We start from the raw sequence: 56,242 nt of genomic DNA on the forward strand, positions 1-56,242 counted from the left end.
CACCCCAACCCCTCCCCTGAAGGGGAGGGGCTTGAGTCTGGATCCAGCGTTTCGGATGAAGGGGAGGGGCTTCAGGACGGTTCCGGCGTTGATCCCATCCTCGCGGCGCTCCTTCCGCTCTGGGACTGCTGGCGCGCGCTCAACACGGCGCGCGAGGCCCGCGCCCCGCTCGATCTCGATCTCCCCGAACGCCGCGTGGTGCTCGACGAAATGGGCCGGATCCTGTCGGTCGCGCCGCGTGAGCGGCTCGACGCGCACAAGTTGATCGAGGATTACATGATCGCCGCGAACGTCGCCGCCGCCAAGGCGCTCGAGGCGAAGAAGGCGCCGGTGATGTACCGCGTCCACGAACAGCCGAGCCGCGAGAAGATCGTCGCGCTGAAGGAGTATCTCAAGACCTTCGGGATCGAATTCGCGCTCGGCCAGGTGATCCAGCCGCGCACCTTCAACCACATCCTCGCCAAGGTCGCGGAGGACGACATGCGCCCGCAGATCATGGAGCAGGTGTTGCGGACCCAGACGCAGGCCTATTACGCGCCGGTCAATCTCGGGCATTTCGGCTTGGCGCTCGGGAGCTACGGGCACTTCACCTCGCCGATCCGGCGATATGCCGATCTGCTCGTCCACCGCTCGCTGGTCGCCGCGTACAAGCTCGGTGACGGCGGGCTGACCGAGGGCGAGACCGCTGGGATGGAGCGGATCGGCCAGTCGATCTCGCAGTTCGAGCGCCGCGCGATGGAGGCCGAGCGCGACACGATCGACCGCTATGTCGCGGCGTTCCTGTCGGAGCGTGTCGGCGAAGTGCTCGAGACGCGGATCACCGGGGTCACCAACTTCGGCTTCTTCGCGACGGTCGAGGGCATCGGCGGCGACGGGCTGATGCCGGTGCGCGACATTGGCGGCGAATATTTCCGCTTCGACGAGGCTTCTCGCACGCTGACGGGCGAGCAGAGCGGGACGGTCTACGCCAGCGGGCAGAAGCTGCCGTTGCGGCTCGCCGAGGCGAACCCGGTGTCGGGCGCGTTGCGGTTCGAAATGGTCGAGGGGCGCGGCGCCGCGCCAGGCCGCGACACGCGCGACCGCACGCCGGGCAAGCCCGCAGGGCGGGTCCTCAAGCGGCGCGGGCGGCCCGCCAACATCAAACATCAGGGGAAGAAACGGTAGGATCGCCGGTTTCCCGGCGCGGTCTCTATAATGCGCGGGTGGAGCAGAAATGGCGACCCTGAGCTTCGAGATCGAGACATATTCCCCCGTCTGCACCGAATATGCCGGTCAGGCGTCCGACAAGCGTCTTCCACGTCCGACCGATGGCGCGGCGGTGGAAGGCGACCTGCGCTGGCTCGACCATTTCGAGCGGGCAGAACGTCTTTCCGAAATCGGCTCGTGGCGGCTCGACCTGGCGTCGACGGCCATGGCATGGACCCGGCAGGCACGGTGCCTGTTCGACCTGGGTCCGGAGGACCCGAACCCGACGTGGGACCGGTTTCTGGAGTTTTACCCGAACGGCGACCGCATGGTTCTGATGCAGGCGATCGACCGCGCGATCGATACCGGCCAGAGTTTCGAGGTGGAGACCGAAATCGTCACCCGAACCGGACGCCGTCGACGGCTGCGCAACGTCGGCGAGATCGAGCGCGGGGGCGGTAGGGGGGACTGTTCGATCCTCATCGGAATTTGCCAGGACATCACGGTCCAGCATGAGTTCGAACGCGCGCTCGAACGCAGTGCGCTGGTCGACGAGCTGACCGGGATCGCCAATCGCGCAGCGCTGAACCAGTTCCTGACCGAACGGGTCGACCGGCGGACCAATCAGGGCGTCCTGGCGGTCGTCCTGATCGACCTCGATAACTTCAAGTCCGTCAACGATACGTATGGCCATCAATCGGGTGACCATGTGTTGCAGCGCGCAGCCCGGACGCTCGCGCGGCATGCCGATGGGCGGGGGCTGGCGGCGCGGCTCGGTGGCGATGAGTTCGTGCTGGCGATCACGGCTTCGGACACGATCACAAGCCTGCGGACGGCGCTGGCGGACCTGCTGGCCGACCTGACGATCGCGGTGGAAGGCGCGGACGGAACGATTGCCGTCCGCGCGACCATGGGCGCGTGTCTGCTCGATCAGGGGATCACGACTCGCGATGAAATCCTGCGGCGCGCGGACCTATCGCTCTACAACGCCAAGGCGCTGGGGAAGGGCCGGGCGATGGTCGCGGGGGATTTGCGCCCGATCCTTCCCGCGGCGGACGGGCGGGGCTCCTAGGAATCTCGCGGCGGGCGTGGGTGCGCGAGACACCCCCGCCCCGATCGTCATCCAGCGCGGAACGTCAGCCCCGCTCTGGCCTGCAACCGGTCCGTCAGCACGCGCCCCATCAGCGCACCCGGGGTCCAGATTCCGCCGGCGCCGGTCACGTCTTCGACCAGGCAACGTGCGGTTTCGGCGATCATCTTGCTGGTCGAGCCATAGCCCGGGTCCTTGTCGCCAGTGACGACGCAATCCAACCGCTCGCCGCCCGGCCCTTCGCCGATGAACAGCAGGTCGTAGAAGCCCGCGTCGCGTTCCTCCCGCGACGGGCCTTCGCCGGGCTTCGGCCCCTTGTCGCTGGAGAGCGGATTGATCTTGGCGATCGCTTCCGCGGCGGCCTTGCCCATTTCACCGAGTCCGGGCGCGACCATCATCTCGTCATAGACGAACCCCGGACCGTACGCATCGCCGAGCAGGAAATTGGTGCGATGGACGTTCTTGGTGTTGATTGGCGCCATGATGAAGGGGGCGACCCACGCCTCGATCGTCTTGTCATATTCCGGCAGCAGCCCACGCGGTTGCGACGGTCCTTCGAACCCGGGGGTCAGCGCGAACGGATTGACGAGCAGCCCGACCACCGACGGATCCTTTGCCGCCGCCGCCAGCGTCGCCTTCAGGCTGGCGGCGGTGCCACCCGAAAAGCCACCCTGCATCTTGCGCACGCGACCTTTCACGCGGGACAGGGGGTGGCCGAATTTCGCTTTCGCCGCGTCCTGGAGGCTCAGCACGCCGAGATCGAACGGGATCGAGTCGAACCCGCAACTGAACACGATTCGCGCGCCGGTGCGCCTGGCGGTTTCGTGATGTGCGTCGATCATGTGGCGCATCCAGGCGGGTTCGCCGCACAGATCGACATAGGCGGTGCCTGTCTCGGCGCAGGCCGCGACGAGGTCACTGCCGTACGACTGATACGGTCCGACGGTCGTGAGCACGACGTTGGTGCGGTTGCAGAGCGCGCGGAGCGCGGCGGGGTCGTCGGCGTTGGCGGTGATCAGCGGAATGTCGCCGGGCGCGCCGATCGCGTCGCGGACCTGCTCGAGCTTGGTCAGCGAGCGACCCGCCATCGCCCAGCGTGGCGCCCCGGTGGCGAGGAGATATTCGGCGACGAGGCGTCCGGTGAAGCCGGTTGCTCCGAAGACGATGATGTCGAAGTCGCGCGCCATGTGACCCTCCGTTGTGCGGTCCGGATGCTGTTGCCCGGTTGCGCGGAGTGTGCGGCATGGTTGCGGCGGCGACAAGCCTGTGAAGCTGGTGATCGGGTAGCACCATGGTGGCTGCCCGCCGAGGGGACATCCGCCTAGTCTTAACACTCCCGTCACCCTGAACTCGTTTCAGGGTCCACCGCGCCACGATGACGGACCGGGCCCGTTGCACAGTGGATGCTGAAACACCTTCAGCATGACGGCTGGGGGGGCTACTGCGGGGTGACGAGCCGCATCACCCCGGCGAAGGCCGGGCCGTACCGTTTATATCACGCCGCCTCGTTGAACTGCAAACTCGCCAGCCGGGCGTACAGGCCGTTCTCCGCGATCAGCGACCCGTGCGACCCTTGTTCGACGATCTGCCCGTCGCGCATCACGATGATCCGCTTCGCCGCACGCACCGTCGCGAGGCGGTGCGCGATGACGAGCGTCGTGCGGTCGGTCATCAGCCGCTCGAGCGCTTCCTGCACCAGCCGTTCGCTCTCGGCGTCGAGCGCGCTGGTCGCTTCGTCGAGCAGCAGGATCGGCGCGTTGCGGAGCAGCGCACGTGCGATCGCGACTCGCTGGCGCTGCCCGCCCGAAAGCCGCGCACCGCTTTCGCCGAGGAAGGTGTCGAGTCCGTCGGGCAATTTGCGCAGGAATTCGGCGGCGTTGGCGGCCTCGGCGGCGGCCCACAGCTCGTCGTCGCGCGCATCCCACCGGCCATAGCGGAGGTTGTCGCGCGCGGTCGCACCGAAGATGACGGTTTCCTGCGGCACCATCGCGATCCGCGCGCGGATCTCGGCGGGGTCGGCGTTGCGCAGATCGACCCCATCGATCCGGACCGAGCCGGCGTCGGGATCGTAGAAACGCTGGATCAACTGGAACAAGGTCGTCTTGCCAGCGCCCGACGGACCGACGATCGCGACCGTCTCGCCACTCGCGATGTCGAGCGAGAAATCGTTGAGCGCGGCGACGTCCTGCCGGGTCGGGTAGCGGAATTCGACGTGATCGAAGGTCAGCGTGCCGCGCGCCGGGACGGGGAGTGTCGCCGGTGCGGCGGGCGCGCGGATCTCGGGTTCCTCGTTGAGCAGCTCGGCCAGCCGCTCGGCCGCGCCCGAGGCGCGGAGCAGATCGCCATACACTTCGGTCAGCGCCCCGAACGCGCCCGTCACCAGCCCGGCGGTGAAGATAAACGCGGTCAGCGCGCCGCCCGTCAGCCGCCCGGCGGACACGTCCGACAGGGTCGACCACATCAGCAGCGTGACCGCACCGAACAATAGCCCGATCACCAGCGCGGTCATGATCGCGCGGATCCGGATGCGGCGCTTGGCGGCGGTGAAGCTGCGCTCGACCGCGCCCGCGAACCGCTCGGACTCGCGCCGTTCCTGGCCGAAGGCCTGGACGATCTTCATCGCGCCGAACGTCTCGACCGCCATCGCGCCGATATCGGCGATGCGATCCTGGCTCGAACGCGAGTAGCTCTGGACCCGCCGCCCGAGCAGCATGATCGGCAGCACGACGATCGGGATGCCGATGATCAGCATCCCCGCGAGCTTGGGCGCGAGCGCGAACAGCGAGATGATCCCGCCGGTCCCGGTCAGCACGTTGCGCAGCGCGACCGAGACGGTGGTGCCGACCGCGCTCTCGATCTGCGCGGTGTCCGACGTGAGGCGCGAGGCGACTTCCGAGGGGCGGTTTTCCTCGAACCAGCGCGGCGCGAGCCGCAACAGGTTCGCCTGCACCGCCGTGCGGATATCGGCGACGGTCCGTTCGCCCAGCCACGAGACGAAATAGAAGCGCACCGCCGTCGCGACCGCGAGCACCGCGACCAGCGCGAACAGGCCGTAGAAGACCTGGTTGATATGATCGGGGTTGCCGCCGTGGCTGAACCCCTGGTCGATCACCGACTTGAACGTCCACGGAATGTACAGCGTCGTTGCTGAGGTCGTCAGCAGGGCAAGCAGCGCGATCGCGATCTGCGCGGTATAGCGCGACCCGAAATGCCAGATCATCAGGAGATTGCTGAGCTTGCGACGCCCCTCCCGCGGCATGTCCTTGGACGGTGTGTCTGACGTCGGAGCGGCTTGCACGGGATCTGCCATGCGCTTCGCCTAGCAGGGACCGTGGGCCGCCTCAATCGGCGTGCATCATAATCCTCGGCCATGCGTATTGATATGATGCAGAGGCGCCGCCCGTTCGTCGCATCGCCGTATTAAGATGGATAGAACCGTAGATACGGTATGCTAGAAGGCCGGCCATGCTCTATAACGCTTATGAAATTCAGAAATCCATGCTCGCCGGAGCGAGCGCCATGGCCGACTTCAGCGCAGGCTGGTTGAGCAACCCGGCCAATCCGTTCGCCTATTTCGGCGGCGGGGCGGTGATGGGTTCGGCGCTCGAAGTGTTCGCGCATGCCGCCGCCCCGCGCGGCAAGCCGACGTTCGGTCTGGCCTCGACCGAGGTGGACGGCAAGACGGTCGCGGTTACGGAAGAGATCGTCGTGCGCAAGCCGTTCGGCCAGCTCAAGCGGTTCGTTCGCGAAGGCGTGGAGACCGGGCCCAAGCTGTTGATCGTCGCGCCGATGTCGGGGCATTACGCCACGCTGTTGCGCGGCACGGTCGAGCGGATGTTGCCGGTCGCGGACGTCTACATCACCGACTGGCGCGATGCGAAGCAGGTGCCGCTGTCGGACGGCAAGTTCGATCTCGATGATTACATCGATTATCTGATCGCATTCCTCGAGGCGATCGGGCCGGGGGCGCATATGCTCGCGGTCTGCCAGCCGTCGGTGCCGTGCTACGCCGCCGCCTGTGTGATGAGCGCGGACCAGCATCCGTGCCGTCCCAAGACGCTGACGATGATGGGTGGCCCGGTCGACACGCGCGAGGCACCGACCTCGGTCAACACGCTCGCAACCGAGCGGCCGCACAGCTGGTTCAGCCAGAACGTCATCGCGACGATCCCCGCGTCGCATCCGGGTGCCGGCCGCAAGGTCTATCCGGGGTTTCTGCAATTGGCCGGTTTCATGTCGATGAACCTCGGCAGCCACATGATGTCGCATTACGAGATGTTCAAACATCTGGTCGACGGCGAGGATCTGGAAGCGGATGCGACCAAGCGCTTCTACGAGGAATATCGCTCGGTCTGCGACATGACCGCGGAGTTCTATCTCCAGACGATCGACGTGGTCTTCCAGGACCATTCGCTCCCCAAGGGCACGATGACGCACCGCGGGCGCGTGGTCGATCCGGGTGCGATCACCGACATCGCGATCCTCGCGATCGAGGGCGAGAAGGACGATATCTCGGGTCTCGGACAGACCCGCGCGGCTTTGACGATCGCGACGAATTTGCCGGACGAAAAGAAGCGCTATTATATGGCCGAGGGCGCTGGCCATTATGGCATTTTCAACGGCTCGAAGTGGCGCACCAAGGTCGCGCCGGTCGTTGAGGAATGGATGAAGGCGCACGGCTGAGGCCGGGGTACCGCGTTTTGTCAAAACCGGCGTCACCCTGAACTTGTTTCAGGGTCCACTGTTCAGCAAGTCCAGACCGTGCTTGTTGGGCGGTGGATGCTGAAACAAGTTCAGCATGACGGCGGATGGAAGCACGGGCGGCGCTTCCGCCCCTAGCTTGTGCGGGATCCCGGCACGTGGCCAGGATCCCGCAACAACATCTTATGCCGCTGTCGTGCTGACCTTGGCGTGGCTGCTGCTTTCTTCCGCGGTAATCGTGCCGCCGAACAACATCTTCACGCGACCCGTCAGCGAAATGTCGGTCTCCCACAATTCTGCGCTGTCGATGTCCATCCGTAGCAGCGCGAGATTGGGGTCTTCCTTGCCTTGCGGGAACCAGGCCTCGACCTGTTTGCTCCACAGCTTGTCGATCATGCCCTTGTCATTGTCCTGACGGATCGTGCCGGCCATGCAGGCGAAATAATCATGCCCCTTGGACACGAACTGCGCCATCACCTTGCCGCCGTCGGCCAGGCGGTTGTCCTTGCCGGTGAAGAAGAACAGCGTGTCGACCAGATCCTTGTCGAGCTGCGCCATTAGCGGCTCGCTGTGCGACGATCCGTCGGCCTTGCCCACCATGAGGTAGGGGCTGTCCGCCATCTTCTTCCACAGCGTTTCTTTGATTTCCTGGGTGTCGGCCATTGCGGTTCTCTCCTTGAGGATGGTTTGGAGAGAAAACGACGGGACGCTAGGTTGGTTGCCTCGGATTTTTTGCAGGCTAATCAGCAAGACCTCGTCGCCTTTCGGGAAGGCGATAGATCACCGTCATGGGATGACGGACAGACGATGTCCTGCCAAATTTGCGGATATCCGAAGTCTCTATTAGTCACTTCATCGGCGGCAATCCGGCCGCTAAGATGAGAGGTGGACCTATGACGGTCGCCGATCTGTGCCTGCTTCTGGGCGTGCTCTTCGCCTTCACGACCTTGGTCCTGAAGATCATCGCGATGGCACGCAAAGACTAGGGTGCACGGGCGGGGCTCGGTCTGACAGCCGAGCCCCAAACGTATTGAGCCCCGGCCGCTGACACGACCGGGACTCGTTATGAGAGGCGCCTATGACTTCGCCATCCCCTACATAGACGAAATTCGCCTCGGGTTCAATTACAGGACTTCGAACAGACCGGCGGCACCCTGACCGCCACCAATGCACATCGTCACGACGACGTACTTCGCGCCGCGCCGCTTGCCCTCGATCAGCGCGTGGCCGGTCGAGCGCGCGCCGGTCATGCCATAGGGGTGGCCGATCGAGATCGCGCCGCCCGAGACGTTCAGCAGCTCATCCGGAATGCCGAGCTTGTCGCGGCAATACAGCACCTGCACTGCGAACGCTTCGTTGAGCTCCCACAGGCCGATGTCGTCCATCTTGAGGTTGAAGCGCTCGAGCAGCTTGGGGATCGCGAAGACCGGGCCGATCCCCATCTCGTCGGGTTCGGTGCCCGCGACCGCCATGCCGACATAGCGGCCAAGCGGGGTGAGGCCGCGCTTCGAGGCGAGCGACTCCTCCATCAGCACCGAGGCGGACGAGCCGTCCGACAGCTGGCTGGCGTTGCCCGCGGTCACGTTCATCCCCGGGCCCATCACGGGCTGGAGCGACTGGAGACCTTCGAGCGTCGTCTCGGGGCGGTTGCCTTCGTCCTTGGAGAGCGTGATCTCCTTGTGCGTGACTTCCTTAGTTTCCTTGTTGGTCACTGCCATCGTCGCGGTGACGGGGACGATCTCCGCATCATAATAACCCGCGGCCTGCGCGGCGGCGGTGCGCTGTTGCGAGCGGAGGGCATATTCGTCGCACGCTTCGCGGCTGATGTTATAGCGCTTGGCGACGACTTCCGCCGTGCCGAGCATCGCCATATACACGTCCTTGTGCATCGCTATCAGCTCGGGGTCGGCGGCGAAGCGCATCTGCGGCGTCTGGACGAGGCTGATGCTCTCGACGCCGCCGCCGATGGTGACGTCCATATTGTCGGTGATGATCTGCTTGGCAGCGGTGGCGATCGCCATCAGGCCGCTGGCGCACTGACGGTCGACCGACATGCCCGGCACGGTGACGGGGAGCCCGGCGCGCAGCAGCGACGTCCGCGCGATGTTGCCGGCCTGATGGCCCTGCTGGAGCGCACAACCGAACACGACGTCATCGACCATGCCGCCTTCGATCCCGGCGCGCTCGACGGCGGCCTTGATCGCGTGGCTGGCGAGGGTTGGGGCGGGGGTGTTGTTGAACGCGCCGCGATACGCACGGCCGATCGGGGTGCGGGCGGTGGAAACGATGACGGCTGAACGCATCTGGCTTCTCCTTCTATAAGCCCCTCCCCTTCAGGGGAGGGGTTGGGGTGGGGACGTGGGATGGGGGCAACCGGTGTGTTCGCGGCACAGCCCCACTCCAACCCCTCCCCCAGAGGGGAGGGGCTTTGTAGGTTCAAACGAAGATCTGCGACATCCATTCGGCGATCATCGCGGGCTTTTCCTCGCCTTCGATCTCGACCGAAAATGCGTTGGTCTGCTGCCACTGGCCGGGGCGCTTCTCGATCAACTCCAACAGCTTGAACCGCCCGCGAACGCGCTTGCCCGAGCGGACCGGCTGGAGGAAGCGGACTTTGTTGCCGCCGTAGTTGATGCCCATCTTCACGCCCTCGATCTGGACCGCGTCGATGATCTTGGAGGACAGCAACGGCATCAACGACAGCGTCAGAAATCCGTGCGCGATCGTCCCGCCGAACGGGGTCATCGCGGCCATCTGGGGGTTGACGTGGATGAACTGGTGGTCCCCGGTCGCGTCCGCGAACTTGTCGATCATTTCCTGGCTGACTTCGACCCAGTCGGACACCTGTTCGCTGCCGATCCGGCCTGCCAGTTCCTGAATAGTGATCGTCGTGGTCACGGCATTCCCCTGCAAAGTGCGCGTATCGCGGGCTGTGCGGCGGAGATGGCACCAGCGCTTGCCGCGCGCAAGCCTGGCAAAACCCAAATCCGGAACGGACCGGCTGCCGTAGCGTTAACAGGCAGGATAGCAGGGGCGAATCACACTCTGCCGGCGAACCGATCTTTCGAATTGGAAAGCGATGTGATTCGAATACGGGGCCGAGACGGCGTTTCCGATGGAAAACTGACGCGGAACTTACGCCGGTTTGACACGGAACATAGTCAATAGGAATGAAACCCTTCTTAAGGCGGATGCACGACGTTCCAATATTCGGCAAAGCTCCTCCTACATTAAACCAACATCTCTTCGGTCTTGGGGGACTTCCGTGATGCGAGTAGCGATGAAACAGCGGCCAACCGATCGTAGTGAAATGTACGTCCTCAGCGACCCACGTCGAGCCGACCGGCCCGGCATGTCGGTCGCGCTCCTCGATGATATCGCGCATGTCGCGGTCCGGGCGCTCGGCGTAGACGTCGCGGTCATCGTGATGGATAGGAGCGTCGCAACGTGGAACACCGCCAGGGTCGGCATAGCCACCACGGCGGACGAAACCGCCACCATCCCGGCAGGGCGCTCCGCTCTTGCCGACCTCGTTCATCCGGTCGCCGCCGATGCTGCGGGGTTTGCCTTCTATGCCGCGACGCCGGTGCGCGATATCTCGGGCTTGCGGATCGGGACCCTGGCGATCCTGTCGCGACGGCCACGCGCGGTTTCTGAAGAAGACCTCGTAACCTTTCGCAAGATTGCAACGATCGTCGAACAGAGCCGATAAGGCGCCCGCGCCGGGCGGCTCATGCCTCCGCGATCGATGCGACTCCCTTGCGCGTCAGGATCGCGTCGCGCGCGGTGGGTTCGTCACCGGTGCCGATCAAGAAGAACTCGACCGAGAGCAAACCCTCGTCGATCAAACTCTGGATGATCCGAACGAACATCTTGCCCTCGGGCGTGAACTCATTGCCAAGCCTGGTGGGCGACAGATTGACGGGGTTGGGCCAGTTCTTCCGAAGATAGGCAAGGGTGGCGTGGTTGAGACGCACTTCCATACTGTCCTGATGGCCGTGCACCCACCGTACTGACACTGAATCCGCCCCCAAAAAGACCCGCGTCTTGTTCAAAATCCCTTCCGACAGGCGCCCCGGGATATATTATGCGCTTACAGTATACAGGGGAATTATAGGGCAAAAACGGTGATAACGCCAGCCGGGTTATGGCCATTTCGGTGCTTACGCCAAAAATGGCATGCGATATGGGGTAAATACAGTACCATTAATGCGACGGAAACCATAGTGTTCAGTGCTGTCCGCCATCTTCGTCAACCGCAGAATTGCTTGATATCGCACCAGTTCCGCGACGATCCTCTGTCTTTACAGCGCTTTTTGGGGCGTTTTGCTCGGGTTTGACGTTGAACGTCGTCTGCGTGGGATAAGCCAGTTCGATCCCGTCCTCGTTGAGCCGCCGAACGATTGCGAGCCCTACGGCGTGGCGTGCATCGTAAAACTCCTGGAAGGCCGCGCTGGGGGAATCGAACTCGACGTCGAAATCATAGCTGCTTGCGCCGAACGTGGTGAAGCCGGCGCGGACGAACTTCATGCCCTTCGCCTCGATCACGTCCTTCAGCACGGACGGCAGTGCCTCCATCGTCTCGACCGGGGTCGCCTGCACCAGCCCGATCGTGAAGACGACACGGCGATATTCGCGCGAGGTGTTGTTGATGATCTCCTTCTCGAGCAGTTGCTTGTTGGCGACGATCCGCTCCTCGCCGGTGACGCCGCGAATCCGCGTTGATTTCAGCCCGATCGCCTCGACCGTGCCCGAGGAGGAATCATAGCTGATCGCATCGCCGCGCCGGAATGGCCGGTCGAAGATGATCGCGAGTGCCGCGAACAGGTCGGCGAAGATGCCCTGCGCGGCGAGACCGATCGCGATGCCGCTGACGCCGAGCCCGGCGACGAGCCCGGTGACATTGACCCCGAGATTGTCGAGCACGACGATCAGCGCGATCGCGAACACCGCGAAGCTGACGAGCAGCCGGATGATCCCCATCGCGCTGCCGATCGCTTCGCCCGAATAATGTTCGCTGCGGGTGCGATGCTCGATCGCGCCGAGGATCAGTTCGCGCGCCCAGTTCGCCGCCTGGAACACCGCGGAGATCGTGAACAGGAAGTTGACCACCCGCGTGACTTCGGCGGGCGGGTTGGCAAAGCCGATCACGAGCTTTGCCGCCAGCAGGACGATGAACACGTTCCCGGTCCGCGCGATCGTCCGGCCGAACACGATTCCCCAGCCGTGCAACTGCCGGTCGCGTTCGCACAAGCCCCGCCCGATCCGCCGCGCGAAATGGAGCGCGATGACGATCGCCGCACCGGCGCCGAACGAGATCAGCAGTTGCAGCCAGTAATCGCCGATCCAGTCGAGTGTAGTCTTGGCGAGGCCGTGGACCTGGCTGTTCACGTCGCGGACGCGGATCGGCGGGAGGATCGCCGCGGTCTTGTTGCTCATGTCGGGACCTTTACGCGGCTCCGGCAAGGACCGGCGGGACGCCACGCTCGCTGCCGTGCTCGAGGAAGGCAATCAGCCCACGCTCGGTGCGGGTCAGATGCTGGGTGGAACGCGGGAGCTTCAGGCTCGCACGGAATGCGGTCTGCCCATCCTTCGCCAGTGCGAGAAGCGCGGGATGGACATAGGACTTGCGTGCGATCGCGGGGGTGTTTCCGAGCGCCTCTGTCACGGGCTCGAGCATCGTCTTGAGGCTGATGTCGTGCTTCGCCCGCGCCAGTGCCTCGAACGCGAGGACGCTCGCGCTCCAGGTGCGGAAATGCTTGGCGGTGAAGTCCCCGCCCATCGCTTCCCGGATATAGGCGTTGACGTCCGACGACGACACCGGATGGCACGTGCCTTCCGCATCGACCCAGCGGAACAGGTGCTGGCCCGGCAGGTCCTGACAGCGTTTGACGAACCGGCTGAGCGACCCGTCGGTGATCGTCAGCATCCGGAGCTTGCCCGACTTGGCCTTGAACTGAAGCTTGAGTGACTGCCCCTTCACCGCGGCATGGCGCTTGCGCAACGTGGTAGCCCCGAAGCTCTTGTTCGACTTCACATAGCCTTCGTTGCCGATGCGAACCTTGCCGAGATCAAGCAGCCGCACCACCGCGGCAACCGCAATGTCCTTGTCGAGCCCGCGTCGCGCGAGATCCTTCGCCACCCGCGCGCGGAGCTTGGGAAGCGCGTGGCCGAACGGGGCGCACAGTTCATATTTGGCTGCATCCTGCGTCTCGCGAAAGCCGAGGTGATAGCGATATTGCTTGCGCCCCTTTTCGTCCCAGCCGACCGCCTGGATATGCCCTACGGGGGAGGGGCAGAACCATGCGTCGCGATAGGCGGGGGGCAGGCCGATCGCATTCAGCCGGTCGATCTCCTCGCGCTCGGTGATCCGCGTACCGGCAGCATCATAATAGCCCCAGCCCGACCGCATCTTCTTGCGCGTGATGCCGGGCTCGCTGTCGTCGTGGTACGTGATCGGGTGGATCTGCTGCGCCATGGCCTTTGTGAATGCACGGATTGGCGCATCGTTCCGGAACAGGCGCTGGCCCTCGCGGGTTTACCGACCCGAGCCCAAGGTGGCTTCTATCCCAAAATGCCAAAACCGCACCGGAGACAAATCATGGCCGAGCTATCGCAGGCGCACGTTCTCATCATCGCGACCGACGGCTTCGAGCAGGCCGAACTGTTCGAGCCGCGCAAGGCGTTGCTCGACGCGGGCGTCAAGGTCACGCTCGCCTCGATCAAGACCGACCCGATCCAGGGCATGGTTGCCGACGAGAAGGGCGACACGATCACCCCCGACACGACGCTCGACGAGGTGGATACCGAGGACTTCAACGCGCTCTTGCTGCCGGGCGGCGTCGGCAATCCGGACAAGCTGCGGATGAACGATCGCGCGGTCGAGATCGTCGAGGAATTCGCCGACGACGGCAAGCTGATCGCCGCAATCTGCCACGCGCCTTGGTTGTTGATCGAGGCGGACGTGGTCGATGGCCGCCGCATGACGAGCTGGCCGTCGCTGCGCGTCGATCTCGCCAACGCGGGTGCCGAAGTCGTCGATGAGGAAGTCGTGCGCGACGGATCGTTCATCACCAGCCGCAAGCCCGAGGATATCCCCGCCTTCAACAAGGCGATCCTCGCGGCATTGCAGGAAGATGTCGACGATCAGGAGGCGGAAGCCGACGACACCGACGCCTGACGCCCGGAACCGGCTCGCCAGCGCGTGGCGAGCCGGTTCATCCAGGCCTGCGCGGGGCGTTCGACGAAGCGGTACAGCACCAGCGAACTGACCAGCACGAGCGCCAGATACAGAGCGATTAGCGCCGGAGAGATGCTCCGCGCATCACTGACCAGCGCCAGCTTGAACACTACGAACAACAGGAAGTGACCGAGATAGGTCGCGTAGCTGAGTTCGCCAAGCGCATGGAGCGGACGCCCTGATAGTGGATTGCCGCGCCAGTCCGAGGTCAGTGCAAGGCACAGCAGCGCGGCGGCCAGCGCGCCCGGCACGACGAGCGTTTCCGCGGCACCCGCAGCAAGCGCACCGACCACCGCGACCGCGAGACCCGCGCTAACCCGGATCGCACGCCCGGGCATGTCCCGAAAGCGCAGCCACAGCGCGCAGATCGCGGTGCCGACCGTGAACTCGAGCAGGCACCGCCGCAATCCGAATGTCCAGATGTCGGTCCCGAGCGTCGGTGCCCCCGCCATCGCGAGGTGCAGCAGCGCAAGCAGCGCAACGATCGCCGCGACCACGATCACGGTCGGCATCCGCCGCCAGTCGATCGCCAGCGCGAGCAACGGGAAGGCGAGATACGCCGCCCATTCGGTGCTGATCGACCAGCTCGGGTCATTCCACGCGAGGTGAGTGGTAAATCCCCAATTTTGAAGCAGCAGTAAATGGAGCGGCAGGTCGGCGAATGGATAGTCGGTCGCATCGTGCTTGCCGACCTTGGCGAGCACGACCGCGAGCGCGACCGCGCAGCCGAGCATGAACACATGCAGCGGCCAGATCCGCGCCAGCCGCCGCCACAGGAACCCCGGCACCGCCGCGAACCCGCCCGTGCGCAGGCGGTCGCTCCAGCTCAGCCAAAGTACGAAGCCCGACAGCAGGAAGAAGAAATCGACCGCCAAATAGCCCTTGGCCAGCACCGCGAGCCAGAAGGGCGGTACCCCCGCGATCGACAGTCGAATGTGATATAGCACGACGAACCACGCGGCGATGCCGCGCATCCCGGTCAACGCGCGCAGTTCGGAACGGCCCGTCACGCCGCCGCCGTCCGCGCGGGGCGGAGCTTGCGGAACGACCGGAAGGATTGCTCGGCGCGTTTGCGCGCAAGATACGTATCGAGCCCGATCTGTGCGCCGATCAGCATGTAGACGAACGGCTGGAAAGCGATCGCGATGAACGCCGCGCCCAGCAGATAGACGAGATGCGCCGATTGCAGCGCGCCGGCGAGTGGCGCGATCCAAGCCTGCTCCGGGTCGCCCCGGCGATAGCGCCGCCGCAGCACCTCCATCCGCACCAGCCCGATCAGGTTGATCGCCGCCCAGATCGCAAAACCCGGGAAGCCCTGTTCGCCGATCATCTCGAAATAGGCGCTGTGGAACGCGCGCGCCTTGTCGACGGTCAGCTTGCGGTCGACCGTCGCGTTGTTGCCGTCGCCCTCGACCTTTTCGGTGTCGTAGCGAATCTGGTTCTGGCGATACATCTCGAACCCGCCGCCGAGCGGGTGCTGCTTGGCATAGTCCCACGTCCACCCCCACACCGCGATCCGGGTCGAGGCGGATTCGTCGCCCTTGTAGGTCTTGATCGTCCCCATCCGCTCGGTGAACGCGCTCGGCAGGAACTGTACGGCGATGAGCCCCGCCGCCGCAATCAGCCCGAGGTAGAGGAGTTTCCGTTTCGCATCGCGCACCATCAGCAGCGCGACGAGACCGATGCACAGCAACCCGGTCCGCGTCGAGGTGCCGACCGGGATGAGGAGGCACGCGAACACCAGCGCGTAGCAGAAAGCGATGACCTTCCAGTTCGGCGGGAAGATCGTGCCATGCCGCGTGAACCACAGGATCAGCGGGATGATCGCCACCGCGACGGTCGAGATGGTCGAGCCTTCGTACAGCCCCGAATTGTTCGCGACCATCAGGTTGAGCGTACCATATCCGCCGCCGCCGCTCGCGATCGTCTTGAGGCCGCCGACGATGATGATCGACGCCGCCGACGCGATCATCACCAGCAGCAGCGATTCGAGCCGCAACCGCGTGCGCAGGGTGAGGGGCAGGAAGGCTGCAAACGCCAGCGTCTTCCACACCCACCCCCATTTATCGAGCGCCTCGACCGGAAAGTCGGCGGTGCGCGTGGTGATGCCGCAATAGAGCAGCAGCAGCACGATCAGGATCTGGCGCGGCGCGACACGAACGTCGCGCTTGTCGTCGGCGATCACGAACCCGCCGACCGCGAGCGCGACCGCGATCAGCGAGATCGGCACGGCATTGAGCAGCAGATACGTCAGCCGTTGCGGGGAAACGATGTCGATATAGACATAGGCCAGCACGAACAGGAACGGTCGCCGGAACCCGGCCGCGAAAAAGGCGGCGAGGAAGCCGACGAAAAACAGGTCACGCACGCGGGCGGGCCTTTGATCTGGGTTTTGCGCGATCCGCCGCAGGATCGGGCAGGGGCGTCTCCCGGTCGAGATCGGGCCGGCGCAGCAACAGCCACACCGTCAGCGCGATCAGGCCGTGGCTGATCGCCAGCGCGAAATTGTCGATCATTCTTGCCTGAGCCCTTGCGACACCCGTGCCGGCGAACCAGCCACGGCCTGTTTCGTAGCGCGCGCCGGTTGAGGCTCCGTTAAACACTGATGCGCTACCGGAAGCGCATGCGGATTCTCCACATTCTCGATCACGGTTTGCCGCTCCACAGCGGCTACACCTTTCGCACGCGCGCGATCCTCAAGAGCCAGATGCGGCGAGGATGGCAGGTCGCCGCGGTGACCGGGCCGCGACATGGCGCGGCGACGCTCGCCGAGGAAACGGTCGACGGGATCGACTTTCATCGCACGACCCCGGTCGCCGGGTCGGTCCCGGTGGTGCAGGAACTGCGCGAGATCCACGCCTTTGCGAAGCGAATCGATGCGGTGGTCGAACAGTTCCGGCCCGACGTGCTCCATGCGCATTCCCCCGTACTCGACGCGCTGGCGGCGCTTCGTGTCGCGCGGCGGCGGAAGCTGCCGTTGGTTTATGAAATTCGCGCGTTCTGGGAGGATGCGGCGGTCGGCAACGGGACCGGGCGCGAGGGATCGGCGGTCTATCGCGCGACTCGCGCGCTAGAGACCTATGCAGTGCGCCGCGCGGATGCGGTCGCGGTGATCTGCGATGGCCTGCGCCGCGATCTCGTCGCGCGCGGGCTCGAGGCGGACAAGATCTTCGTGTCGCCCAACGGAGTCGACCTGTCGATGTTCGGGGAACCGCCGCCCTATGATGCGGCGCTTGCGGCGCAAATCGGCGTCGAAGATGCGGAAGTGATCGGCTTCATCGGGAGTTTCTACGATTACGAGGGCCTCGACGATCTGCTTGCCGCGATGCCGCAACTCGTGGCGAAGCGGCCGAGGGCGCACCTCGTGCTCGTCGGCGGCGGCCCGGTCGAGGCGGCGTTGCGCGCGCAGGCGGCGGCATCGCCGGTCTCGGACCATATCCACTTCGTCGGACGCGTCCCGCACGATCAGGTCGAGCGGTATTACAGCGTGATCGACGTCCTCGCTTATCCGCGCAAGCACATGCGGCTGACCGATCTCGTCACGCCGCTCAAACCGCTCGAGGCGATGGCGCAGCGCCGGCTGGTCGCCGCGTCCGACGTCGGCGGGCATCGCGAGCTGATCGAGGATGGCGTCACCGGCACGCTGTTTCCGCCCGACGATCCGACCGGCATGGCGCACGCGCTCGCCGCGATGCTCGCGGACCGGGGGGCGTGGCCGATGATGCGCGAACGGGGACGTGCGTTCGTTGAAAAAGAGCGTAATTGGGCGGTCAACGTTGCCTGTTACGCGCCCGTTTACCAGAAACTTACCGATCCGCTGGCAAGGTCCTCCGCATGGCCGTCCTCTCCAATTCCCACCGTCTGATTTTCCCGGTAGCGCCGATCGTCGGGGCGGTCGTTGGTACCTGCGCCGCCGCCGTGTTCGCGCTGGTGCCGACCGTCGCGATTGAGAACGTCTCGCTCGACAGTGGGCTTGCCGCGATCGTCGCCGCCGCCGCGCCGCCGCTCGGTTTTACCGCGCGGTTACTGCTGGTGCTGCTCGGGGGCGGGGGGCTTGGCGTGATCAGCGGGTTCGCGACTTTCCTCACGCTGGGCCATCGCCGTGCCACGTTCGGCGGGGGACGCGTGATGATGGATGTCCCGACGGCGCCGAATGACCCGGCGCCAGTGTTGCGCCGCGCCGATGCGCACCCCGATGCGCCGTCGCGCCGGCCGCTGCGCGCGGATCGCGATCTCGGCACGCGGTTTCTCGAGGTTCCGGTGACCCCGGCACGGCATCTGGACGCGCAGGCGCTGGTTGCCGAACCGATCCTTCTGCCCGAACAGATCGCACCGGTCGCCGAGCGCGCATTGCCCGAGGATCTCGATCAGCCGCTCGCCGCATATGCGAGCGCTGCACTCGGCAACCAACGCCCGCAGACCTTCGCCGCAACCGAACGGTTCGAAACCTTCGCGCTGACGCCGACCCGTGCCGATCCGTCCGAAACGATCCATGCGCTGCTCGACCGGCTCGAACGCGTGGTGCAGCGCCCGGCGGTCGAACGGAACGCCGTTTCGCCGCAGGACCGGCTCGAGGATACGCTCGCCACGCTCCGCGCGATGGCGCAGCGCGCGCACTGACGCAAACCGACGTTCGGCGACCGGACGAATCGGATCGTGGCATAAATCCGGAAAATCGCGCCGGTCACGTCTCGACCGTCAGCACCTCCACCCCGAGTTCGGCCTGATCCTCGGCGCGCGAGATCATCGTCACGACGACGTCCGCAACGAGATGTCCGCGCAACTGCAGATCCACTTCGTCCAAGCCGTCGATCCAGGCGTCCAGCCCCGTTCCCGCGACGGTCACCGCGATCCGGTGTTGCGCACCGACGAAGGCGGCGCTTGCCCAGCGGCGAGAGAGGACACCGTGCCACGTCACCGTGATTCCACAACGATCGGCGTGTCGATCCAGCGCGCGGCGAAGCAACGTCGCGGCGTCGGGGCCGCGGCTCATCGGGGCGTCTCGCTATGGGCGGCGAGGAACGCCTCGATCCGTCGGACCATCTGAACGCCGGGCTCGCGACCCCGGCGCAGATCGTGCACCAGCCGGGGATCGCGGACCGCGAGCCGCCCGAATCGGGTCGGCGGCATCGCCGTCGCGCGCAGGTAGCGGTCGATTTTATGCAGTACCGACATGGTGGCCCTTTCCTTCGAGTCGATCTATGTTCCCGATGTGTTCTGCAATTTCCAACTTGTCTAGGATATTTCCTATGGTATCGTCATCGGCATGGAAGTGAGCGATCCCCGCGCGCGCCTGGCGACGCTGATCGACGCGCACGGCGTCGGTTACGCTGCGCTGTCGCGCATGCTCCGGCGGAACGACGCCTATTTGCAGCAATATGTCCGGCGTGGGACGCCGCGGGTGCTCGCGGAGCGCGACCGTGCGCTGCTCGCCGCCTATTTTCGGGTCGACCAGAGCGAACTTGGCGGTCCTTCAGCAGCGCCGATGGCGGCGATCCGCCGGCTCGCGGTCGAGGCGTCGGCCGGGCCGGGCGCGCTGACCGATACGGACGAGACTCGCGACGGCGCGCGCGCCATGCTGCTCGATCCCCGGTTGCTCGCCGACCTTCGGCTGAGTCCGGCGGATGCGAGCATGCTGACCGCGCGGGGCGATTCGATGCTGCCGACGATTTCGGATGGCGACACGCTGGTCGTCGACGAGCGCGACCGGCGCGTCACGGCGCGCGCGGGCATTTTCGTGCTGCGACATGAAGGGGTGCTGCTGGTGAAACGGCTGACGTCGCGCGAAGGCGGGGTCGTCATCACGAGCGACAATCCGGCCTATCCGGACATCACGGCGCCTGCAGTCGATGTCATCGGGCGGGTGGTGTGGCTATCGCGCGCGTTACGGTGAAAATTTGCGGCGCAGCTTGTCGAGCTTCGCCCTTTACAAGGCGGTGCCGCCGCTAGCGCCGTCGATCCAGCAACCAGATCGCCAGCGACATCGCGACCCCGGCCGACAGCCCGATCAGGAACCCCCGCGTCGGGCCCAGTGGCGTGAACAGGCCGATCGCCGCGCCGGCGATAGACCCGAGCGCGATCAACGATCCGCCGGCAAGCGGCGAGCGGGGCGGGGGGGAGACGGCCATGATCGCGCCCTGCCACGTCACACCGGCCAGCGCCAGTGTTCCGATCCGCCCCGGCTCCGCGGGCGCTGGCGTCCCGATCCGGGAGCGACGGGGCAGCCGAGACGGCGCACCGCCAAAATGAGCGAGACTGGCTCGTGACGCGATCGCAAGGACTTGCTAGTCGGCACTCCGATCGATCACCGTTGCCGCGCGTGGAGCCTGAATGCCTTATCTTCCCTATCTCGCCGACCGCGCGGAACTGACAGACGCGACCGACCTGATCACCATGTTCGGGAGCGAAGCGCGCACGGAAGCGGCGGCGCGCGCAGACCGCAGCCGTGATCTTGGCAATCACCTGCATTTCTGCCGCTGGCGCCAGATCGAGCGTCTGATCGCCTGGCTTTCGTTCGATCGTGCGATCGGCACGGTTCACTAAAGTCCTGCGCCAGCCCCCTGTCGCTTCGGCGAGAGCCGGGCTAGGACGGCGCCATGTCGTTGCCGGTCGGGCGGCGGGGCCACTTGTTTGCCGCCGTCGGGGTCTTTGTCATGGGGTGTCCGTATGCTGCGGCACAGGTGCGCCCAGCGTCCGAGCCCTCAGCCCCGGGGTCGATCCCCGAACCCCAGCTCGACCCGCAATCCCCGCTCGCGCCGCTTCCCGGGCTCGGTGTCGACTGGCCCGATCTCGCCACGGCACCGGTCGAGCCGGCCGCGGTTGCGGACCCCGCGACCATCGCGGGCGAAACGCGCTACACTTACCGCGTCGACGGCATCGATGACGTCGGCGGATCACTGCTCCGCGAGCGGTTCGACCAGCTTTCCACGCTCAACGCCAATCATGGCCAGCCCGCCAATGGTGCGCAACTCGACCGCCGCGCCCGCGAGGATGCGACGCTGCTGACGTCGCTGCTCAAGGCCGATGGCTATTATGACGCGCGCGTCGCGACGCGGGTCGAGCCCAATGGCACGCATCCGATCGTCATCCTCGATGCCGAGCCGGGGACGCTTTACCGGTTCAGCGGCGTGACGCTGGCGGGGGTCGATGCCGCGGGCGAAAAGCAGGCGTTGCTTCGCGACGCGTTCGCGGTGCGCAAGGGCGACCCGGTCAATTCCGATTCCATCGTCGCCGGGCAGACCGCCTTGACCACGACGATCACCGACAAGGGTTTCCCGTTCGCGGTGGTCGGCGATCCTGCAATCGTGGTCGATCGCGCGGCCAAGAGTGCGACGCTCGATCTCGCGGTCGTCCCTGGTGCGGAACGTCGTTTCGGGCATGTCGTGATGACTTCGGGCGAGAAGATCTTCGACGCGCGCCATGTCCAGGATATCGCGCGGTTCGTCCCCGGGCACCCGTATGACGCGTCCGCGCTGGTCGACCTGCGCCGCGCGCTGATCCAGACCGGACTGGTCTCGACCGTCCGGGTCGCACCGGTCGATGGCAAGGACCCCGGCACGGTCGACATCGCGGTCGGCATCGACCGCGCCCCGCCGCGCACGATCGCGGGCGAGATCGGCTATGGCGCCGGCGAAGGCGCGCGCGCCGAGGTAAGCTGGACGCATCGCAACCTGTTTCCGCCCGAGGGGGGGCTGACGCTGCGCGGGGTGCTCGGGACGCAGGAGCAGCTGGCGAGCGTGATTTTCCGACGCAACAATTTCAACGGGCGCGACCGGATCCTGACCGCGTCGCTCACGGCGTCCAACCTCACCCGCAACGCCTATCAGGCGCGCACCTTCGGACTGGCGGCGAGCCTGGAGCGGCAGACCAACATCTTCTTCCAGAAGAAATGGACCTGGTCGCTCGGCGGCGAATTGCTCGCGTCGGACGAGCGCGACGTGATCGTCACGACCGGCGCGCCGCGGCGACGCACCTATTTTATCGGCGCGCTGCCGACGACGCTCAGCTACGACGGGTCGGACGACCTGCTCAACCCGTCGCGCGGGTTCCGGCTGAGCGGGCGGTTCTCGCCCGAGCTGTCGCTCGAAGGCAACGTCTTCGGCTATTCGCGCGTCCAAATCGATGCGAGCACTTACCGGACGGTGACCAAGGGGACGGTGCTTGCCGGGCGAGTCCGGCTGGGGACGATCTTCGGCGCGCCGCGCGATGCGGTCGCGCCGTCGCGGCGGTTCTATGCAGGCGGCGGCGCCTCGGTGCGCGGCTATGGCTATCAGGACATCGGCCCGCGCGACCCCAATAATGATCCGATCGGCGGGCGGAGCTTGGCCGAATTCTCGCTCGAGGCGCGGGTCAAGACGTTCGGCAATTTCGGGGTCGTCCCGTTCTTCGATGGCGGCAACATCTATACCGGTGTGCTCCCCGACTTCAGCGGCATGCGCTACGGCGCGGGGATCGGGGTGCGCTATTACACCAATTTCGGCCCGATCCGGATCGACGTCGGGACGCCGGTCAACCCGGTAAAAGGCGATCCGCGCGTCGCAGTCTATGTCTCGCTGGGGCAGGCGTATTGAGCGACGACGGGCCTGTCGAAACGCCGGACGTGGTCGTCCCGCGGCGGCGCTGGGGGCGGATCGTGCTGGGCGCGATCGCTGCAATGCTGTTGCTCGCGGTGGCGCTAATCGGCCTGCTCGATACCGCGATCGGCCATCGGTTCCTGACCGACCGGATCGCCGCCCTGCGCCCGTCGAACGGGTTGCGCTACAGCATCGGGCGGATCGACGGGTCGATCTACGGGCAGGCGACGCTGATCGACGTGCGCGTGCGCGACCGGCGCGGGCTGGTGTTCGCGGCCCCGCGCGCCGAGCTTGACTGGTCGCCGTTGCGGTGGGTCCACAACAGGCTCGACATCACCCGGCTGCATGTCGCGCGGGCGCGGCTCGAGCGGTTGCCCGACCTTGTCCCGTCGACGCGCAAGCAGCCGATTTTGCCCGCGTTCGAAATCCGGATCGGGGCGCTCGCGATCGACCGACTGACGCTGGCGAAACCCGTCACCGGGGTCGAGCGGGTCGGAAGACTGGCGGGACGGGCGGATATCCGGGGCGGTCGCGCGCTGATCGATCTCGATGCCGTGGTGGCGGGGAGCGATACGCTGCGGCTCAAGCTCGACGCCGCGCCCGACCGCAATCGCTTCGACGTGGACGCACACGCGCGCGGCACCGCCGACGGGCTGCTGGCGAAGCTGGCGGGGTTCCGGCGGACGGTTGCGCTCGATGTCGCCGGGCGCGGAAGCTGGACGAAGTGGGACGGCAGCGCGGTCGCCGAGATCGGGACGGTGCGGCTGGCGGATCTCACCCTCGCCAACCGGGCGGGGGCCTATACGCTCGCGGGCGTGCTCGACCCCGCGCCGCTCGCGCATGGCAAGCTGCAGCGGCTGACGACCCCGCGTGTCCGCGTGCAGGGCGATGCCACGCTGGCCGACCGGCAGTTGAAGGGCACGCTGTCGCTGCGCTCCGGGTCGCTGAGCGTGGAGGGCGACGGCACGCTCGATCTCGCCGCCAACGCCTTCCGCGGCGTGCGGCTGCATGCGGTGCTGTTCAAGCCTTCCGCGCTGTTCCCCAACATGACCGGGCGTGCGATCGAACTGCGGATGCTGCTCGATGGCGCGTTCGCGACCGCGCGGTTCGATTACCGGCTCGCGGCGAAGCGGTTCGCGTTCGACGACACCGGGTTCGAGGACGCGTTCGCCGCGGGGAGCGGGCGGCTGTCGCGCGCGCCGGTGCTCGTCCCGATCCGCTTCGTCGCGGCGCGCGTGACCGGGGTCGGCGATGTCGCGGGCGGAATCCTGCGCAACCTGACGATGCAGGGCGTGCTCCGAGTGACCGCGACGATGGTGACCGGGGACGACCTGCGGCTGACCTCGGACAAGCTCAACGGGCGGTTCAACCTGCTGCTCGACCTGCGCGACGGGCGCTATGACATCGGGATCAACGGCGGGCTGTCGCGCTACCTCATACCCGGGCTCGGGCTCGTCGACGTTCAGACCGTGCTCAAGGTCGTGCCGGGCGCGGACGGGCACGGGACTCGCGTGATCGGGCAGGGGACCGCGCAGATGGTGCGGCTCGACAACGCCTTCTTCCGCTCGCTCGCGGGCGGGTTGCCGAGGATCGTTACCGGGCTCGAGCGGACCCCCGATGGCGTGCTTCACCTCAACAACCTCGTGCTGACCGGGCCGCAGATCCGGATCACCGGCAACGGCATCCGACGGCGCGACGGGACGTTCCACTTCGAGGGCACGGGGACGCAGCAGACCTATGGCCCGCTGACGCTCAAGCTCGACGGCAAGATCGACCGCCCGACGCTCGACCTGATCTTCAAACGCCCCAACGAAACGATGGGGCTGAGCGACGTGATCGCGCATCTCGACCCGACCGAGGCGGGCTTCGCCTTCACCGCGCGGGGCGGATCGCGACTCGGGCCGTTTACCGGCAATGGCGCGATCCTGCTGCCCAAGGGCGGCGGCGGGACGATCGCGATTGCGGATCTCGCGGTGAGCGGGACGCATGCGTCGGGGCCGCTCGCAATCGTCGATGGCGGGTTCGACGGGACGCTGGCGATCGCGGGGGGCGGGCTATCGGGCACGCTGCTGTTCGCGCCGGTCGGGGACAACCAGCGGATCGAGGCGCATCTCGACGCGCGCAGCGCCACGCTGTCGAACGGGATCAGCGTCAGGCGCGCGCACCTCGATGCGGTCACGCTGCTCGATCCGGCGGGGACGACGATCGAGGCAACGCTCAACGCCGGCGGGGTGCGGCGGGGCGCGCTGGTGATCGGGCGGTTCGGCGCGCGCGCGTCGCTGCGCGGGGGGACGGGGACGATCACCGCGTCGATCGCGGGGTCGCGCGGGCGCGCGTTCGATATCCAGTCGGTGACGCAGGTCTCGCCCGATCGCTACGTCGTTTCGCTCCAGGGGACGCTCGACCGGCGACCGCTCAAGCTGGTGACGCCCGCGGTGTTCACGCGCGACGGGACCGCCGAGCAGGGCGGCTGGCGGCTCGCGCCGACCGAGCTGAGCTTTGCCGGGGGCGATGCGCAACTGTCCGGGCGGTTCACGCCGGGCGGCAACGCGATCGATGCGAAGGTTGCACATATGCCGCTCGCGATCCTCGACATCGGCTACCCCGGGCTGGGGCTGGGCGGGAGTGCGTCGGGCAGCCTATCTTATTCACAAAGCAGGACAAATTCACCAATCGGGCGGATTGACATGACCGTGCGTGGGCTCACGCGCTCAGGGCTGGTGCTGACCTCGCGCCCGGTCGACGTCGGCATCGCCGGGATCCTTTCCGCCGACCGGATCGCCGCGCGCGCGGTCGCTGCGACCGCGGGCAAGACGGTCGGGCGCGCACAGATGCTGCTCACCTTGCCCGCCGGGCCGGATCTGGCGACCCGCGTGCAGGACGCGGGCGTGTTCGCGCAGCTGCGCTACAATGGCGCGGCGGACACGCTGTGGCGGCTGACCGGGATCGAGCTGTTCGACCTGACCGGCCCGGTCGCGATCGGCGCGGATGTCGGCGGGCGCGTCAGCAACCCGCAGATCAAGGGCATCGTCCAGGCGCGCGGCGCGCGGATCGAGAGCACCGCCACCGGGACCGTGCTGACCAACGTCGTCGCGAACGGCCAGTTCGGCGGATCGCGGCTGACGATCGACAGCTTTGCTGCGGACGCGGGCAAGGGCGGGCGCGTGACGGGGAAGGGCGCGTTCGCGTTCGGCGCGAACAGCGGGTTCGATCTCGCGGTGCAGGCGGACCATGCGGTGATGATCGCGCGCGACGACATCGGCGCGACCGTGACCGGACCCCTGCGGTTCCTGTCCGACAAGCAGGGCGGGACGATCTCGGGCGAGCTCCGGCTCGACAAGAGCCGTTACCGGCTCGGGCAGGCGACCGCGGCGAGCGCGGTGCCGCAACTCAACATCCGCGAGATCAACGTGCCCGGCGGCGGCACCGAGGACGACGACGCGCCGCGCACCCCGTGGCGGCTTGCGATCCATGCGCGCGCGCCCAACCAGGTGATCGTCTCTGGGCTAGGCCTGCGCAGCGAATGGTCGGCGGACCTCAAGATCGGCGGCGCGCCCGACAATCCGGCGATTGCGGGCCGCGCGGACCTGGTGCGCGGCAATTACGATTTCGCGGGGCGCACCTTCGCGCTCGAACGCGGCAAGATCCTGTTCACCGGCGACGTCCCCGCCAACCCCGCACTCGACATCGCGGCCAACGCGAGCACCACCGGGCTCAATGCGACGATCAACGTGACCGGCCCCGCGCTCAAGCCCGAGATCGCCTTCTCGAGCGTGCCCGCGCTGCCGCAGGACGAATTGCTGTCGCGGCTGTTGTTCGGCACCTCGATCACCAACCTGTCCGCGCCCGAGGCGCTGCAACTCGCGTCGGCGGTGGCAGCGTTGCAGAACGGGCGCGGCGGGCTCGACCCGATCAACGCGGTGCGGCGCGTGGCGGGGCTCGACCGGCTCCGCATCGTCTCCGCCGACCCGCAGACCGGGCAGCGGACCTCGGTCGCGGCGGGGAAATATATCACGCGGCGCTTCTATGCCGAGATCGTGACCGACGGCGCGGGCTATTCCGCGACGCAGGTCGAGTTCCAGGTGACGCGCTGGTTGTCGGTCCTGTCGTCGATCTCGACGCTCGGGCGGCAGAGCGCGAACTTGCGGGTTTCGAAGGATTATTGAGGCGCGGGGGGCGCGGGGGCGTGTGACGTTGGTGAGGAGCGGACTTTCCTGCAACCGTCCGTCAATTCCGCGTAGACGGGAATCCATTGGCACCGTCCGTCCTGTACTGCGCAGTCAGCCAGTATGGATCCCCGCGGTCGCGAGGATGACGGAAGGGGGGGCGTGACCGCTCGAATGTCGCGGACTGACGTATTAGGCTGAACGGCGAAAATTGGTGGTGAGCCGTCTGTCCGCTTTTGGGCAGGCGAACGCGGATAACTGACGTAGTCGAGCGCCGCCGGCTTTACCAAAAAGGATGGTTCAAGAAAACGCAGACGCGTTGATGGTCATGCACACCTTTTAACGTTTGGTAGCTGCCTCGCGCCGAGCGGCGACGATAGCGTCAATTTTCTGATTGGACTTGCCTTCTACGCATGCAACCAACTGCCGTTTGCTCACCACTCCCTCGGTCACGCATTGCTGCGCAACGCCACACGGAATAACATCAAGTTCTCCTTCGCCCGACGGGCGCGTAACGCGGCAGCTTCTAAGGATCACTATCCCGCCCCGCTTTTCCAGCTTCATGTCGACATCAATACGGCGCAGCTTGTTTGCAAGCACCACGATATCTGGATCTACAGGCGTGACTGGCGAGGTTCCAGATTGCAGCGCGAACAGCAGCGACAGGATCATATAGCGGACGACCTCAAAAGCCTCAGGACTTGCAGGCGGTCTCTCGATCAACCCACGATACCGTCTCCGCTAGCAGAGTTCTGTGGACGCGCACGATAAATAGCGGTCAACTAATCGTGCTCTGCGACCGCGGACCCCGATACCGTTTTTCACGCATCTGATGGTAGCGGTCCGACGGCTTAAGAAGAAACGAGGCGAGATAGCTGCCGTCAGGTACGCTAAGCGCGTACTGCTCGTCGCGCGACGCTATCGATCTTCCCTGCGATCTGGTGCCACACACTAGCAGGAAGGTCATGTCCCATGCCATCGATGAGCAAGAGTTCGGCCTCCGGAATAGAAGCGGCTGTGTCCCGGCCGCAGTCCGGCAAGAACAATGGATCGTCATTTCCATGAATAACGAGCGTGGGTACAGTAACAGCCGACAGCCGAGCACGCCGATCTCCGGTCACGCCAACGGCCGCGATCTGACGGCCCGTTCCGGCGGGATCGTAGGCACGGCTGAGTTCTTCAGAAGCCAGCGCACGGTGGGCTTCCTCGTCGAAAGGGTATCCCGAGCCCGCTATCCGTCTGGCGAAGGCTGAACTTCGCGACAGGAAGCCTGCTCGATCGGAGGAAGGGTCGGGCATCGGCTGCACCATCATCGCCATGGCATCTGGTGCTGCCTGCGGGAGCGCTGGGTTGCCCGTGCTCGACATAATCGAGGTAAGCGATAGCACGCGACTAGCGTGCTCGCTGGCCATGATTTGAGCGATCATGCCTCCCATGGACCGTCCAACGATGTGAGCTTGCGCAATCCCCAGCGCGTCCATCAGTCCGATCGCGTCTGCCGCCATGTCGTAGAGCGTGTACGGGACCTCAGGTCGTTCTCCCGCCCCGAGCGCTGCAGCTAGCGCGCCGAAATTCACGGCCGGGTAAGCGTCGAGGTGCGTCGAATAGCCGGCGTCCCGGTTGTCGAAGCGCACCACGCGATAACCCAAGGCTACGAGGTGGGCGCAGAACGGGGCGGTCCAGCGGATCATCTGGGTGCCAAGTCCGGCGATCAGGAGGACAACCTCACCGTTCGTATGGCCGAAGCTCTCCCAAGCCAGTTCGATCCCGTTTGCTTTGGCAATGTCCATGGTCGACGCTCTTTCTTGTTCGGTCGTTCGACGAGATCTTTTTAAGACGGCCTGCGCTCACTAGAGAAAATGTCGTGCAGATGCGAACGCCCGGAATCAGGAAAGACATTTCTGCCGGCTTATGTCCATTGTTGGGCGCTTCCGGCCCGTCCGGTCTCTCGTCCGATAGCTGCCAGTCCGCTTTGATGAACGGTCGCCGCGCCAGCAGAACCTGGACGTCGTTACCCAGTGGCAAGCGCACTCTCTACTTACCGGGAGGTTTATTCCGATAGCGGAGATAGCGGGGCGCCGCCTTTCCCGAAGGCGATGGTCCTTTGGGAACGCTAAGCCTGTAAGCCGATATACCTTCAGGAATCTTCTCCCGCGTTCTCCCGATCAAACATCTCCCGTGATGTGCGAAAGCTGTCGACGTTCTCGACGATCCACGTCCAAAGGGGAACCATCCTGACCAGTAACTCCAGTCCGGTTTCGGACAGAGCATATTCTACATGCGGAACGACCTCCTCGAAGTCGTGACGCACCACCAATCCATCGCGCTCCAGATGGCGCAGCGTGCGTGTCAGCATCCGCTGCGTAATACCGTGCATCCGTCGACCGATTTCGGCATGGCGAAGCTTGCCGTACACGCCGAGCGTATGGATGACACCAAGCGACCAGCGGTTGCCGGCATGGGCCAATACCTCACGGCGAACCCCGTCATCATCGTCCCGCAGGCCATCGCAAACCGTTTGCGAATATCGGAGGATGTCGTCCTGGCTTAAAGATTTAACGGCAGTATCACGCATGTACCCATCTTTCACGCTTGCCCGTGGCTTGCCAGATCAGCGGCATCCAAGGTGAAACGAGTTAGAACGATGAACGATACAGTCTCCACCGTGAAATCACGCAATATCCTCGTTCTGGGTGCCGGCGAGCTTGGCATGCCAGTGCTCCGCAATCTGGCGCGTCGCGCCAAGGGCATCGACGGTGCCAAGATCAGCGTCCTTCTCCGCGAGAGTGCCGTCGAGTCGGGCGATCCCTCCAAGCAGCGTGATATCGCCGAAATCCGCGAAGCGGGGATCGAGATCGTGCTCGGCGACCTGGTGGACGACACGATCGATGAGCTGGCGTCGCTCTTTTCGGACTACGACACGGTGATCGGCTGTGCAGGCTACGCCGCGGGGATCAACACGCCGATGAAGCTCGCCAAGGCGGCGCTGCAATCCGGTATCCCGCGCTATTTCCCGTGGCAGTTCGGCGTCGACTTCGAGGCGATCGGTCGCGGCGGACCGCAGGATATCTTCGATGCGCAGCTCGACGTACGCGAGCTGCTGCGCTCGCAGGACAAGACCGAGTGGGTCATCATCTCCACGGGCATGTTCATGAGCTACCTGTTCGAGCCGGACTTTGGTGTCGTCGATCTGGAGAATAGCGAAGTTCACGCGCTCGGCAGCCTTGATACCGCTGTGACGCTGACGACGCCGGATGACATCGGTATGCTGACCGCCGAGATCGTGTTCTTCGAGCCGACAATCCGCAACGAGATCGTCTTTCTGGCCGGTGACACCGTCACCTATGGCGAGGTCGCGGACACGTTGGAGGCGGCATTGGGCCGGGCCTTCAAGCGGTCGGTCTGGGCCGTGCCTTTCCTGATGGAAGAGTTGGCGAACGATCCGAAAAACATGATGCGCAAGTACCGCGCCGCCTTCGCGATCGGTCGCGGTGTGTCCTGGCCGAAGGCAGGCACGTTCAACGATCGGCAGGGCCTTCCGGTCTCCGACGTTGCGACCCTGATCGATGCCGATCTGCAAGGGGCGCGACGAGCAAAGTGATGTAGCCGGGCAGACGAACTAGACCGTTCCAGAGACGAACCCAGAGTGGGACGGTCGCCCCGTGATCACGCAGGCAGCCATCCGGGGCAGTCTCGCTCCCAAATCCTTTCCCGATTGGCATCTCCTGAGATGGCCTGTCGGAGACAGAGAAACGGCAAAGATCGCGCTTACCGAATCGCCGTTATCGGGAGCCTGGATCGCCAGCTTGAACGTCCAGATGTGGGCGTTTTCGGTCCGTCTGCTTGCGTGCCTGTAAGCGAACGGTCGGCGTTCGGGCACGATGAGCGCCGGCGAGGGGTCTGGACGGCAATAGGTGGCGACCGAAACGGCAGCATTCGGGAAAACGGGGGTCGATAGCCGACATTGCGGAGCTGCCGCTTTTCTCACGAAAGATCGTGTTCCGGGAACGGCTGCCGCTGATGCCCTACGGACAGCCGGGCTTCGGCCACATTGGGCATTCTTCGCGCTTATCCTCGGGCCGGCGGCCGGCGTTCCGCTGCAATACAATCGATCAGCGCGCGCAGGGGTGCAGGCACGAAGCGCCGGGAGAAATATAGTCTCGGGCCGTCGAACGATGGCCACCACTCAGGCAGAACGGGATGCAGCGCGCCGTTTTCGATATACGGATCGAGCCAGTTCCTGAAGGTACCGATGACGCCATGCCCCGCACACGCAGCGGCGATCGCGGCGGGCGCGGCATCGACGCCGATGATCAGGCGGCCCGGTGGATCGATCGTCACCGACTCAGAACCGCGCTCGAACGCCCATGCGACGAGCGCGCCGCTCGAAAAGCGGAGCCGGATCGCGTCATGCGCGAGCAGGTCGCGCGGGCCGAGCGGCGTCGCATTCCTCGCGAGATACGAGGGAGAGGCGGCATAGGCCAGGCTCTGAACCGCCGGCCCGATCGGCACCGCAATCATGTCCTTGGCGAGATGCTCTCCATACCGGATCCCGGCGTCGCAGCCGACCGCCACGATATCCACGAGCCGATCTTCCACCTCGATTTCGACCCGGACGTGCGGGTGCAATATCAGGAAGCGGTCGATCAACGGCGGAAGGATATCCACCATGACCGCGCCGGTGACATTCAGTTTGAGAAGACCGCGCACCTCGGCTTGCGAATTGGCGGCGTCCTGAAGCGCCGCCCGCGCCTCGGCAAGGCGTGGCGTGAGCCGCGCGGCCAATGCGCTTCCGGCCTCGGTCGGCATGACGCTGCGTGTCGTCCGGGTGAGCAGCGGAACGCCCAGCTGGCGTTCGATCTCGGCAATCTTCTCGCTTACGGTCGAGGGCGAGAGGCCTATTGCTTTGACGCTGCCCGGAAGCCACGCGCCTCCACGACGGAGAGGAACACTCTCAGGGTATCGAGGCTCGTCACCTCCGCATTGTTCGCCATGCCGATCAGCGTATCCGATCCTGGGCGGATTATCAAAGCTGTACGAACGGCCGATCATACGCCTCGAGACGTAGGGCTCAGGGGACGCACCGTCGCCGACCGCTGCGCAGGAGCATAGCATGACCGACAGAACCGTCCTCATCACCGGTGCCAACAAGAGCATCGGCTACGAAACCGCCCGACACTTGGGCCGGCAGGGCTTTCGGATCTGGCTCGGCAGCCGCGACGCGGATCGCGGCAGGGCGGCCGCCGAGACGCTCGCCGCCGAGGCGATCGATGTTCGCGCGCTGACGCTCGACGTGACCAGCGACGACAGCGTCCGTTCCGCGGTTGCCCGCGTCGAGGGGGACGACGGCAAGCTCGACATTCTGATCAACAATGCCGGCATATCCGGCCTTCAGCCAATTCTCCCGAGCGAGCAGCCGCTCGATGACATCAGGACGATCTACGAAACGAACGTCTTTGCCCCGATCCGCGTGACGCAAGCCTTCCTTGCGCTTCTGAAGGCAGCGACCGATGCCCGCGTCATCATGGTCAGCAGCGGGCTTGGCTCGCTGGGCTGGCTATCGGACCCGAGCAACCCGTTCCACGGCGTCAACATCCTCGGCTATAACAGCTCGAAAACCGCGCTCAACGCGGTGACGGTCGCGTTTGCGAAGGAACTGGCCGCCTGCGGGATCACGGTGAACGCAGCGGACCCCGGCTATACCGCGACCGACTTCAACGGCCATAGCGGATACCGCACGGTGGAGCAGGCCGCGGCGGGCATCGTCTGGCTGGCGACCCGGAACGCGCGGGATACGACCGGCCGCTTCTACTTCGAGCAGAACGAGGTGCCGTGGTAACGTGCGCAGCGCCACAATCTCACCATCCGCGCTTACACCAGCCACGACGCTGCTAACTGCCGGACGATGACGTCCGGAGGGACGGCAAGCCCGGAAGCGCCCTGGGCGCGGCGGACGGATAGTGTCGCGCCGGCGCGTCGGGTAGGGAGACGCGATGGAAATCGAGAACACCAGTCTCCACGCGACTGTCGGCCGCCGGACGTTCCTGTCCGCCGGCGCGGCGCTGACGATCGCGGGCACGGGGCACGCGCGACGGGATTCCGGTGCCGCGGCGCTGGCGGCGCTGGAACGGCACCACGGCGGGCGGCTCGGGGTCCATGCGCTCGATATGCATACCGGGCGTACGCTTGGATATCGCGCCGACGAGTCCTTCAAGCTGATGAGCAGCTTCAAGGGATTGCTGGCGGCGCTCGTCCTCTCCAACGTTTCGAAGGGGCGCGACAGCTTGCAGTCTCCGGTCCGCTACGGGCCTTCCGATCTCATGGCGGCGTCCCCGGTGACGCAGGCCAACGTCGCCCGGGGATCGATGACCGTGCGCGAGCTGTGTGAGGCGATCATGCTCCGCAGCGACAATGCCGCCGCCAATCTGTTGATGCGTCGCTCGGGCGGCCCGGCGGGCCTGACCGCGTTCCTGCGCAGCATCGGCGACCGGGTCACGCGCATCGACACTTATGAGGGGCATTTGACCGACCATCCGCTCCCGGCGGACAGCTCGACACCCCGCGCGGTCACCGAGACGGTTCGCCGGATCCTGTGCGGCCCGGTGCTGCCGATCGCGGGGCGGCGGCTGTGGGAAGGCTGGATGGCGGGCAACATCGTCGGTCGCGCGCGGTTGCGCGCCAGCTTTCCCGCGAACTGGATCGCCGGGGACCGGACCGGCACTGGCGACGGCATCTGTAACGACTTCGCCTTCGCCAGGCGTCCCGGCATCGCGCCGCTTCTGCTGAGCGCTTATTATACCGCCCCGGGATCAGAGTTGCCGGATCAGGAGGCGGTGCTGCGGGCGGTCTCGCGCCTTGTCGTCACGTGGCAGACCGCGCGCGAATGACGAACGCACCGTCGCCGGGCGGTAGCGGATGATCGGCCCCGATCCACACGGGCGCCGACCTGAGCCGGACGATCAAGGCCTGCCGCATCATCGCAGCAGGCCCGGTGTCGTCATGATCGATCGTGCGGCGAAGGATCAGGCCGCGGTGACCGCTTTCTCGATGTCGGCGACCGAGTGACCGGTAAGGTCCTTCGAGACTTCACCGACGAGCTTGGCGCTCAGCGTCTTGTGATAATGCTTGCGCAGCTCGCCCAGCGTGCGGGGTGCGGCGATGATCACCAGCTCGTCGATCGATCCGCCCATCAGCTTCTTGTTGAGCACCTCCGCGACGCCTGCGGCAAAGGCATCCTCGTCCTGCTGGCTGTCCGACGGGTTGGCGGAACTGCTCTGATGGCGTCCGCCAGAGCCCATGTTTTCGGTCGACACGTCGCCGGTCGGCTGCTCGGTGAGCTTCAACGATCCCGCATCGCCGGAATTCTTGAACAGCTTCAGATGCTCCCCGTCGACAACGGCAACGAGCGCGCCCTTTTTCAAATCCACCATGATGTTTTCCAATGAAGTTGCGTGGTTGGTCGTAACCGGAGGCCAACTCTCCTGCGCCCGGAACGGTTCATTTTGCGATGCATCCGGATTCGCGTTCCGGCGCCTATGCGCCCGGAGGCCGGAGCAAGCGGGTGGCCGCCTGTGAAGCGTTGATCCTGCTCAGCCCGGCGCGCCCACCACCGTCTTCACTTCCATGAAATCGGTAAGCCCGAACTTGCCGTTTTCGCGCCCGTTGCCCGATTGCTTGTAGCCGCCGAACGGCGCGCTGCCGTCGGGGCTCCACGAGTTGATCGTCACCAGACCGGCGCGCAGCCGCGGCGCGACCCGGGCGGCGGCGGCGGGGTCGCCCGAGATCGTCGCGGACAGGCCGAAGGGCGTGCCGTTGGCGATCTTCACGGCTTCGTCCTCGGTGTCGTAGCGCGTGATAGTCGCGACCGGGCCGAACACTTCCTCCTGCGCGATCCGCATCTCCGGCGTCACGTCTGCGAACAGCGTCGGCTTGATGAAATAGCCCGCGTTGCGGCCATCGGGCCGCCCGGTGCCGCCGGTGACGAGCGTCGCGCCCTCGTCGATCGCGGACTGGATCAGCCCCTGAATCTTGTCGAACTGCGCCTTGTTGACGACCGGGCCGATATGCGCGCCCATCTGCGCGGGGTCGCCGACTTGCGTTCCCTCCATCATCGCCTTGACGATCGCGGTGGCCTCGTCGACCTGGCTCGCGTGGACGAGCAGGCGGGTCGGCGCGATGCAGCTTTGCCCCGAATTGGCAAGCACGCCCTGGACGGTCGGCGGCAGCACCGCGCCCAGATCCGCGCCTTCGAGGACGAGGTTCGCGGCCTTGCCGCCAAGTTCCTGATGGACTCGCTTGACCGTCGCGGCGGCGGCCTGCGCGACCGCGATCCCGGCGCGAGTCGACCCGGTGAAGCTCACCATGTCGACGTCCGCGTGGCTGGAAAGCGCGGACCCGACGCCGGCGCCGTCGCCGTTGACGAGGTTGAACACGCCCTTCGGCACGCCCGCCGCATCCATGATCTCGGCGAGGATGACCGCACAGCCGGGGGATTCCTCGCTCGGTTTGAGGATCATCGTGTCGCCCGCCGCAAGCGCGGGGGCAACCTTGGCGGTGATCTGGTTGAGCGGCCAGTTCCACGGCGTGATCATCGCGACGACGCCGAGCGGTTCGTGCACCACGGTCGAGCGGCCAAGCTTTTCCTCGAACTGGAAAGCGTTGAGCGCCTTCAGCGTCGAGAGGAAATGCCCCAGCCCGGCGGGGACCTGCGCCGCCATCGCGAAGCCGATCGGTGCGCCCATCTCGCTGCTGACCGCCTGCGCGAGATCGGGGATGCGCTTCTTATATTCGTCGATGATCCGCTCGAGCAACGCGGCACGCTCGGCGACGCTGGTCTGCGAGAAGGTCTCGAACGCGGTGCGCGCGGCGGCGACCGCGGCGTCGACGTCGGCGGCGGTGCCGAGCGTGATCTCGGTGCACGGCTGCTCGGTCGCGGGGTCGATCACGTCGTGGCGTGCGCCGCCCTGGCTCTCGACCCAGGCGCCATCGATATAGTGCTTGAGATAGCTCTTCATCCTCAGCCTCCGCATTTTTTTGAATTTGGGGTACGCGGGGCCATATCTGCCGTGCGTCAACAAGCGTTGCAACCTGAAACCTGTTCGATAGGGTGCCGCGCGCGACCATTGAAAGGATTGCAGATGACACGCACCGCACGGATCGAGTGCACCGGTGGCCCCGAGGTGATCGCGTGGATCGACGTCGATCTGCCCGCCCCCGGGCCGGGCGAGATCCGGATGCGCAACACCGTGGTCGGGCTCAACTTCATCGACATCTATTTCCGCAGCGGCGTCTATCCCGCGAACCTGCCGTGCGGCCTGGGGTCGGAAGCGGCGGGCGTGGTCGAGGCGGTCGGGGACGGCGTGACCGGGCTGGCGGTCGGTGACCGGGTCGGCACGTTCGGGCCGACGCCGGGGGCCTATGCGCAGGCGCGCAACCTGCCTGCCGCGACGGTGTTCAAGCTGCCCGACGACATCGACGACCGGACCGCGGCGGCGGTGCTGCTGAAAGGGTGCACGACCGAATTCCTCGTCGAGCGCTGCGCGAAGGTCGAGGCGGGGCAGACCGTGCTCGTCCATGCGGCGGCGGGCGGGGTCGGGCATCTGCTGGTCGGCTGGCTCAAGGCGATCGGCGCGACGGTGATCGGGACGGTCGGCACCGAAGACAAGGCCGAGCAGGCGCGCGCGGCGGGGGCGGATCACGTCATCCTCCACAAGCAGGAAGACGTGGTCGCGCGCGTGCGCGAGATTACCGGCGGGGCGCTGGTGCCGATCGTGCTCGACGGGGTCGGGATGGCGACGTGGGACATTTCGCTCGCCTGCACCGCGCGGCGCGGGCTGATCGTCAGCTACGGCAATGCCGGGGGGAAGGTGACCGGGGTCGATCTCGGGACGCTGTCGACGCGCGGGTCGCTGTTCGTGACGCGGCCGACGCTGTTCAGCTATTATGTCACGCCCGAGGAACGGCAGGCGGGGATCGAGCGGCTGTTCACGATGCTGCGTTCGGGCGCGATCACGCCCGCGATCGGCCAGACCTTTGCGCTCGAGGATGCGGCGGACGCGCATCGCGCACTGGCGAAGGGGGAGACCTCCGGCGCGACGCTGCTGCTGGTGTAGCGGCGGGCAAAGGACCGTTCTGGCTGTTTGGGAACGGCATCCCGGCCGCGACGTTTCTTCCGTTATCCCGCAAGGGACACGTTGAAGCGTTTAGCGCGAGGTGAACATGAAAAAACTTCTGGCAGCCGCGATTGCGGCAGGCGTGGCGCTTACCGCCATTGGACCAGCCGAAGCCGCCGGCGGATGTGGCCGCGGTTTCCACCCGGGACCGCGCGGGATGTGCCGGCCGAACGGGCCGGTCTACGCGCACCGCGGCCCGCCAAGGGTCGGCTATTATCACCGTGGACGCGGCTATTGGGATGGCCGTCGTTATTACCAGCATCGCTACCGGCATAACGGCGGCTGGCGGTATCGTTGAGGCTTTCTGCTTCTAAAGCCCCTCCCCTTCAGGGGAGGGGTTGGGGGTGGGGCAGTGCCTCGCAGAGAGTGAAGTTCTGCTGGACTGCCCCAACCCCTCCCCTGAAGGGGAGGGGCTAAGTGCTGCGGTTGCGTCGCGGTTGCCCGGATTGCTGGCGGCTTGGCGTAGCCGGTGGCGGCATTGCGGGGTAAGGCGAGCCTTCTTCTTCTCAAGCCCCTCCCCTTCAGGGGAGGGGTTTGGGTTGGGGAAGTGCCTCGTAGAGATCGAAGTTCTGCTGGACTGCCCCACCCCAACCCCTCCCCTGAAGGGCAGGGGCTACGTGCTGCGCTTGCATCGCGGTCGCTCGGATTGCCGGCGGCTTGGATTGTCCAGCGGCGGCTTCGAAGGGTGAGGCGAGCCTTCTCCTTCTTAAGCCCCTCCCCTTCAGGGGAGGGGTTTGGGGTGGGGATGTGCCTCGCAGAGAGCGGTGTTCTGCTGGACTGCCCCACCCCAACCCCTCCCCTGAAGGGGAGGGGATAAGTGCTGTGCTCGCATCGCGGTTGCCCGGATTGCCGGCGGCTTGGATTTGCCAGCGGCGCTTTGACGGGTGAGGCGAGCCTTCTTCGTCTCAAGCCCCTCCCCTTCAGGGGAGGGGTTTGGGGTGGGGCAGTGCCTCGCAGAGAGCGAAGTTCTGCAAGACTTCCCCACCCCAAGCCCGTCCTGAAGAGGAGGGGCTAGCGCGCGCATCCGGGCTTTGCCGCCAGCCGATTTGCCGCTATCCGCGCGGGAATGATCAAACGCGCACTCCCCGTCACCCGCGAGGCCGATTTTTCCGCCTGGTACCAGTCCGTCATCACCGAGGCCGACCTCGCCGAGGAATCCGGCGTCCGGGGTTGCATGGTCATCCGGCCGTGGGGCTATGGCATCTGGGAACGGATTCAGCGGTTGCTCGACGACCAGATCAAGGCGACCGGCCACGAAAATTGCTATTTCCCGCTGTTCATTCCACTCTCCTATTTCGAGAAGGAAGCCGAGCATGTCGAGGGCTTCGCCAAGGAAATGGCCGTCGTCACGCATCATCGGCTGAAGGCGGACGGGCTTGGCCGGCTGATCCCCGATCCCGAGGCGAAGCTCGAGGAACCGCTCGTCGTCCGCCCGACGTCGGAAATGGTGATCGGCGCGGCGTTCGCGCGGTGGGTCCAGTCGTGGCGCGACCTGCCCGTGCTGATCAACCAGTGGGCGAACGTCGTCCGCTGGGAGATGCGCACCCGGATGTTCCTGCGCACCAGCGAGTTCCTGTGGCAGGAAGGCCATACCGCGCACGGCTCGGCGCAGGAGGCGCGCGAGGAGACGCTCAAGATGCTCGAGGTCTATCGCGCGTTTTCGGAGGATTGCCTCGCGGTCCCGGTCGTCGCGGGCGAGAAGCCCGAGAACGAGCGCTTCCCCGGCGCGGTCTCGACCTACAGCATCGAGGCGATGATGCAGGACGGCAAGGCGCTCCAGGCGGGCACCTCGCATTTCCTCGGCACCAACTTCGCGCAGGCGCAGGAGATCAAGTTCCAGAATTCGGAAGGCGTGTTCGAGCTTGCCAATACGACGAGCTGGGGCGTGTCGACGCGGATGATCGGCGCGGTCATCATGGTCCACGGCGATGACGACGGTCTGCGCGTTCCGCCGCGGATTGCGCCGTGGCAGGTCGTGATCGTCCCGATGCTGCGCGAGAACCCCGAGGACGCCGCGATCATCGACTATTGCAAGGCGTTGCAGGCGCAGCTCGCGCAACAGTCCGCGCTGGGCGAGCCGGTGCGCGCGTTGCTCGACCTCAAGTTCGGCAAGACCGCAACCAAGCGGTGGGGCTGGGTCAAGAAGGGCGCGCCAATCGTGATCGAGGTCGGCGGGCGCGACGTGGCGGGGGGCAACGTCTCGCTGATCCGCCGCGACCGGCTGTACCGCGAGGACGGCAAGCTCGACAGCAACGTCGTCGCGCAGGACGATTTCGTCGCAGGCGCGGGCGCGATGCTCGCGGACATCCAGGCGTCGCTCCACAGCGAGGCGTGCGCGCGGCTGGAGGCGAGCGTCGTCCCCGCCGCCGACTTCGCCGCGATCGAGACGCACTTTGCCGAAGGCGTGAAGAACCCCGGCTGGCTCGAAGTGCAATGGTCGCGGCCGACCGGTGCTGCGCTCGACGCGGTCGTCGCGCGGCTGAAGGCGCTGAAGCTGACGATCCGCAATGCGCCGATGGCGCAGGGCGCGATCGACGGGCCCTGTGTCTTTACCGGCGAAACCGCGGTCGAGCGCGTGCTGATCGGGCGCGCCTATTGAGAGTCGCGGCATGGATCGGCCTGTTCCCACCGGGGCAGGCCGCCTCCTTCAAATGACGGATATCGCGCCCGCGTTACGGCCGTTTGGGCGTCTCCCGCCGTATCCGACGCACATTTCAACGGTTCGGGATTGCCAAGTGAACCATGCCCGCGCTTGATCGTTACACCCTGAAATCACGAATGAGGTGAGTGAATGCGTCCGAATTTTGCAAAGGCTGCAACTGTAGCGATGGTCCTGGTCGGGTCGGTTGGTATCAGCGGCTGCGCGACCAAGGGTTACGTCAACCAGCAGATCGCCACCGTCAACTCGCGCATCGACACGATCGATGGCCGCGTCCGCACGGTCGAAGGTACGTCCGGCCAGGCGCTGACCCAGGCCCAGGCTGCCGCCGGTCAGGCCCAGCAGAACGCGCAGCGGATCGACCAGATCAACGGCCGCGTCGATGGTCTCGACCAGCAGATGCAGCAGCAGGCGCAGCGTCAGCAGCGTCGGCCGCGCGGCTAAGCGATCAGTCGCTAACCGCTTGCATTGACGGACAGCATTGGTGAACACGCAAGACATGTTGACCAAGCTGTTTGCGATCGGGTGCCGCACGGGCATAGCCTTCTCGGTGATGCTGGGGTTGGGATCCGTCCCGGCCTCGGCGGCACCGCAAGGCGCGCGTGCGGCAGTTCCCGCCAAGGCGAAAGCCGGGGCGAAGGCTACGACTGCCGGGACGCCGAAAGCGCGCCCCAAGCCGAAGGCGAAGCCGGTTGCGCCGGTGGATCTGCTCCCGCTGCCCGATCCGGTACGGTCGGATGACGCCAACCGCATGATCGCGTGGGTCGAGACATCGCGCGACAACGGCAAGCTTCCCTATATCGTTATCGACAAGCCCGCGGCGATGCTCTCGCTGTTCGCGGCCAATGGCGACTTCCTCGGCGAGACGCCGGTCCTGCTCGGGATCGGCATCGGGGACGATTCGTCCCCCGGGGTCGGTGCCAAGAAGCTCGAAGATATCGGCCCCGCCGAGCGTACGACGCCTGCCGGGCGGTTCGTCGCCAAGTTCGGCAAGGCGTTCGGGCGCGAGCGTGTGCTGTGGGTCGATTACGCCAATTCGGTCGCGCTCCACGCGGTCATCACCACGCACAAGAGCGAGCAGCGCGTCGCGCGCCTGCTGTCGCCATCGCCCGACGACAACCGCATCTCCTTCGGGTGCATCAACGTCGGCACGAGTTTCTACACCAAGCATTTGCGCCCGCTGTTCCTCAAGCGGGGCGGGGTGGTCTACATCCTCCCCGACACCAAGCCGCTCGACGCGGTGTTTCCGCGCGTCCGCCTGCTGCCCTATCTGAACGCCCCTGGCGCCTCACCGGCGACTGCCGCGACCGCTACCGAATAAGGACGAGTCGATGATCCTGCTTCTGGCTGGCGTTCTGGCGATGGCGGAGCCCGCGGTGGTCGTGAGTTCGCTGCAAAGCGCGCAACTCGCCGAGGATTGCCGGGGCAAGGATTCGGACGCGACCGCCAGTTTTTGTACCGGCTATATCCTCGGCGTGTTCGATACGCTGTCGATGGCGCAGCAAATATGCCCGTCGCCGACCAGCGCCTCGACGATCAAGGCGGTTTCGGCGGCGCGCAAATACCTCCGCACGCACCGCAAGGCATGGGACCGTGCGCCCGTCTTCCTGGTGCGCGACGCGCTGACCGCCGCTTTCCCGTGCAAGCCGCCCGAACCGGTGGCGCCGGTCAGGAAAAAACCGTCGCCGAAATCGCGCAGACCAGCAAAATGAAGAACCCAGCCGAACTGCTCCGCAAGTAGAGCGCGCCGCGATGTTCGGGGCCGTGCGGTTTGTTGCGCCCGATGACGAGGCTCGCCATGCCGAGCACGATGGTCGCCAGAAGCGCGGCGGCGGCGATGAGTACGATCATGGCGGCGGTTCCAATCCGGATGCGAGGGCGCATGGCGGCTTCACAGCGCCAATCCGAGCGATTGGGCCCGCGGGATCGGGCAGGGAGAACGGTGAACACAGACCCAATACTCGGCTGCGCGAACAGTGCGCCGGTTCATCGTTCTTGTCCATGAACGCTGTGGTCCATTCCGCGCTGCGCGCTACAGCGTCACCGCCGCCTTAAGCCCCAGCACGCCGACATCGCCGCGCGTGCGCACGCCGCCGGGGTGGTGGATCCACTGGACGTTGGGTTGCAGCTCGAGCCACGGAACCGGCGTCAGGCTGTAATAGATCTCGGCGGCATATTCGGCATCGCGTACCGGCGTGCCGGGGACCAGCCGGTCGGCATCGGCGGCGCGCCCGTTGACGTTGGTGCGCCCGACCGCGACCCCGAGCACGTCGCCCTCGAGCCCGGGGAGCAGCCCCTTGTAGAAGATCCCGAGCGTCGCCTGATTGTCGGTCACGCTGGTGGCGCGGTCGGCCTGCGTGACGTTGGCAAAGATGCCGAGCCCGGTCAGCGCCTTGCCGTCCTTGGACGTGCCGGTAAGCTGCTGCTGGACATTGGCATAGACGCCGTACCGCCCCGAGCGCTGCAAGGGCGCGAGCCCGGTCACCACGATCGGGCGGCGGTTGATGTCGAGCAGCACGTCGTCGCCATTCGCGGTCGAATACCACGCGCCGAGCTTGTACGATCCGACATGGCCGGTGTCGCCGAGCCGAGTCCACCCCGCCTCGACCGGGATCAGCGCGCCGGTCGCGCCGTGCCACCGGGCAATGAAGAAATTGTTCTTCAGGTTGAGCGGATTGACCTCATAGGCGCCGATCTGGAGATACGTCCCGCCGCCGACGTCGACGTGCAACCGGCCGCCCCATTGGCTGACCGGCCAGTTATACCAATAATCGCCGACGAGATTGCCCGGCTGCGCGCCGCAGAACGACAGGTTCTGGAAATGGCACGAGAATGCCGCGAAATCCGTGCCCGGATTGGTCCGCCCGAGCTTGAGTTCGACCGCATCGCCGATCTTCTGTTCATACCATAATTGCGTGACGCGGACGGTCTGCCCGCGGCCATAGACTTCCTGCACCTGCTGCAACGTGCCGAGCCCGGCGTCGTCGGAAAGGTTGCGCCCGCGTCGCCACGTGATCGTCGCCTGCAGCGTACCGCCCTCGATCCCGGCGACCTTCGCCATGTCGATCTTTGCGCCGAAATCGACCTGCCCGGTCTCGGTCAGTTTCTTTCGCTGGCCGCCGGTGAAATTATACCCGCTTTCCGACGCATAGCGTGCGGACACGTCGAAGCCGCGATCGCCCAGCCAGGTGCGCGCATGCCGCCAGTCGGCGAACAGCCCGGGCGGCGCATCGCTTTGCGTGTCGCCGATCGGCTGGTAGAACAGCATGTTGCGCGGGTGCTGCATGTGATTGGGGACGCGGCGCCTGGCGGGCGCTGCGGTCTCGACCGGCGTATCCGGGCCGGACGGGCCGGCGGGTTCGGTCGCGGGCTTCTGGCTGTCGTTGGCGGGGGGCTGCGCGACGGGAGCGTCGGCGGCGGGCGGCGGGGCGGGCGCGCCGATGTCGACCTGCTGCGCGGTCGCCGGCTGCGCGAGACCGAGCATCGTTGCCGTGGACGCCAGTGCCAATACGCGCACCCGGGAAAGAATCATCATGGCCTCGTCGTCGTCAAACACTCGTGCTGCGATGCAACAGGTCGGCGCAAAAGGACACCTATGCTTTGGGTGCCGCCGCGCCGACATGCGTTTCGCCGCGGCGTTCGGCGAGTTTTACCTGGCGGTGGCGCTCGGCATAAGCGGCGCGCTGCGTGTCGTCACGCGTGGCCGCACAGGCTGGGCAGGCAACGCCTTCCTCGTACAGTGGCGAGGCGCGGTCCGCCGGGCTGACCGGCATCCGACAGGCGCGGCACAGCGCGTGCGTGCCCGGCGCGAGCCCGTGCCCGACCGCGACGCGCTCGTCGAACACGAAACATTCGCCTTCCCAGCGGCTTTGCTCGGGCGGGACGTCCTCGAGATATTGCAGGATGCCGCCTTCGAGGTGGAAGACGTCGGTCAGACCCTCGGCCTTGAGGAACGCGGTCGACTTCTCGCAGCGGATTCCGCCGGTGCAGAACATCGCGATGCGCTTGCCGTCCAACTCGGCGCGGTGCGCGCGCGCCCAGGCGGGGAAATCGCTGAACGCGTCGGTCTGCGGGTCGACCGCACCCGCGAAGCTGCCGACCCTGACCTCATAGGCGTTGCGCGTGTCGATCACGACCGTATCGGGCGCGTCGATCAGCGCGTTCCAGTCGGCTGGCTTCACATAGGTGCCGGTGCCCTCCATCGGATCGATCGCGGGTTCGCCCATCGTCACGATCTCGCGCTTGAGGCGGACCTTCATGCGGTGGAACGGCATGGTTTCGGCGTGGCTGTGCTTGGCGGTGATCGCCGCACAATCGGGGAGGGTGCGGATGTGCGCGAGCACCGCTGCGATCGCCGCGTCGCTGCCCGCGATCGTACCGTTGATGCCTTCGGGGGCGAGCAGCAGCGTGCCCTTGATGCCCTGCGCTTCGCACAGGTCGAGCAGGGGTTGGCGCAGCGCTTTCGGGTCGGGGAAGCGGGCGAAACGGTAGAGCGCGGCGACGTGGATCATGCGGCGGGGTTTAGGGGGTTTTGCGGGGGTTTGGAATGCGGTTGGTTTGGTTTGGGTCGCGCTCCCATTCCATCCGTTCGTTTCGAGCGTAGTCTACAAACCTGGGCTGTGCCCGGTTTCTCGACTTCGCTCGAAACGAACGGTCGGGGTGGTGGATCAAAAAGGGCGCCCGGATCGCTCCGGACGCCCTTTCCAAAAGTGCCGTCGTGGCAAAGCCACGCCGTCGGTCCTCGCTTTGGCGAGGCCGGCCGACAGCTCCTGTGGCGACTTGGCTTTGCCTCGTCGCCACCGGCGCGGTCGTGGCCGCGCCTCAGTAGCTGTAGTACATATCGAACTCGACCGGGCTAGGCGTCATCTCCCAGCGCAGCACGTCATGCATCTTCAGCTCGACGTACGATTCGATCTGGTCCTTCGAGAACACGTCGCCCTTGAGCAGGAAGTCGTGATCCGCCGCCAGCGAGTCGAGCGCCTCGCGGAGCGACCCGCAGACGGTCGGGACCTGTGCGAGTTCTGCCGGGGGCAGGTCGTACAGGTTCTTGTCCATCGCCTCGCCCGGGTGGATGCGGTTTTGGATCCCGTCCATGCCCGCCATGAACAGCGCGGCGTAGCAGAGATACGGGTTCGCCATCGCATCGGGGAAGCGCACTTCGACGCGCTTCGCCTTGGGGCCGGTGCCATAAGGGATGCGGCACGACGCCGAGCGGTTGCGCGCCGAGTAAGCGAGCAGCACCGGCGCTTCATAGCCCGGGACCAGCCGCTTGTAGCTGTTGGTCGTCGGGTTGGTGAAGGCGTTGACCGCCTTGGCATGCTTGATGATGCCGCCGATGAAGAACAGGCACGTCTCCGACAGGCCCGCATAGCCGTTGCCGGCGAACAGCGGGTTGCCCTTGTCCCAGATCGACAGATGCGTGTGCATCCCCGAACCGTTATCTTCCTTGATCGGCTTGGGCATGAAGGTGACGGTCTTGCCGTACGCCTGCGCGACGTTGTGGCAGACATACTTGTAGATCTGCATCCGATCCGCGGTCAGCGTCATCGTGCCGAAGGTCAGGCCCAGCTCATGCTGGCCGGCGGCGACTTCGTGGTGGTGCTTGTCGCACGGCAGGCCCATCTCGAGCATGGTCGAGACCATCTCGCCGCGGATGTCGACCGCGCTGTCGACCGGCGCGACCGGGAAATAGCCGCCCTTGGCGCGCGGACGGTGGCCGAGGTTGCCGCCCTCATAGCTGGTGCCGGTGTTGGTCGGCAGCTCGATGTCGTCGATCTTGTAATAGCTGGTCGCGTAGCTGTTCTCGAACTGGACGTTGTCGAACATGAAGAACTCGGCTTCCGGCCCGATGAAGATCGTGTCGCCGATGCCGGTGGTCTTGAGATACGCCTCGGCGCGCTTCGCGGTCGAGCGCGGATCGCGCGCGTAGAGCTCGCCGGTCGACGGCTCGACGATGTCGCACACCAGGATCAGCATCGGCGTCGCCGAGAACGGGTCGGTCCACACCGCGTCGAGATCCGGCATGAGGATCATGTCGGACTCGTTGATCGCCTTCCAGCCCTCGATCGACGATCCGTCGAACATGAAGCCGTCGGTCAGCTCGTCCTCGCCGACGACTCCCGCGACCATCGTCAGATGCTGCCACTTGCCCTTGGGATCGGTGAACCGCAGATCGACCCACTCGATCTCCTGGTCCTTGATCATCTGCAGCACGTCGTTCGCGCTGTTGCCCGTCTTTGCCATGTCCCCACGCCCTTTCTGGATACTGAAAATTCGCCCGTACCGGTCAACCAGGTGCGGGACTCGTGTTAAGCCCGGATGTTCACGCTGTCACAAGATGTTGCGCTGCGTCAAACCCGCATTCCGATCATTGCGCTCAGATCGCGTCTTCGTCGCGTTCGCCCGTGCGGATGCGCAGGACGGTCTCGACCGGAATGACGAAAATCTTGCCGTCGCCGATCCGCCCGGTCTGCGCGGCGGCGGCGATCGCCTCGACCACGCGGTCCGCGAGACCGTCCTCGACGACGACCTCGAGTTTTACCTTGGGGAGGAAATCGACGACATATTCGGCGCCGCGATACAGTTCGGTATGGCCCTTCTGGCGGCCGAAGCCCTTGGCCTCGGTCACGGTGATCCCGCTCACTCCGACCTCGTGCAGCGCCTCCTTCACCTCATCGAGCTTGAACGGCTTGATGATCGCCTCGATCTTTTTCACGCTGATACGCCTCCCGGAATGGTCGTTCACCTTACAATAACCATGCCAGCCACGCGAGGGGCGGAAATGCGTGGTTTTGTGAGAATTTCGGGCGGCGTGGTGCCTAACTGGCGCGCAGACGTCGGGAGTTGCCTGATTTTGTGGCAGTGGCGCTGCCATGAAGCGGCGCACACCAAGGAACGCACCCCAACGACTCCGCCACCCCGGCGAAGGCCGGGGCCCAATAGCGCAACAGGCGTTGGCAGCGCTGCGCTGCGCTGCGCTACGTTACCTCGACCTCCACGATTGGACCCCGGCCTTCGCCGGGGTGGTGGTGGGTGCGTGCGTGGTAGTGGTGCGTTGGGAGTGGTGCGCGCGCGCTACCCAACCCCTCAATACGGCGGCTTGTCGAACCCGCCCGGGCTGAGCGTGAAGATCTCGCAGCCGTCCTCGGTGATCCCGATCGAATGTTCGAACTGAGCGGAGAGCGAGCGATCGCGCGTCACCGCGGTCCAGCCGTCGTCGAGCAGCTTCACGTCCGCGCGGCCGGTGTTGATCATCGGTTCGATCGTGAAGATCATCCCCGGCTTGAGTTCCGGCCCGGTGCCGGGACGCCCGGCATGGACCACCTCGGGCGCATCGTGGAACAGCCGCCCGAGCCCGTGCCCGCAGAAATCACGCACCACGCCGTAGCGATGCTTCTCGGCATGCCGCTGGATCGCGTGGCCGATATCGCCGAGATGGTTGCCCGGCTTCGCCTGCTCGATCCCGATCATCAGGCATTCGTAGGTCACCTCGACCAGCCGCTTCGCCTTGATCGGCACGTCGCCGACCAGATACATCCGGCTGCTGTCGCCGTGCCAGCCGTCGAGGATCGGCGTCACGTCGACGTTGACGATGTCGCCGGTCTTGAGCGTCTTCTCGCTCGGGATGCCGTGGCAGACGACGTGGTTGATCGAGATGCAGCTCGAATGCGTATAGCCGCGATAGCCGAGCGTCGCGGGGATGCCGCCGCGATCGGTGATGAAGCGGCGGATCATGGCGTCGAGCTCGGCGGTGGCCATGCCGGGCACCATGTGCGGCACGATCATGTCGAGCGTTTCGGCGGCGAGTTGTCCTGCGGCGAGCATCCCGTCGAACGCATCGCGGCCATGGAGCTTGATCGCGCCGGTGCGGCCCATCGGCGCGTCGGCGGTTACGGTTACATAATCGGTCATGACAATCGATATAGCGGCACCAAGCGGGCTTTGCGAGAGGGCGGCGCGGGACTATGCCGAAGCCATGACGCAACGTATCTGGACGGCCGCGCTCGCGGTGATCGGCGACGAGATCCTGTCGGGTCGCACGCAGGACAAGAATGTCGCGCAAATCGCGGCGTGGCTCAACGTGCAGGGGATTCGTCTTGCCGAGGTGCGGATCGTCGCGGACAAGACCGAGGCGATCGTCGAGGCGGTCAACATCCTGCGGGAACGCAACGATTATTTGTTCACCACCGGCGGGATCGGCCCGACGCATGACGACATCACGGTCGACGCGATTGCCGCGGCGCTGGGTGTCCCGGTCGAGTTCCATCCGCACGCGGTCGAAGTGCTCGAGGCGTATTACGCAAGCCGTGGCGGGCTGAACGAGGCGCGCAAGCGGATGGCGCGGGTGCCGGCCGGCGCGGACCTGATCGAAAACCGCATGTCGGGCGCGCCGGGGATCAAGGCCGGCAACATCTTCATCATGGCGGGGGTGCCGCACATCACCGCGGGGATGCTCGACGCGCTGACTGGCACGCTCGAAGGCGGTCTGCCGGTGCTGTCGCGGACGATCGGCTGCTGGGTCGCCGAGAGCGAGGTCGCGGACTTGCTGCGCAATGCCGAGAAGACGCACGAGGGCGTGGCGATCGGCAGTTACCCGTTCTTCCGCGATGGCCGGGTCGGCGCCAACTTCGTCGTCCGCGCGACCGAGGCGGCGCTTGCAGACCGCTGTATCGCCGATCTTACCCAGGCGTTGGAGCAATCGGGGCGCAGCGTCGTTGCCGACGGTATCTGACCGGAGACATGCCATGAAGCGCCTATCCCCCCTGTTCGTCGTGCCCATGCTCGCCGGTCTCGTCGCGCTGTCGGCGTGCGACCCCGGCGCAAGTGGGGGCAAGACCACCGCCGCCACGACCAAACCCGATCCGATGGAAGCCAAGATCGACGCGCTGCCGAAGGGCTTGCAGGAAACCACCTTCTTCCGCGCGATCCGCGACGGCGGCTATACCTGCCAGAAGATCGTCCGGTTCGAGAAGCACGCGCCGATCAACGGCGAGGCGGTGTGGATCGCGGAATGCGACGATCGTGGGCAATATGTCATCACGCTCAAGCCCGACGGCGTGTTCTGGGTCAGTGGCGTGCCGCAGGCCAAGAAACCCTAAGCTCCGTGAAAATATGGAAACTTGCACTCGCCGGTGCCGGCGTGCCGGTCGCGCTGTCCGCGCAGACCGTCCCCGGCCCGGTTCCGGCCGACACCACCGGTCCCGACATCGTCGTGCTCGGATCGCCGCTGCCGCTGCCGCCCGGGGTTCCGGCCTACGGTTCGGTCACGATCGACCGCGAGCGGCTGACCGGCGATGCGTCGGGCCGGGTCGAGAACGTCCTGTCCGACGTCGCGGGGTTCCAGCAGTTCCGCCGCAGCGACAGCCGCTCGGCCAATCCGTCCGCGCAGGGCGTCACGCTGCGCGCGCTCGGCGGCAATGCGTCGTCGCGCGCGCTCGTGCTGCTCGACGGGGTGCCGCTCGCGGACCCGTTCTTCGGCTATATCCCGTTCAACGCGCTGTCGGCGGATCGCCTGTCGAGCGTGCGGATCACGCGCGGGGGCGGGTCGGGGGCGTTCGGCGCAGGTGCGGTCGCGGGCACGGTCGAACTCGCGAGCGCGACGCGTGTCGATCTGCCGCGCGTGGCGGGGAGCGCCTTCTACGGCAGCGACAATGCGGTCGAGACCAGCGCGAGCGTCTCGCCCGATGTCGGCGCGGGCTATCTCACCGTCTCGGGCCGGTTCGAGCGCGGCGACGGCTTCTATACGACCCCGGTCGACCAGCGCACCGCCGCGACGGTCCGCGCGCGCTATCGCGACTGGTCGGGGCAGATCCGCGGCGTCGTGCCGATCGACGCGCAAACCGAAGTGCAGGCGCGGATGGTCGTGTTCCGCGACGATCGTACGTTGCGTTTCGCGGGCGCGGACAGCAGTTCGTCGGGCGAGGATGCGAGCGTCCGGCTGATCCATCGCGGGCCGTGGGCGCTCGACGTGCTGGCCTATGTCCAGGCACGCAACTTCTCCAACCGCGTGATCAGCGCGACCACCGCCAGATTGACGCTCGACCAGCGCAATACGCCTGCGACCGGAATCGGCGGCAAGATCGAGCTGCGCCCGCCGGTCGGGCCGGATCACGTGTTGCGGATCGGCGCGGACGTCCGGCTGGGCGACGGGACGCTGTACGAGGACGCCTATGCCGCGAGCGGCGCGGTGACGACACGCCGCACCGCTGGCGGCAACACAAGCACCGCCGGGCTGTTCGCCGAGGATGACTGGACGCTCGGGCGGCTGGTGCTGACGGCGGGGGTGCGCGGCGATCGCTGGACGATCACCGACGGCTTCTTCCGAGAGCGGACGACGGCTGGTGTCATTACGACCGATCGACGCTTTGCCGACCGCGACGGGGTCGAGGCGACCGGTCGTGCGGGTGCGCTGTTCCACGCGAGCGACGCCGTCGCGTTGCGCGCGGCGGGGTACACCGGGTTCCGCCTGCCGACGCTGAACGAATTGTACCGCCCGTTCGTGGTCTTCCCGATCACGACGCAGGCGAATGCCGCATTGGGGCTCGAGCGGTTGCGCGGGGTCGAGGGCGGGGTCGACGTGACGCCGGTGGCCGGGGTGCGGCTCGGCGTTACGGCTTTCTACAATCGGCTCGAGGGGGCGATCGCCAACGTCACGATCGCGCCCAATGTGCGGCAGCGGCAGAATGTCGACGCGATCGTCGCGCGTGGGGTGGAAGTCACCGCGCATGCGGGGCGGGGGGCGGTGTCGCTCGATGGCTCCTATGCGTTCAGCGACAGCAAGGTCCGCGCCTCCGGCGCTTCGGCGCAACTCGACGGGTTCATCCCGGCGCAAAGTCCGCGGCATACCGCAAGCGCGACGCTTGGCTGGCAGGATCGGCGCGGCTTCGGATTGTCGCTGACCGGGCGGTATGTCGGCAGGCAGTTCGAGGACGATTTGCAGACCGACGTGCTGCCGGCCGCGACGACGCTCGACGGGGTGGTGACGGTGCCCGTCGCGCGGCGCTGGTCGGTGATCGCGCGCGGGGAGAATCTCACCGATACGACGGTCATCACGCGCAACGCGGGCGGGTCGATCGATATCGGGACGCCGCGACGGTTGTGGATCGGGGTACGGCTTGGCGGGAGCAACCCGCGACCGTAAGCTGTTGCTGCCCTGATCGCCGGACCGTGCGCCGCATCATGTGAACTCTACTGGGAAATGGACGGGAAACCGAATGAAGATCGCCATCGTCGGTGCCGGCATCGCAGGCTCGTCATGCGGACAAGCCTTGCAGGCGCGTGGCCATGCCGTGTCGCTGTTCGACAAGGGGCGCGGCGCGGGCGGGCGGATGGCGACACGGCGCGTCGATGGTCCGGACGGCGACGTTTCGTTCGATCACGGCGCGCAATATTTCACCGCGCGCGACCCCGCGTTCGGGGCGCAGGTCGAGCAGTGGGCTGCGGCGGGCATCGTTGCCGCCTGGCCCGCGGCGGGGGAGGACGCCTGGGTCGGGACCCCCGGCATGAACGCGCTGGTCAAGGCGATCACCGATGACCGCGATGTTACCTGGGGCGCGAAAGTCGATGCGATCCGCCGTGGCGATGGCGGGTGGCTGCTGGACCCGGTTTCGGACACGCGCTTCGACGCGGTGATCGTCGCGACTCCGGCCGAGCAGGCGGGGCCGCTGCTCGTCGCGCACGATCCCGCGATGGCGGCGATCGCGCAGGCGTGCCCGTCCGCGCCATGCTGGACCGCGATGGTCGCGTTCGAAGATCGCGTTGCCATCGCCGGGGACATCGTTCGCGACAGCGGCATCATCGGCTGGGCGGCGCGCAACAGCGCCAAGCCGGGGCGCGGCGGGCGCGAGGCGTGGGTGGTGCAGGCGACGCCGCACTGGTCGCGCGACCATCTGGAAGACGCGGCGGACGGCGTTGTCGATGCCTTGCTGTCGGCGCTGGCGACGGAAGCGACGCAGCCCTTGCCCGCGACGGTCCTGCGGATCGGCCATCGCTGGCGCTACGCCAAGGTTGCGGCGGCCCGCGACGGGGCCTTGTGGGACCCCGCGCTTCGGATCGGCGCGGTCGGCGACTGGCTGCTCGCGCCAAGGGTCGAAAGCGCATGGCTGTCCGGCCGGATGCTCGCCGACCGGATCGGCCCCGCCTAGGCGTCGACCCGCGCGCGCGGCATCCCGTCGACGATCGCGCGATCGACCGCATAGTCGCGCGCAATCTCGCGCGCGGTCATCTTGGCGGACATCATCACCGAGGGCGTGCCGCCGCCCGGCTGCGTGCCTTGTCCGACCAGATAGAGGTTGGCGATATCCTCGCTGCGATTGTGCGGGCGGAAGAACGCGGTCTGGGTCAGTCGCGGCTCGACCCCGAAGCCGTTGCCCGCGTAGGACCCGAGCGTCTGCTCGAAATAATCGGGCGTGACGAAGCTGCGATAGACCAGCCGCTCGCGCAGGCCGGGAATGTAGCCGCGGTCATCGAGGAAATTGAGCACCTTCTCGGCAAACCCTTCGCCGACCGTATCCCAGTCGATCCTGCCGAGGGTGTTGGGCACGGGGATCAGCGTATAGGCCGCGTGATGCCCCCGGGGGGCGAGGCTCGGGTCGGTCAGCGTCGGGATGTGCAGATATTGCGAGAAGTCCTCGGCGAGGATCTTGCGTTCGAAGATGTCGGTCAGCAATTCCTCGTACCGCGGGCCGAGGATGATGTTGTGGTGGCGCAGGTCGGGGTCGCCATCGCGCTTTTCATAGCCGAAGTAGATCACCATCAGCGACATGCTCTGCTTGCGGAACTTGACCACCGAGTCGCGGTTGATCCGCCGGTGCGCCTTGTCGATCAGTTTGAGATAGGTGGTGGCATAGTCGCCGTTGGAGACGACGAGATCCGCCGCGAGCGTCTCGCCGGAGGCGAGCGTCACGCCGGTCGCGGTCCGCTTGCCGCCGCGCTTCTCGACGTCGATGCGGTCGACCTTGGCATTCAGTTGCACCGTTCCGCCGAGTTCCTCGAACTTGACGACCATCGCCTTCACGAGTGCGCCCGTGCCGCCGATCGCATAATGGACGCCCCAGGTCTTTTCGACGAAGTGGATCATCGCATAGATCGCGGGGACCTTGAGCGGGTTGCCGCCGATCAGCAGCGGTTCGAAGCTGAACACCTGCCGCATCTTGTCGCTCTTGAAATACTTGCTGATCAGCGAGAACAGCGGCTGGATCGCGCCGAGCTTGAGCAGGTCGGGCACGACCCCGACCATCGAGCCGAGGCTGCCGAAATAGGTATAGCCGAGCTCGAGGAAGCCGCGCTGGAAGATCGCGCGTGCCGCCTCGTGGAACCGCTCGTAACCGTCGAGATCCTCGGGCGCGAGCCGCGCGATCTGCGCGCGGACGTTGACCGGGTCGGCGTCGTAATCGAAGAAGGTGCCGTCGTCGAAATAGATGCGGTAGAACGGCAGGACCGGGACGATCTCGAGATAGCGGCTGGTGTTGGGGCCGCCGCTGGTGCCCGACAGGATCCGCTGGTTGTCGCCCAGCACGTCGTCGGGGAAATCGGGGGCGGCCAGCATCGCGACGTCCCGCTCGAGCGAGAACAGCTCCTCGATGAAATGCGGCACGGTCAGCACGGTCGGCCCCATGTCGAAAGTGAACCCCTCCGCGCGGCGGACATAGGCGCGACCGCCGACGTCATCGAGTTGTTCGACGATCCGTGTGTCGAAGCCGAGGCTTTGCAGGCGGATCGCGCAGGCGATGCCGCCGATGCCCGAGCCGATTACGATCGCAGTACGACGGGTCATGGTATCCATGTCTTTTCTTGAGCGAGGGGAGCGGCGATCATTCGGCGTTCGGCCAGCGCAACGGGGATAGATGTGGCACTGCGATCAGCGCCGTCAATGGGAAAGGCGGTGCGACGATCGGGCAAGGGCAGGGCGGGTCGGTAATGACAGCTCAACGCACTGGTCCGCGCCAAGTGCCATCCCCATTGCGGCAAGACCGGAAACATCGCAGATCCCGCCGGAACCGCAGTTCCGCCCGCACGCCACAGAAAGATCCGCGCATGACCCGGCCGCCGCTCCCCCCGTTCACCGACGAAACCGCAGCGCACAAGGCGCGGCTGGCGGAGGACGCGTGGAACAGCCGCGATCCGGCGCGCGTGGCGCTTGCCTATACGCCCGACAGCCAGTGGCGGAACCGCGCCGAATTCATCACGGGCCGGGAGCAGATCGCAGCGTTCCTCACGCGGAAATGGGCACGCGAGCTCGACTATCGGCTGATCAAGCAAGTCTGGGCGCACGCCGGCGACCGGATCGCGGTGCGCTTCGCCTATGAATATCACGACGACAGCGGGCAGTGGTTCCGGGCGTATGGCAACGAGAACTGGCAGTTCGACGATGACGGCCTGATGATGATCCGGATCGCCAGCATCAACGAACATCCCATCGCTGCCGATGAGCGCGCCTTCTTCTGGCCGCTCGGTCGGCGGCCGGACGATCACCCGGGGCTTACGGCGATGGGGTTCTGAGGGGGGCGGTCCCGACCGGGATTGATGATCGTCCGAAGAACGGTTGCAATCCCAAGAAGATCGCTGGGGATTCGCGGGCGAGCATTGTACGGTCCAGCGTCATGGCCGCGTACAAACTCTATTGCCTGGATGATCAGGGGCACATCACCAGCCGGATCGAATTTGTGGGCGATGGTGACGAGGCCGCGATTGCGCACGTGCGGCAACATCAATTCAGCAGCGCCTGCGAGATCTGGGAGTTGGGGCGGCTCGTCGCGAGGATGCCCAAAGGCAGCTCCAGTCCACCTGCTCGCTAGCAACGCCATTCTTGCGCGTCTCGGCAGCGGAATGGATCGGCAAAGGAGTACTGGCGGACCGATACAGATCGTTCCGCCAGTGCGTCGAAGTCACCACCTGAGCCCCATCGACCCCGGCAACGGCTACTGGGCGGGAATGTGGATCCCGCAGAGCTTGTTGCCGTCCGGGTCGCGGACATAGGCGAGGTGGACGGTTCCCATCGCCGACTCGCGCGGACCCGGACCATCCTCGATCGAGATGCCGCCGTTGGCGACGGCGGTCCTGTGGAACAGGTCGACCTGTTCGGGGGAGTCACAGGAAAACGCCACGGTGCTGCCGTTCGCCACGGTTGCCGGTTCGTCGTTGATCGGCTGGGAAACGATGAAGTTCGTCCCGCCGGCATTGCGGTAGAACAAGCGGGTATGCCCGCTGCCGGCGATGTTCAGCGTCGCTTCGCCGGCGCCGAGCGCGCCGAGCAAAGCGTCGTAGAACCGCCTCGATCGATCGATGTCGTTCGACCCCACCATGGTATGAAACAGCACGTCACATCTCCTTGATTGAATACGCAGGCGACAACACGCCTCAGATCACGGAAGCTCGATCTGCCCGTTCATGCCGGGCCAGTCCGAATAGCCGACGGTGCCGCCGCCATACCAATATTGCTTCGGTGCCTCGGCAAGCGGGGCGCCGGTCCGGAGCCGATCGACGAGATCGGGGTTGGCGAGGAAGGGGCGGCCGAAGCTGAACAGGTCCGCATCGCCGTCCGCCAACGTCTTCTCGGCAAGCTGAAGCGTGTACTGGTTGTTGGCGATATAGGCGCCCGAGAAGCGCTTGCGCATTTCGTGGAAGTCGATTCCATCGGGCACGTCGCGCGTCTGCTGGGTCACGCCTTCGATATCGTGGATGTAGAGCAGCCCGATCCCGGACAGGGCGTCGACGAAGGTGTCGAACGTGCGCCCGACCTGGCTGTCGAGCGGGGTCTTCCCGGGCTCGGTCGTCGCCGGCGAGATGCGGATGCCGACACGGTTCGCGCCCCAGACCCCGACCACCGCACGGACCACGTCGAGCGGGAATCGCAGCCGGTTCTCGATCGAACCGCCATAATCGTCGGTGCGCTGGTTGGTGCTGTCGCGGATGAACTGCTCGAGCAGATAGTTGTTCGCGGCATGGACCTCGACGCCGTCGAACCCGGCCGCCTTCGCCTGTTCGGCGGCGTGGCGATAATCCTCGACGATGGCGGGAATCTCGTCGGTCGCCAGCGCGCGCGGGGTGACGAAATCCTTCATCCCGTCATTGGTGAAGGCCTGCCCCTCCGCCGCGATCGCGGACGGTGCCACGGGCAGCGCGCCGCCGTGCAGGTCGGGGTGCGAGATACGCCCGGTATGCCACAACTGGAGGAAGATCTTGCCACCACGCCGATGGACCGCCGCGACGATCGGCGTCCACGCCGCGACCTGCGCGTCCGACCAGATGCCGGGCGTCATCGCATAGCCGCGGGCCTGCGACGAGATGTTCGTCGCTTCGGTGATGATCAGGCCGGCATCGGCCCGCTGTGCATAATAATCCGCCGCGAAGGCCGGGGGGATCCCCGCCTCGTTCGAGCGGCTGCGGGTGAGGGGTGCCATGACGATGCGGTTCTGCAACTGCAGGTCGCCGATCGTGACGGGTTGCAGGACGGGGC

At 66.0% G+C, this 56,242-nt stretch carries 55 protein-coding genes (1 of these 55 only partly in view); 26 read left to right on the forward strand and 29 right to left on the reverse strand.

The window, feature by feature from the left end:
- Both RH91_RS11840 and RH91_RS21260 read left to right on the forward strand, forming a co-directional pair.
- A partial coding sequence (locus tag RH91_RS11840) for an RNB domain-containing ribonuclease (RefSeq protein ID WP_010162976.1) occupies positions 1-1,164 on the forward strand: 1,164 nt, incomplete at its 5' end.
- Positions 1,165-1,213: 49 nt separating this feature from the next.
- On the forward strand, positions 1,214-2,257 hold the full coding sequence (locus RH91_RS21260) for a GGDEF domain-containing protein (protein WP_010162977.1): 1,044 nt from the start codon (positions 1,214-1,216) through the stop codon (positions 2,255-2,257).
- A gap of 47 nt (positions 2,258-2,304) precedes the next feature.
- Here RH91_RS21260 and RH91_RS11850 read toward each other — a convergent pair whose 3' ends face one another.
- Together RH91_RS11850 and RH91_RS11855 are read right to left on the reverse strand one after the other, a co-directional pair.
- Positions 2,305-3,462 carry a saccharopine dehydrogenase family protein gene (locus RH91_RS11850; protein WP_010162978.1) on the reverse strand — a complete coding sequence of 386 codons (1,158 nt, stop codon included), beginning with the start codon at positions 3,460-3,462 and terminating at the stop codon, positions 2,305-2,307.
- 308 nt (positions 3,463-3,770) lie between these two features.
- A complete protein-coding gene (locus RH91_RS11855; RefSeq protein WP_010162979.1) occupies positions 3,771-5,534 on the reverse strand; it encodes an ABC transporter transmembrane domain-containing protein in 1,764 nt (587 codons plus the stop codon).
- A 206-nt stretch (positions 5,535-5,740) separates the two neighbouring features.
- On the opposite strand from RH91_RS11855, the gene RH91_RS11860 reads away from it, so the two are divergent.
- The gene (locus tag RH91_RS11860) at positions 5,741-6,958 is read left to right on the forward strand and encodes a polyhydroxyalkanoate depolymerase (protein ID WP_010162980.1); all 1,218 of its coding nucleotides are present in this window, start codon (positions 5,741-5,743) and stop codon (positions 6,956-6,958) included.
- Positions 6,959-7,159: 201 nt separating this feature from the next.
- On the opposite strand, the gene RH91_RS11865 is transcribed toward RH91_RS11860, so the two are convergent.
- From RH91_RS11865 to RH91_RS11875, 3 genes are all read right to left on the reverse strand, one after another.
- Positions 7,160-7,639 (reverse strand): pyridoxamine 5'-phosphate oxidase family protein, encoded by a 480-nt coding sequence (locus tag RH91_RS11865; RefSeq protein ID WP_010162981.1) that lies wholly within the window; start codon positions 7,637-7,639, stop codon positions 7,160-7,162.
- A 461-nt stretch (positions 7,640-8,100) separates the two neighbouring features.
- Positions 8,101-9,279, reverse strand: a complete 1,179-nt coding sequence (locus RH91_RS11870; protein WP_010162983.1) for an acetyl-CoA C-acyltransferase — start codon at positions 9,277-9,279, stop codon at positions 8,101-8,103.
- 133 nt (positions 9,280-9,412) lie between these two features.
- Complete coding sequence (locus tag RH91_RS11875) at positions 9,413-9,889, reverse strand: MaoC family dehydratase (protein ID WP_010162984.1); 477 nt, start codon at positions 9,887-9,889, stop codon at positions 9,413-9,415.
- Positions 9,890-10,286: 397 nt separating this feature from the next.
- On the opposite strand from RH91_RS11875, the gene RH91_RS11880 reads away from it, so the two are divergent.
- Entirely contained in the window at positions 10,287-10,688 is a 402-nt protein-coding gene (locus RH91_RS11880; RefSeq protein WP_037478727.1) for a GAF domain-containing protein, read from the forward strand.
- A 19-nt stretch (positions 10,689-10,707) separates the two neighbouring features.
- Here RH91_RS11880 and RH91_RS11885 read toward each other — a convergent pair whose 3' ends face one another.
- The 3 genes from RH91_RS11885 to RH91_RS11895 form a co-directional block, all read right to left on the reverse strand.
- On the reverse strand, positions 10,708-10,995 hold the full coding sequence (locus RH91_RS11885; RefSeq protein WP_232283488.1) for a hypothetical protein: 288 nt from the start codon (positions 10,993-10,995) through the stop codon (positions 10,708-10,710).
- Positions 10,996-11,206: 211 nt separating this feature from the next.
- Positions 11,207-12,415, reverse strand: coding sequence for a mechanosensitive ion channel family protein (locus RH91_RS11890; protein ID WP_010162987.1), 1,209 nt, complete (start codon positions 12,413-12,415; stop codon positions 11,207-11,209).
- 10 nt (positions 12,416-12,425) lie between these two features.
- On the reverse strand, positions 12,426-13,454 hold the full coding sequence (locus RH91_RS11895) for a DNA topoisomerase IB (protein ID WP_010162988.1): 1,029 nt from the start codon (positions 13,452-13,454) through the stop codon (positions 12,426-12,428).
- Between the two features lie 123 nt (positions 13,455-13,577).
- Between RH91_RS11895 and RH91_RS11900 the strand changes: the two genes are divergently transcribed.
- On the forward strand, positions 13,578-14,156 hold the full coding sequence (locus RH91_RS11900) for a type 1 glutamine amidotransferase domain-containing protein (protein ID WP_010162989.1): 579 nt from the start codon (positions 13,578-13,580) through the stop codon (positions 14,154-14,156).
- Here the strand turns inward: RH91_RS11900 and RH91_RS11905 are convergent.
- The 3 genes from RH91_RS11905 to RH91_RS22840 are packed head-to-tail and all read right to left on the reverse strand — an operon-like array spanning position 14,123 to position 16,732.
- Positions 14,123-15,226 carry an acyltransferase family protein gene (locus RH91_RS11905; protein ID WP_010162990.1) on the reverse strand — a complete coding sequence of 368 codons (1,104 nt, stop codon included), beginning with the start codon at positions 15,224-15,226 and terminating at the stop codon, positions 14,123-14,125. The two genes, RH91_RS11900 and RH91_RS11905, sit on opposite strands and share 34 nt — an antisense overlap.
- Positions 15,223-16,584: a putative O-glycosylation ligase, exosortase A system-associated gene (locus RH91_RS11910; RefSeq protein WP_010162991.1), complete on the reverse strand. Its 1,362-nt coding sequence runs from the start codon at positions 16,582-16,584 to the stop codon at positions 15,223-15,225. The genes RH91_RS11905 and RH91_RS11910 overlap by 4 nt, the downstream gene beginning before the upstream one ends.
- Positions 16,577-16,732, reverse strand: a complete 156-nt coding sequence (locus tag RH91_RS22840; protein WP_198283254.1) for a hypothetical protein — start codon at positions 16,730-16,732, stop codon at positions 16,577-16,579. Before RH91_RS22840 ends, RH91_RS11910 begins: the two co-directional genes overlap by 8 nt.
- A 107-nt stretch (positions 16,733-16,839) precedes the next feature.
- Between RH91_RS22840 and RH91_RS11915 the strand changes: the two genes are divergently transcribed.
- Together RH91_RS11915 and RH91_RS11920 are read left to right on the forward strand one after the other, a co-directional pair.
- Positions 16,840-18,081 (forward strand): TIGR04063 family PEP-CTERM/XrtA system glycosyltransferase, encoded by a 1,242-nt coding sequence (locus tag RH91_RS11915; protein ID WP_029623808.1) that lies wholly within the window; start codon positions 16,840-16,842, stop codon positions 18,079-18,081.
- A complete protein-coding gene (locus tag RH91_RS11920) occupies positions 18,051-18,836 on the forward strand; it encodes a hypothetical protein (protein WP_010162993.1) in 786 nt (261 codons plus the stop codon). The genes RH91_RS11915 and RH91_RS11920 overlap by 31 nt, the downstream gene beginning before the upstream one ends.
- Positions 18,837-18,900: 64 nt before the next feature.
- On the opposite strand, the gene RH91_RS11925 is transcribed toward RH91_RS11920, so the two are convergent.
- Together RH91_RS11925 and RH91_RS11930 are read right to left on the reverse strand one after the other, a co-directional pair.
- Entirely contained in the window at positions 18,901-19,209 is a 309-nt protein-coding gene (locus RH91_RS11925; protein ID WP_010162994.1) for a hypothetical protein, read from the reverse strand.
- A complete protein-coding gene (locus RH91_RS11930) occupies positions 19,206-19,391 on the reverse strand; it encodes a hypothetical protein (protein WP_010162995.1) in 186 nt (61 codons plus the stop codon). Before RH91_RS11930 ends, RH91_RS11925 begins: the two co-directional genes overlap by 4 nt.
- Before the next feature lie 91 nt (positions 19,392-19,482).
- Between RH91_RS11930 and RH91_RS11935 the strand changes: the two genes are divergently transcribed.
- Positions 19,483-20,109: a S24 family peptidase gene (locus RH91_RS11935; protein WP_010162996.1), complete on the forward strand. Its 627-nt coding sequence runs from the start codon at positions 19,483-19,485 to the stop codon at positions 20,107-20,109.
- A gap of 52 nt (positions 20,110-20,161) precedes the next feature.
- Here the strand turns inward: RH91_RS11935 and RH91_RS11940 are convergent, their stop codons facing one another.
- Positions 20,162-20,344: a hypothetical protein gene (locus RH91_RS11940; RefSeq protein WP_232283489.1), complete on the reverse strand. Its 183-nt coding sequence runs from the start codon at positions 20,342-20,344 to the stop codon at positions 20,162-20,164.
- Positions 20,345-20,546: 202 nt separating this feature from the next.
- Here RH91_RS11940 and RH91_RS11945 point away from each other — a divergent pair, with 202 nt between their 5' ends.
- The 3 genes from RH91_RS11945 (at position 20,547) to RH91_RS11955 (ending at position 26,955) form a co-directional block, all read left to right on the forward strand.
- Positions 20,547-20,759, forward strand: coding sequence for a hypothetical protein (locus RH91_RS11945; RefSeq protein ID WP_010162998.1), 213 nt, complete (start codon positions 20,547-20,549; stop codon positions 20,757-20,759).
- A 53-nt stretch (positions 20,760-20,812) separates the two neighbouring features.
- Complete coding sequence (locus RH91_RS11950; RefSeq protein ID WP_029623809.1) at positions 20,813-22,786, forward strand: autotransporter assembly complex protein TamA; 1,974 nt, start codon at positions 20,813-20,815, stop codon at positions 22,784-22,786.
- Between the two features lie 83 nt (positions 22,787-22,869).
- Positions 22,870-26,955, forward strand: a complete 4,086-nt coding sequence (locus RH91_RS11955) for a translocation/assembly module TamB domain-containing protein (protein ID WP_051116722.1) — start codon at positions 22,870-22,872, stop codon at positions 26,953-26,955.
- Positions 26,956-27,294: 339 nt separating this feature from the next.
- On the opposite strand, the gene RH91_RS22405 is transcribed toward RH91_RS11955, so the two are convergent.
- The 3 genes from RH91_RS22405 to RH91_RS21655 form a co-directional block, all read right to left on the reverse strand.
- Complete coding sequence (locus RH91_RS22405; RefSeq protein WP_157136910.1) at positions 27,295-27,627, reverse strand: hypothetical protein; 333 nt, start codon at positions 27,625-27,627, stop codon at positions 27,295-27,297.
- 218 nt (positions 27,628-27,845) lie between these two features.
- Positions 27,846-28,745 carry an alpha/beta fold hydrolase gene (locus RH91_RS11960; RefSeq protein ID WP_010163002.1) on the reverse strand — a complete coding sequence of 300 codons (900 nt, stop codon included), beginning with the start codon at positions 28,743-28,745 and terminating at the stop codon, positions 27,846-27,848.
- Positions 28,746-29,092: 347 nt separating this feature from the next.
- Positions 29,093-29,530 (reverse strand): winged helix-turn-helix transcriptional regulator, encoded by a 438-nt coding sequence (locus RH91_RS21655; RefSeq protein WP_029623810.1) that lies wholly within the window; start codon positions 29,528-29,530, stop codon positions 29,093-29,095.
- Between the two features lie 69 nt (positions 29,531-29,599).
- On the opposite strand from RH91_RS21655, the gene RH91_RS11970 reads away from it, so the two are divergent.
- Positions 29,600-30,556 (forward strand): aromatic alcohol reductase, encoded by a 957-nt coding sequence (locus RH91_RS11970; RefSeq protein WP_029623811.1) that lies wholly within the window; start codon positions 29,600-29,602, stop codon positions 30,554-30,556.
- A gap of 467 nt (positions 30,557-31,023) precedes the next feature.
- On the opposite strand, the gene RH91_RS11975 is transcribed toward RH91_RS11970, so the two are convergent.
- Positions 31,024-32,007, reverse strand: coding sequence for a LysR substrate-binding domain-containing protein (locus RH91_RS11975; protein ID WP_332306620.1), 984 nt, complete (start codon positions 32,005-32,007; stop codon positions 31,024-31,026).
- 61 nt (positions 32,008-32,068) lie between these two features.
- Between RH91_RS11975 and RH91_RS11980 the strand changes: the two genes are divergently transcribed.
- Together RH91_RS11980 and bla are read left to right on the forward strand one after the other, a co-directional pair.
- Positions 32,069-32,794, forward strand: coding sequence for an SDR family NAD(P)-dependent oxidoreductase (locus RH91_RS11980; protein WP_010163006.1), 726 nt, complete (start codon positions 32,069-32,071; stop codon positions 32,792-32,794).
- 154 nt (positions 32,795-32,948) lie between these two features.
- Complete coding sequence (gene bla / locus RH91_RS11985; protein ID WP_010163008.1) at positions 32,949-33,842, forward strand: class A beta-lactamase; 894 nt, start codon at positions 32,949-32,951, stop codon at positions 33,840-33,842.
- Positions 33,843-33,977: 135 nt separating this feature from the next.
- Here bla and RH91_RS11990 read toward each other — a convergent pair whose 3' ends face one another.
- Both RH91_RS11990 and RH91_RS11995 read right to left on the reverse strand, forming a co-directional pair.
- Positions 33,978-34,385, reverse strand: a complete 408-nt coding sequence (locus RH91_RS11990; protein ID WP_037514908.1) for a host attachment family protein — start codon at positions 34,383-34,385, stop codon at positions 33,978-33,980.
- 159 nt (positions 34,386-34,544) lie between these two features.
- Positions 34,545-35,969, reverse strand: coding sequence for an aldehyde dehydrogenase family protein (locus RH91_RS11995; protein WP_010163010.1), 1,425 nt, complete (start codon positions 35,967-35,969; stop codon positions 34,545-34,547).
- 123 nt (positions 35,970-36,092) lie between these two features.
- Here RH91_RS11995 and RH91_RS12000 point away from each other — a divergent pair, with 123 nt between their 5' ends.
- The 6 genes from RH91_RS12000 to RH91_RS12025 all read left to right on the forward strand — a co-directional run bounded on the left by RH91_RS12000 (position 36,093) and on the right by RH91_RS12025 (position 41,498).
- Positions 36,093-37,067 (forward strand): quinone oxidoreductase family protein, encoded by a 975-nt coding sequence (locus RH91_RS12000; RefSeq protein WP_010216064.1) that lies wholly within the window; start codon positions 36,093-36,095, stop codon positions 37,065-37,067.
- A gap of 106 nt (positions 37,068-37,173) precedes the next feature.
- Complete coding sequence (locus RH91_RS12005) at positions 37,174-37,425, forward strand: GCG_CRPN prefix-to-repeats domain-containing protein (RefSeq protein WP_081469533.1); 252 nt, start codon at positions 37,174-37,176, stop codon at positions 37,423-37,425.
- Positions 37,426-38,193: 768 nt separating this feature from the next.
- Positions 38,194-39,726 (forward strand): aminoacyl--tRNA ligase-related protein, encoded by a 1,533-nt coding sequence (locus RH91_RS12010; protein WP_010163013.1) that lies wholly within the window; start codon positions 38,194-38,196, stop codon positions 39,724-39,726.
- Between the two features lie 228 nt (positions 39,727-39,954).
- Complete coding sequence (locus RH91_RS12015) at positions 39,955-40,230, forward strand: hypothetical protein (RefSeq protein ID WP_010163014.1); 276 nt, start codon at positions 39,955-39,957, stop codon at positions 40,228-40,230.
- Between the two features lie 55 nt (positions 40,231-40,285).
- Entirely contained in the window at positions 40,286-41,107 is an 822-nt protein-coding gene (locus RH91_RS12020; protein ID WP_010163015.1) for a hypothetical protein, read from the forward strand.
- A gap of 10 nt (positions 41,108-41,117) precedes the next feature.
- A complete protein-coding gene (locus RH91_RS12025; RefSeq protein ID WP_010163016.1) occupies positions 41,118-41,498 on the forward strand; it encodes a Rap1a/Tai family immunity protein in 381 nt (126 codons plus the stop codon).
- Here RH91_RS12025 and RH91_RS12030 read toward each other — a convergent pair.
- From RH91_RS12030 to map, 6 genes are all read right to left on the reverse strand, one after another.
- Entirely contained in the window at positions 41,455-41,637 is a 183-nt protein-coding gene (locus RH91_RS12030) for a hypothetical protein (protein ID WP_010163017.1), read from the reverse strand. The two genes, RH91_RS12025 and RH91_RS12030, sit on opposite strands and share 44 nt — an antisense overlap.
- Positions 41,638-41,818: 181 nt before the next feature.
- Positions 41,819-43,321 (reverse strand): carbohydrate porin, encoded by a 1,503-nt coding sequence (locus RH91_RS12035; RefSeq protein ID WP_232283490.1) that lies wholly within the window; start codon positions 43,319-43,321, stop codon positions 41,819-41,821.
- A 58-nt stretch (positions 43,322-43,379) separates the two neighbouring features.
- A complete protein-coding gene (gene trhO, locus RH91_RS12040; protein ID WP_010163019.1) occupies positions 43,380-44,297 on the reverse strand; it encodes an oxygen-dependent tRNA uridine(34) hydroxylase TrhO in 918 nt (305 codons plus the stop codon).
- Between the two features lie 310 nt (positions 44,298-44,607).
- Positions 44,608-46,029 (reverse strand): type I glutamate--ammonia ligase, encoded by a 1,422-nt coding sequence (glnA, locus tag RH91_RS12045; RefSeq protein ID WP_010163021.1) that lies wholly within the window; start codon positions 46,027-46,029, stop codon positions 44,608-44,610.
- A 133-nt stretch (positions 46,030-46,162) separates the two neighbouring features.
- The gene (locus RH91_RS12050) at positions 46,163-46,501 is read right to left on the reverse strand and encodes a P-II family nitrogen regulator (RefSeq protein ID WP_010163022.1); all 339 of its coding nucleotides are present in this window, start codon (positions 46,499-46,501) and stop codon (positions 46,163-46,165) included.
- A 371-nt stretch (positions 46,502-46,872) separates the two neighbouring features.
- Positions 46,873-47,697 carry a type I methionyl aminopeptidase gene (gene map, locus RH91_RS12055; protein ID WP_010163023.1) on the reverse strand — a complete coding sequence of 275 codons (825 nt, stop codon included), beginning with the start codon at positions 47,695-47,697 and terminating at the stop codon, positions 46,873-46,875.
- Between the two features lie 64 nt (positions 47,698-47,761).
- On the opposite strand from map, the gene RH91_RS12060 reads away from it, so the two are divergent.
- The 4 genes from RH91_RS12060 (at position 47,762) to RH91_RS12075 (ending at position 51,929) form a co-directional block, all read left to right on the forward strand.
- Positions 47,762-48,517: a competence/damage-inducible protein A gene (locus tag RH91_RS12060; RefSeq protein WP_029623813.1), complete on the forward strand. Its 756-nt coding sequence runs from the start codon at positions 47,762-47,764 to the stop codon at positions 48,515-48,517.
- Between the two features lie 13 nt (positions 48,518-48,530).
- Positions 48,531-48,884, forward strand: coding sequence for a hypothetical protein (locus RH91_RS12065; protein WP_232283491.1), 354 nt, complete (start codon positions 48,531-48,533; stop codon positions 48,882-48,884).
- A 41-nt stretch (positions 48,885-48,925) separates the two neighbouring features.
- Complete coding sequence (locus RH91_RS12070; protein WP_010163026.1) at positions 48,926-50,926, forward strand: TonB-dependent receptor plug domain-containing protein; 2,001 nt, start codon at positions 48,926-48,928, stop codon at positions 50,924-50,926.
- A 73-nt stretch (positions 50,927-50,999) separates the two neighbouring features.
- Positions 51,000-51,929 (forward strand): NAD(P)/FAD-dependent oxidoreductase, encoded by a 930-nt coding sequence (locus tag RH91_RS12075; protein WP_010163027.1) that lies wholly within the window; start codon positions 51,000-51,002, stop codon positions 51,927-51,929.
- On the opposite strand, the gene crtI is transcribed toward RH91_RS12075, so the two are convergent.
- Positions 51,926-53,560 carry a phytoene desaturase family protein gene (gene crtI, locus RH91_RS12080; RefSeq protein ID WP_037479389.1) on the reverse strand — a complete coding sequence of 545 codons (1,635 nt, stop codon included), beginning with the start codon at positions 53,558-53,560 and terminating at the stop codon, positions 51,926-51,928. The two genes, RH91_RS12075 and crtI, sit on opposite strands and share 4 nt — an antisense overlap.
- A gap of 260 nt (positions 53,561-53,820) precedes the next feature.
- On the opposite strand from crtI, the gene RH91_RS12085 reads away from it, so the two are divergent.
- Together RH91_RS12085 and RH91_RS12090 are read left to right on the forward strand one after the other, a co-directional pair.
- On the forward strand, positions 53,821-54,285 hold the full coding sequence (locus RH91_RS12085; RefSeq protein WP_010163029.1) for a nuclear transport factor 2 family protein: 465 nt from the start codon (positions 53,821-53,823) through the stop codon (positions 54,283-54,285).
- A gap of 101 nt (positions 54,286-54,386) precedes the next feature.
- Positions 54,387-54,581, forward strand: a complete 195-nt coding sequence (locus RH91_RS12090; RefSeq protein ID WP_010163030.1) for a hypothetical protein — start codon at positions 54,387-54,389, stop codon at positions 54,579-54,581.
- A 123-nt stretch (positions 54,582-54,704) separates the two neighbouring features.
- Here the strand turns inward: RH91_RS12090 and RH91_RS12095 are convergent, their stop codons facing one another.
- Together RH91_RS12095 and RH91_RS12100 are read right to left on the reverse strand one after the other, a co-directional pair.
- Positions 54,705-55,088, reverse strand: a complete 384-nt coding sequence (locus tag RH91_RS12095) for a VOC family protein (protein WP_010163032.1) — start codon at positions 55,086-55,088, stop codon at positions 54,705-54,707.
- Between the two features lie 60 nt (positions 55,089-55,148).
- On the reverse strand, positions 55,149-56,242 hold the 3' portion of the coding sequence (locus RH91_RS12100) for an alkene reductase (RefSeq protein ID WP_010163033.1). The gene runs 19 nt beyond the window's last position; only the last 1,094 of its 1,113 coding nucleotides appear in the window; its start codon lies off the right edge, out of view — the gene reads right to left on this strand; the stop codon is at positions 55,149-55,151.

It is taken from the genome of Sphingomonas sp. PAMC 26617 (assembly GCF_000242835.1).
Taxonomy (GTDB): domain Bacteria; phylum Pseudomonadota; class Alphaproteobacteria; order Sphingomonadales; family Sphingomonadaceae; genus Sphingomonas.

Coding starts and splice junctions, on each gene's coding strand:
- RH91_RS11915 (WP_029623808.1), top strand. CDS start 16,840: ATGCGGATTCTCCACATTCTCGATCACGGTTTGCCGCTCCACAGCGGC.
- RH91_RS22840 (WP_198283254.1), bottom strand. CDS start 16,732: ATGATCGACAATTTCGCGCTGGCGATCAGCCACGGCCTGATCGCGCTG.
- RH91_RS11850 (WP_010162978.1), bottom strand. CDS start 3,462: ATGGCGCGCGACTTCGACATCATCGTCTTCGGAGCAACCGGCTTCACC.
- RH91_RS11990 (WP_037514908.1), bottom strand. CDS start 34,385: ATGGTGGATTTGAAAAAGGGCGCGCTCGTTGCCGTTGTCGACGGGGAG.
- RH91_RS11855 (WP_010162979.1), bottom strand. CDS start 5,534: ATGCCGCGGGAGGGGCGTCGCAAGCTCAGCAATCTCCTGATGATCTGG.
- RH91_RS22405 (WP_157136910.1), bottom strand. CDS start 27,627: ATGATCCTGTCGCTGCTGTTCGCGCTGCAATCTGGAACCTCGCCAGTC.
- bla (WP_010163008.1), top strand. CDS start 32,949: ATGGAAATCGAGAACACCAGTCTCCACGCGACTGTCGGCCGCCGGACG.
- RH91_RS11925 (WP_010162994.1), bottom strand. CDS start 19,209: ATGAGCCGCGGCCCCGACGCCGCGACGTTGCTTCGCCGCGCGCTGGAT.
- RH91_RS12005 (WP_081469533.1), top strand. CDS start 37,174: ATGAAAAAACTTCTGGCAGCCGCGATTGCGGCAGGCGTGGCGCTTACC.
- glnA (WP_010163021.1), bottom strand. CDS start 46,029: ATGGCAAAGACGGGCAACAGCGCGAACGACGTGCTGCAGATGATCAAG.
- RH91_RS12000 (WP_010216064.1), top strand. CDS start 36,093: ATGACACGCACCGCACGGATCGAGTGCACCGGTGGCCCCGAGGTGATC.
- RH91_RS21260 (WP_010162977.1), top strand. CDS start 1,214: ATGGCGACCCTGAGCTTCGAGATCGAGACATATTCCCCCGTCTGCACC.
- RH91_RS12020 (WP_010163015.1), top strand. CDS start 40,286: ATGTTGACCAAGCTGTTTGCGATCGGGTGCCGCACGGGCATAGCCTTC.
- RH91_RS12030 (WP_010163017.1), bottom strand. CDS start 41,637: ATGATCGTACTCATCGCCGCCGCCGCGCTTCTGGCGACCATCGTGCTC.
- RH91_RS11895 (WP_010162988.1), bottom strand. CDS start 13,454: ATGGCGCAGCAGATCCACCCGATCACGTACCACGACGACAGCGAGCCC.
- crtI (WP_037479389.1), bottom strand. CDS start 53,560: ATGACCCGTCGTACTGCGATCGTAATCGGCTCGGGCATCGGCGGCATC.
- RH91_RS11945 (WP_010162998.1), top strand. CDS start 20,547: ATGCCTTATCTTCCCTATCTCGCCGACCGCGCGGAACTGACAGACGCG.
- RH91_RS12090 (WP_010163030.1), top strand. CDS start 54,387: ATGGCCGCGTACAAACTCTATTGCCTGGATGATCAGGGGCACATCACC.
- RH91_RS12015 (WP_010163014.1), top strand. CDS start 39,955: ATGGTCCTGGTCGGGTCGGTTGGTATCAGCGGCTGCGCGACCAAGGGT.
- RH91_RS12060 (WP_029623813.1), top strand. CDS start 47,762: ATGACGCAACGTATCTGGACGGCCGCGCTCGCGGTGATCGGCGACGAG.
- RH91_RS11865 (WP_010162981.1), bottom strand. CDS start 7,639: ATGGCCGACACCCAGGAAATCAAAGAAACGCTGTGGAAGAAGATGGCG.
- RH91_RS11860 (WP_010162980.1), top strand. CDS start 5,741: ATGCTCTATAACGCTTATGAAATTCAGAAATCCATGCTCGCCGGAGCG.
- RH91_RS21655 (WP_029623810.1), bottom strand. CDS start 29,530: ATGCGTGATACTGCCGTTAAATCTTTAAGCCAGGACGACATCCTCCGA.
- RH91_RS11890 (WP_010162987.1), bottom strand. CDS start 12,415: ATGAGCAACAAGACCGCGGCGATCCTCCCGCCGATCCGCGTCCGCGAC.
- RH91_RS11870 (WP_010162983.1), bottom strand. CDS start 9,279: ATGCGTTCAGCCGTCATCGTTTCCACCGCCCGCACCCCGATCGGCCGT.
- RH91_RS11995 (WP_010163010.1), bottom strand. CDS start 35,969: ATGAAGAGCTATCTCAAGCACTATATCGATGGCGCCTGGGTCGAGAGC.
- RH91_RS11880 (WP_037478727.1), top strand. CDS start 10,287: ATGTACGTCCTCAGCGACCCACGTCGAGCCGACCGGCCCGGCATGTCG.
- RH91_RS11975 (WP_332306620.1), bottom strand. CDS start 32,007: ATGATCGGCCGTTCGTACAGCTTTGATAATCCGCCCAGGATCGGATAC.
- RH91_RS11900 (WP_010162989.1), top strand. CDS start 13,578: ATGGCCGAGCTATCGCAGGCGCACGTTCTCATCATCGCGACCGACGGC.
- RH91_RS11970 (WP_029623811.1), top strand. CDS start 29,600: ATGAACGATACAGTCTCCACCGTGAAATCACGCAATATCCTCGTTCTG.
- trhO (WP_010163019.1), bottom strand. CDS start 44,297: ATGATCCACGTCGCCGCGCTCTACCGTTTCGCCCGCTTCCCCGACCCG.
- RH91_RS11920 (WP_010162993.1), top strand. CDS start 18,051: ATGGCCGTCCTCTCCAATTCCCACCGTCTGATTTTCCCGGTAGCGCCG.
- RH91_RS11940 (WP_232283489.1), bottom strand. CDS start 20,344: ATGGCCGTCTCCCCCCCGCCCCGCTCGCCGCTTGCCGGCGGATCGTTG.
- RH91_RS12065 (WP_232283491.1), top strand. CDS start 48,531: ATGAAGCGCCTATCCCCCCTGTTCGTCGTGCCCATGCTCGCCGGTCTC.
- RH91_RS11935 (WP_010162996.1), top strand. CDS start 19,483: ATGGAAGTGAGCGATCCCCGCGCGCGCCTGGCGACGCTGATCGACGCG.
- RH91_RS11930 (WP_010162995.1), bottom strand. CDS start 19,391: ATGTCGGTACTGCATAAAATCGACCGCTACCTGCGCGCGACGGCGATG.
- RH91_RS12075 (WP_010163027.1), top strand. CDS start 51,000: ATGAAGATCGCCATCGTCGGTGCCGGCATCGCAGGCTCGTCATGCGGA.
- RH91_RS11950 (WP_029623809.1), top strand. CDS start 20,813: ATGTCGTTGCCGGTCGGGCGGCGGGGCCACTTGTTTGCCGCCGTCGGG.
- RH91_RS12035 (WP_232283490.1), bottom strand. CDS start 43,321: ATGATGATTCTTTCCCGGGTGCGCGTATTGGCACTGGCGTCCACGGCA.
- RH91_RS11980 (WP_010163006.1), top strand. CDS start 32,069: ATGACCGACAGAACCGTCCTCATCACCGGTGCCAACAAGAGCATCGGC.
- map (WP_010163023.1), bottom strand. CDS start 47,697: ATGACCGATTATGTAACCGTAACCGCCGACGCGCCGATGGGCCGCACC.
- RH91_RS12025 (WP_010163016.1), top strand. CDS start 41,118: ATGATCCTGCTTCTGGCTGGCGTTCTGGCGATGGCGGAGCCCGCGGTG.
- RH91_RS11960 (WP_010163002.1), bottom strand. CDS start 28,745: ATGGACATTGCCAAAGCAAACGGGATCGAACTGGCTTGGGAGAGCTTC.
- RH91_RS11955 (WP_051116722.1), top strand. CDS start 22,870: ATGCTGTTGCTCGCGGTGGCGCTAATCGGCCTGCTCGATACCGCGATC.
- RH91_RS12085 (WP_010163029.1), top strand. CDS start 53,821: ATGACCCGGCCGCCGCTCCCCCCGTTCACCGACGAAACCGCAGCGCAC.
- RH91_RS12010 (WP_010163013.1), top strand. CDS start 38,194: ATGATCAAACGCGCACTCCCCGTCACCCGCGAGGCCGATTTTTCCGCC.
- RH91_RS12095 (WP_010163032.1), bottom strand. CDS start 55,088: ATGGTGGGGTCGAACGACATCGATCGATCGAGGCGGTTCTACGACGCT.